Raw genomic sequence first — 57,114 nt, 5'->3', positions numbered from 1 at the left:
CCGAACGGAAGACGCCATGATGTCTTTTTTTATTCATCTTGCGAAATTTCATGATGCAAATCGGCTTAACTTTATTTCCCTTTGAGGTTCGGAAATCCTCCCTTTTCAGGGTGAGGTTAATGCATGAGTTTTGAGATATTTTGGATGCTGTTATAAGGAGTTGCGATAGGCTCCGCATGGCGAGATTGCTATGGGCTCGGTGGAGGCGGGGCTGCTCGCGAAAGGGGTGTCCGATGCGTCTGCCGGGGTTCGAGCTGGCCCCCATTCAATCCCACTGGTAGCTGTGGGAGATGGCTAGCGTTCCTGAGAAGATCAGCGGTCTAGGATGGATCTTCAACCGGCCCATGCTCTACGGCGCGAGTCTGGGATTTCTGGTCATCGGGGGCTGCCAGGAAATGCAGGAGGCGATCCGGCACCACGGGCAAGGCTCGGTGTTCTACGAGCGGCCGGATCGTATCGAGAAGGTCGATGAAACATCCTACCGCCGTCACAAGGCTACCAATGCCGGGCTGATGCTAGCGTTTGGTTTGGCTGGGTGGATCTACCTTGCCAAAGCGTATCACAACGAGAGACCGGGGGCCGGCGGTGGGGGGTGACTGGCATGAAACGGGTGAGTCCTTGAATCTTGAATCCGACCCCGCCCCGCCCGTTTCAACCCACCTCCATCCGCCGTTCCTACCCAAGATCCGTCCATGAAAAATGACGCGGCGACACCGCATTCACCTGCTTGGGCGGCCGGGTCGCGCTGATGGCCCTCGTGGCCGCCACCATCTCCTCAAGCATACGCAACTTCTCGCCCAACGGCAGCGCGGCGAGTTGGCAACGGCGTTCCACCTTGCGGGCGGCCAACTGTCGCATGAGTTCGCTCATGGGTTGAATAGGTCTGTTCCCTCACTCCCTCCAATACTCCGCCACCCAAGGCGACGGCAGCACCCGATGATGCAACTTCCCACCGGCGATCCCCGTCACCGCATCCGGCGGATCCGGCTTGCCGTGGAAAACTAGCACCCTTGCGCCCTCCGGCTTCTTCGGCGCGCTCACCAGGTTGAACGGGAAGATCGGGCGGCAGTTGAACTTGAAGCTGCGCACCCATTCCTCCGGCCACCAGTAGCGCTCCTTCATCGCATAAGTCAGGAAAGCCTGCTCGGTCTGGAAGATCGAACGGTCCTGTGCCCGCTCCATCTCGCGGACGAAGGTGTCGTAGATGTATTGGGACTTCCCGGCCTCGAAGCGGAAGATCGAGGAGTTGCCGATCTCCGGACGCTTCTTGAGGATCTGCTTACGGCGTTCGATCCAGTTGTGGATGATGCAGTTCTTTCCCGGCTGGTAGTCGAAGAAACAATCCATCGAACCGAGGATCACGATATCGAGATCCAGGAACAGCGTAGGGCCTTCCAGATTGGCGAAGCCGTCGCGGGTCATCACCAGCTTCAGGAAGACATTCGGCCACTTGGCCTGGGTCACGCCGGGATTTTCCGGGAATGGCAGGGTCTCGATACCTTCCACTAGTCCCTCGGTGTTGTCCGTCAGGCAGACGAAGCGGAAGGGCCGCGAGAGGTGCCGCTGCAGCGAGCGGAACAGAATATTGACGTAGCAAGTGGGGTATCGCTTACCCCACTTCATGCAGATGACGTTAACGGGCGCTCCGGGCATCGGTGGCGGAGAGTAGGTCCACGGCCGGGGAGCCGCAAAGATCGATCTACTGGAATCGGAATCAGGCCTCTTCCTTGAAGGCTTCCGCGCGACCCTTGTTGATGCAAGAAACCAGCCACTGGATCAGTTGGTCGATCTCCGGGCTTTCGCGGCGCAGACCGTCGAGCGCCTGCCAGTCGATATGCTGGCGGGTATGGGCAGCGGCGATCCGGTGCACGTCGAGTCGTTCCATCAGGGCCTCGGTTTCCTTCGGGTGCGCGTTCAGGATGTTCGCCGGGCGCGGCAGGTCATCCAGCATCTGCGGCGTGAGGCCGAAGGAAACCACACCCACACCGAAGGTCGCGTTCAGGTGCCGCAGGCCGTCCGCCAGCGCCTCATCCACCACCGGGGCGGCATAGATCAGTTCGCCACCCTGCGCCCACTGCGAGGCGGAGAGCGCTTGGAAGAAATCCTCGCGGAAGCTGTCGAGCGAGGGTTGGATCCGCAGGCGGGCGGCATGCAGGCGGAAGGGCGGCAGGCCCATCCGCTGCTTGAGAGCGAGCATGGTCGGATCGAGGGTCAACTCGCCGTCCGGCGCGTCACCGGTTTCCCAGTCAACCAGCGCGACTTCCGGGAACTTCCAGAGGTTGCCCAGTGGCGAGCTTTGCGCGAAAGCTTGGCGGAAGACGAAGGGGAAGCGGCCTTCCACATCGTAGTAGCGCATCACCACCGCGCGGAACTTCCGCAGCCGCTCCAGCGCTTGGTCCACCGCTTCATGATCGGCACCGAAGTCATCCAAGCGCCCATGGCTGAGCGCCAGCAGCTCCTGCGCCCCGGTCAGGGCCGGCACCGGCGCAGTGCGGCGGTAGTAGCCCTGGCCCTTCTCCACCTTGGCGATCGGCGAGGCCGGATCGCAGGACATGATCGAGAAATGGTAACGCAGCGAGGCATCCGAATACGCGCCATTGAGCTGCAATCGCGCGAGCCGGATCAACTCGGTTCCCTTGATCGACTCGGCGGGGTTGCTCGGCAACAAGGGCGGGAGGATATCCGTAAGCTGCGTGCGAAGGCTCATCGTGGGTGAAAAAAAACGGGCGCGATTTGGGCGGTGGGCGAATTCCACTTCGCCGTGACACCTTGCATCAAGCACCTAATGGCAGGAATTTGAAAATTCCCGGTCATCCGGGGCGCTCTTTTTGCGAATCCCCGCTTCTGCTTGCAAAAGTAGCATTTCAGGGGATGGTCTTTCCTTAGCCAACCATGAAAGCTTTCCTCGCCGCCGCCACGCTTTTCGCCGCCGTTGCGCCGCTCCACGCCCAAGCCCCGGATGCGGACGCCTTGATCCGCTCGATCCGGCTTTCCGCCACGGTTCAAAAAATGGACCTCAATGGCGTAATCCATAAGGACGGCAGCAAGGATGTCGGGATCAGCATGTTCGTGCGCGAGGGCAACAACCTCCAGTTCTCACTTGGGAACGGCGAGCGCTTCCACATCCGCATGGGGGATGAGAACTGCGAGCTCCTCACCATCGACGGGGACAACAAGACCAGCCGCTTCCCGGTCGCGAAGCTGGCCACTCCCATTGCCGGAACCGACGTCACCTACGAGGACCTCACCCTGCGCTTCCTCTACTGGCAGGGTGCCAAGTTGGAAGGCGAAGAAAAGGTCAACGGTGCCGACTGTTACCGCATCGCCCTGACCAATCCCGGCAAGGATGGGGCCTTTGGCAAGGTCTACGTCTGGGTCCACAAGAGCTACGGTGCCTTTTGGCAAGTCCGCGCCCACGACCGCGCCGGCAATCCGATCAAGGAATTCCAAGTGAACAGCGTGATGCAGGTTCCCGGTGGCAAGGGCTACACGGTGAAGGAAATGCTGGTGAAAACCTTGGAAGACAAGGGCGGCGAATACCGCACCACTTCACGGACCGCCATCAAGTTCAACGACGACGGAGCAAAGGCTCCCAAGGGCTTGCGGAAGTGAGCCGCGCCTAGCGCCCGGCCAGAAACGCGTTCCCCAGTCGCTCACTGCCCACCGTGCTCTCCGGACCATGGCCGGGAAGGAGCACCGTCTCGTCTGGCAGGCTCATCACGCCCGCCTTCAGGGCTGCCAAGGCGGACTGATAAGGCCGGCCCGGGCCGCAGCCGCCCATGGATCCAGCGAACAAAGCGTCCCCGGTCACGCAAAGCGGCAGGCCCAAGCCTTCTACAACGTAGCCCAGAGCTCCCGGGCAGTGCCCCGGCAGATCGATCACGCGCACCGACAACTTGCCCTGCAACCGGGTTTCACCGGGCTTCAAGTCCTTGGGGCCAGCCACGCTCTTGGCCATTTCGCCAAGGCCAGCCAAGCCGCCGGTATGATCTCCGTGCGCGTGGGTGATGAAAACCACGACTTCCCGGACGCCCCGCTCCTCCAGGGCCCAGCGGACATCCAGTCGGCCATCGCCGGCATCAAAGAGAATCTTCCCTCCTGCTCCATCATCCAGCAGCCAGGCGTTTACAGTCTCGTCGTCGAAGGGCAGCTCCAGGCGGCTCACTCCGGTAAGGGGGCAAGCGGGTGGCAGGTAGCCCGGAAGTCCCGCAAGCGCATCCGGGTCAAGGCCCAAGGCCGGCGCCAAGGTCCGCAGGATCTCCTTGTCCACCGGTCCGCGGCTGGAGGCCAGAACGTCCCGTTCAGGCAATCCAGCCCGTGCGGCGGCTGCGGACGGGGCCAAGTCCAGCCCGCGGAGGGCCTTTCGGATCACGTCGGCGGTGCTGTCGTAGAGCATGTTGCGGTGGTCAGGCGAGTTCGCAGGCGAGGCGGATCGCATGGATCATCGAGTCCGCCCGTGCAATGCCCTTGCCGGCAATGTCGAAAGCGGTGCCGTGGTCCGGGCTGGTCCGGGGTTTGGGCAGACCCAAGGTGACATTTACCCCGGTGTCGAAATCCAGCAACTTCAAGGGGATCAGACCTTGGTCATGATACATCGCCAAGACGGCATCGAACTCTCCGTCCGCAGCACGACGGAAAATGGCATCCGGCACATGAGGCCCCGAGAAAACGCCAGGTTGCTCGGCGCTTAAGGCGGCGATCGAGGGGGCGATGACGAGGCTTTCTTCGTTCCCAAAGAGGCCGTTTTCGCCGGCGTGAGGGTTCAGTCCGACGACCGCGATTCGGGGTTCGCGTCTGAAACGGCGCCGGGCGAAGTCGGCAAGAAGGCGTCCGGAGCGCATGATCGCTCCCTTGGTCAGGCTGCTTGAAACGCTCGCTAGTGGGATGTGGATGGTGACGAGCCCAACGCTCAGTGTGGCACCACTCAGGCACATCGTAAAATCTTCACAACCAAATCGATGTGCGAAAAATTCCGTTTGCCCCGGAAATGCGAACCCGGCCCCCTGTAGGCTCGCTTTCGAGACTGGAGCGGTCACTACGGCGACCGCATCGGGGTCCGAGCGCAGGATCGCGACAGAGGATTCCAGTGCGTCGAGTGCCTGTTGTGCCGAGCGGGCATCGGGCTTTCCAGGAACCGCAGCGCGGCTGTCGCCAAGCACTTGAAAGTCAAAGCCAGCGGGCAGGAGACCTGAGTCGAGCGCCTTCGCGACGACCTCGGGACCGACCCCGGCGGGATCGCCGAGGGTGATGAGGACGCGCGGCATCGCTGCTCAGATCTTCCTCTCGATGTTAGCCGAGCGGCGCTTCTTCTCGATCCACTTCTCGTAGGCCGCGGCGGACTTCTTGCGGGTCACGCGGTCCTCGATGCTCTTCTTCACTTCCGGGTCGGAGAGCGATGGGGTGGGACCGTAGGCGATATTGACGATCTTCACGATCGTGAAACCGGCTGGGTCTTCCAAGGGGCCGAGGAGGTCGCCGTCCTTGCCGTTGAAGATGATCGCGGCGAATTCGGGGGCCAAGTCGGTGCGCGGCAGATCCTTTTGGAAACCACCTTCCGCGGCGAAGGCGTCGCGGGAATGGGCTTTCGCGAGATCGGCGATATTGGAGCCGGCCTTCACGTCAGCGGCGATCTGCTCGCCCAGGGCAAGCTGCGTTTCCGGCGTGGCGAGGGGATTTTGAGGATCTTGGCGCGGCAGGAAGATCTTGTAGAAGGTGATCTTGTCCTTGGTCATGTCGCGCATCAGGAGCTTCACCTCGGAGTATTCCTTGGCCATCTCCTTGCTGTCCGGTGGGGCCACCTCGGCGATGTGCTCGGAGCGGATCGCCTGGACGATCAACTGCTCGCGGACCATCTGGGAATAGCCGTCCATGGTCATCCGGGCGCGGGAAAGTTCCTGCTCGAAGGAGGCGCGATTGCCGCCATGTTCCTCGCGGATCTGGCGGTCGATTTCCCGCTTCACCACGTGTTCCGGCAGAGCGGCCCCCTTGGCCTCCATCTGCTTGAACTCGGAAAGGATGATTTCGCGGTCGATCAGCTCTTGGAGGATCTTGTTGCGGGCCTCCAAGACCTGCCGCTCGAATTCGGCGCCGCGGCGGGGAAATTGGGCGGCCAGCTCGGCGTAGATCCGGGCGAGCATGAAGCCGACCTTGTTCTTGGTGATGACCCGGCCGTTGACCTTGGCGGCGATGCCGTTCACCTCGAAGGGGCCCTGTGGCAGCGGAGGCAAAGGCCTGGCGGGAGCGGGAGCAGGGGCTGGCGCAGGATTAGCCTGAGGAGGCTGCTGTGCCGGCAGGAGGCCGGCGCCAGCCATGAGAAAGAGCCAGGCGAGACGTGGTTTCATGGGTGGAACGGTGGCGTTGCGGACGCGGGGGGACTGTTTCCCGTCGCAAGGTCCAATGCAAGCGGCGAAAGGTCCCGCTTCCGTGAAACAAAAATGCCCCATGACCATCTTTCGATGGCCTGGGGCAGGGAAATCCGGGGGGCGTCTTACTTGCGGAGCTCTTCCGCGGCTTTGTCGAGCCCGTCGGCAGCCTTGTCCTTCATGTCTTTGGTGGCGTCCTTGACCTTGGCGGCGGCATCGTCGCCGGCGGCCTTGGCCTTGTCGGCGGCGTCCTTTGTGGCCGCTTTCACGTCCTCGCCCGCCTTTTTCATTTTGTCCGCGGCATCTTGGCCTGCGGCCTTCATTTCTTCCTTGGCCTTGTCGACCTTCTTTTCCGCTTCGGTTTTGTCCGATTCATTGCAGGCGGCAAATGCTAGCGGTAGGGCGGCGATCGCCAGAAGTTGATGGAGTTTCATGGGATGGTTGTTTCGGTTGATGGACCGCGGCCCCGGAAAAAGCAGGGGACCGCAATGTTCCAGTCTAACACGCATTGCGCAGCGGTCAAACTAGCCTCTCTCGTAAATTTGTAGCACTCTCGCCCCATGGATACGGTTCTGGTGCAATGTCCGACCTGCTTCGAGACCTTCGAGGTGGTGATGCCCTCCTTCGACGAATTGCCGACGGAGGTGGACTACGATTGTGAGATCTGCTGTCGGCCGATGATCATCGTTTTTGACGAATCGGGAGCCTTCGCAAGGGGCTTGGGTGACTGAATGCAAAGCACTAATGATTAATTACTAATTTCCAAACCGGAGTGTCGCTGGAGAAGATTTCGATCGTGATGCCGTTCCGGAACTCGGCGGCGACGCTGCCGGAGGCACTGGCGAGTGTGTCTGCGCAGAGTTTCGGGGACTGGGAATTGCTGGCGGTAGATGATCGCTCGACCGACGACTCGGCGGAGATTGTGCGCGAGTTCGCAGCGGGGGACCCGCGGGTGAGGCTGCTGCAGAATGATTCCGGGCGCGGGGTGGTGGGAGCTTCAGAGACTGCGGGGCGGGTTGCACGGGCGGAATGGTTGGCGCGAATGGATTCTGATGATGTGAGCCACCCGGAGCGTCTGGCACGGCAGTGGGCGATGGCACAGGCGCGGCCTGATCTGGATGTGATCGGTTGCGGGGTTGAGATCTTGACTCCGCTGGGAGACGGGATGGCGCGGCATGTGGAGTGGGTGAACTCACTGGCCGAGCCGGAGGCGATCGCCAACGCCCGTTTCATCGAGAACCCGCTGGTCCATCCCAGCGCGCTGATGCGCAAGGCTGCCGTCAACGCGGTGGGCGGCTATCGGGAGGTGCCATGGGCGGAGGATCACGATTTGTGGCTGCGCTTGCTCGAACGCGGCTCGGTCTTTGGGAAGGTGCCGGAAACGCTGCTCGGCTGGCGTGATTCCGCGACGCGGCTGACGCGCAATGATCCGCGCTACGGGGATGTCTTCCGCAACAAGATGCGGGCGCACTTCCTGTCACGCATGCCCCGGATCCGCGAGCATGGCGTGGTGGTCGCGGGCGCCGGGCCGATCGGCAAGGCGATCGCGCAGGAACTGCTGCTGCGCGGGATCGAGGTGAAGGGATTCTACGAGGTCCACCCGCGTCGGATCGGCGAGAAGATCCATGGCGCGGCGGTAGCGGGGCTGGAGGACTTCGGGAAGTGCTGGCGGGAAGCGGTGATGCTCGGCGCGGTGGGAGTGCCGGGGGCGCGGGATGATATCGCAGGGATGGCGCGTGAGGCGGGCTATGTGGATGGCCGGGACTTCTGGGCGCTGTGCTGAAGGTTTTTATTCCGTGTCGTGAACCGGCGATTCCTCGTTTTTGACGGGTAGGGGCGGAGGTGAGGCTATGCCTGACTTGCGGTTGCGTATCTGGATGGCGGCGGCAAAGAAAAGGGCGATGAAGCTCAAGAGCCAGGCAGGGAAGGCGAGGCCGAAGCCATTGATCGGGGTGCCGCTGCCCTCGTTGAAATACCATTCATCGACCCCTAGGGTGAGCAAGCCGATGGGAATGCAGAGTCCCGAGAAAATGAATGCCAAGCGGGGTTTGTGAAAACGGCAGGCGAGAAGTCCGGCAAAATAGACGGGGTTTGCGAACCACGGGAAATCACCGGTGAGCATGCCCCACCAGCCCCAGCACAGCAGTGTGTAACCGCGGACCGCGGGTTGATGGACGAACCGCAAGGCCGGCAGGGCCAGCGAGACCCCAAAGAGGACGAGGGATGCAATCAGGAGAGTGCGGGCGGCCATCAGCTGTCCTCGTGGAGTAACAGGTGAGGTCCCGGGCAGACGAGCCGAAAGGCAGACTCAAGGCAGGTCCAGCTTTGCTTCGGGCGTGACCTTGGAGACCCTGAAGACAAGGGGTGCCCCGGAAGCTTCCGTTCTGAGTTCGTAGTAGCCTGGGAAACCCCGCCAGCGGGCGGTGCCGTCTTTGTCAGTGGTGAGCGTCACTTCCGTGGCCCAGCGGCGGCCGAGCCATTCTTCCAAGACTTCGCCGCGCTTGCGGATCGACCAGTCGCGGTTCCATGACGCGGCTTCTGCCTTCCAGTGACTGCCTTCCCAGAATCCCCAGAGGAGGAAGCTGGAGTAGGCGGGGTGGCTGAAGCAGGCGATCAGGGCATCGCGGGTGTAGTCCGCGGCGAGGTCCTCGTCGGCTTGGGTGACGATGTCGTATTCGGTGACCGCTTGGCGCGGGACCACGGCGGCGAAGCGATCGGTGGTGGCGAGAAGTTCCTCTGGCGAGGGCAGGAAGCTTTCGTCGAAGTGGGATTGGTTGCCGAGGCCATCAATGCGGAGGCCGTCGCGCTTGAAGGCTGCGAGGTAGTTGTAGGTCTCATCCGCTTGGCGGCCGGGGCGGAAGATCTGGTCTTCGTTCACGAAGAAGGGCAGGGGGCTGCGACTCCGGGCTGCGGCGTAGACTTCGCGGTCGATCGTCTCCAAGCCGGGGATTTTGGTAAGCAGTTCGGCACCGCTCCATGCGACCGGGTGATTGATCACGTCCCATTCGACGACGCGATTGCCGGCGAAGGCGAGGCGCTCTTCCATCGTGCCGAGGACGTGCTTGCGGATTGCCGCGACATCGGTCTGGCCGGCGAGGTTCGGCGGCACGGCGACTTGCATGAGGTAGTGGCCGCGGATGGAGATGTTTCGCTCCGCAAGCCAAGTGAAGGCACGGTCGAGCTTCTGCTTGTGCTCTTCCTTGCCCTCGGCTTCCGGTTCCCAGCCGAAGTCCTTGAGATCATTCTCGAAGACGATCTGGCTGAAGAGCCGGTCGACGATCTCGCGGTAGCGGCGGGCATCCTCGGTATCGGCTGTTAGAAGGTCGGCGGTGACGGCGGAACCGAAGCCGAACTCGTGACGGCGCAGCTTGAGGGTGATGCGGGCATTGGCGAGCGGCTTGCCGTCGGGTCCGGTGACGCGGACGCTGAAGTCCGACTTGCGTTGCTTCTCGATGCGATCAAGAGCAGCCTTGCGCCATGGTGCATCGGGCTCGCGGCCGGCATAGCTGCGGCGGATGCGTGGGAACTTGCTGATATCGGTTCCCGCGGGATAGCGGAAGACCCGGGCGGATTGGATCTCCACGCTCTGGGCTTTGCCTGCGCAGAGGAAGGTGAGGACCGCGCCGCCTTGAGGGATCTCCGCGGTGATCGTGAAAAGGACCGGGAGTTCTTGAAAGGTGGAGCTTAGCTCTAGGCCGGTCGTGGCAGCAGCAGGGGTGTAGGGCGCTTTGCCGAGTTGAAGTTTGGCCTCGATGCTGGCCTTGCCTTGGGTAGCTCGGGCCTTGACCAGGGCGAGCACCGTCTCGCCGGGAGCAAGGGCTTCGGCAGGACAGTCCAAGGCGACTTGTGCGGCGTAGGCCTTGGCTTCGTCCGGCTTGGTGATCACGACTTTCCAGCCTCCGTTGTCGATCTTGCTGACCGTGCCGCAGGCAGGATCGGCGTAAGCTTTCAGCTCGCTGGCAAGGGCTAGATCGCTGCCTCCAGGTGGCGCTGCGATGTCAGCGGCAGCCGAGGCGATAGCGAACCAAGCGCAGATCAGTCGCAGTGCGAGCTTCCTCATCAGGCCCGGAGGCTAGGCGAGGGGGAAGACCGTGCAAGAAGAGGGACTGGCATGGGGCCGCCCGACTCAGTCATGCAGCGATCCCGTGAGGGCCATGACGAAGAGTCCCGCGTACATGCCGAGGGGTGGCAGCAGGACGAAGACGAAGCCTGCCCACATCGCGAAGCGATGGAAGCAGGTGCGCTCTGGGCGGGTCGCAAGAAGGATCGATAAGACCATGAGCGCAATCGGGGCCGCGATGATCAGCAGCAGCATGCAGCTTGCGGCGAGGCCCGAGGGCGAGAGCAGGAAGGCAAGAGCCCAACCGCCCAAGGTGCCGAACAGGAAGAAGAAGGCCAAGCGTGGCGGGCGCGGGATTGCCGCCCGATTCATCCGCCGCAAGACCAAGGCATAGGCCACGGGAAATATCATGGCGGCGAGAGCCAGGAGTATCCAGTGGACGATGGTGTCATTCATGGGCTGCCGCCAGCCTGAGCGGTGGCGGCGCGGGGTTCAAGCCCGCCTCAGTTCGTGATTACGATCCGCATGAAGCCATTCTGGCCGCTGCCCACGGGCAGGGTGGCGGTGCGGATGCCGCTGGCATCGGGCTCCGAGAGGGTGAGGCCTGTGGCATCCCAGCCTTGGAGATCGAGGCTGCCTTGCACGGAGTAGGTGATGCCTTCGGCATTGCCGTGGAAGCTGAGCGTGAGATAGCCGCCATCGAGCACCGGCTTGGGCAGGCTGTTGGCGAGGTTCTGGTTGGGATCGAGGCCGAGGGCGTAGGCCATGAGCAGGCTGACGCCGTCATTGTTCGGATCCGAGTTGAGGTCGGTGCCGCTGCTGAAGCCATTCTGGGTGAGCCAGGTGTTGATTGCGGTCTGGCCGGAACCGATCACCTGTGCCGGGTAGCCTTGCCAGGTGGGGGTGGTGAAGCCGGTGCTGGCGGCGTAGAAGTAGACCGTGAAGCCGCTGGCAGTGCCCGCGAAGACGTTGGTGCTCATTGTCGGCGCATTGCCCTTGAAGGTCGCCTGCTGCAGGCTGGTGCTGTAGTGGAAGGCATCGGCACCGATGGTCGTGAGAGTCGCCGGCAAGGTCACGGCGCTGAGCGCGGAGCAGCCGCCGAAAGCCCAAGCTCCGATGGCGGTGACGCCTTCCGGGATCGTGAGGCTGGTCAGGCCGCTGGCGTAGTAGAGGGCATCCTGGGCGATGTTGGTGACGCTCGCGGGCAGGGTCACGCTGGTAAGGTCATCGCAGTGGGCGAGCGCGCCCTCGGCCAAGGCTGTGACACTGGGCGGGATGGTGTAGCTGCCGCCCAGGCCCGCGGGGCAGAGCAGGAGCGTGCTGCCAGCCTTGTTGAAGAGCACGCCATTCGTGCTGCTGAAGTTGGGGTTCGCAGCGGCGACGGTGATGGAACTCAGGCCGCTGCAACCATCGAGGGCCTGGCTGCCGATGCTGGCCAGCGAGGCATTGATCGCGAAGCTGGTGATACCACTGCAGCCTTGGAATGCTGTATCGCCCAGAGATGTGAGCGAGGATGGCAAGGTCATTCCTGTTAGAGAGGCGCAATTGGCAAAGGCTGAGTAGCCGACCGAAGTGATGCCGGAGGGCAGGCTGAGCGTGGCGAGTGATCGGCACTCGCTGCAGAGTTGGCCGGGAATACCTGTGACTCCGCTGGGGATCGCCAGCGCGGTGAGGCTGCGGCAGTTCAGGAAGGTCGACTCACCCAGGTTGCTCAGGCTGGTGGGCAGGGTGAGTGAGTTGAGGCTGCGGCAATCGGTGAAGGCGCTGTCGCCGATACTCGTGACCGTCGAGGGAATCGTTGCCGACGTCAGGCTGGCGCAGCCACTGAACAATCCCGTCGGCAGGGCGGTGGTTCCGCTGGGCAGGCTGATCGAAGTCAGACCGGTGCAGCCTTGGAAGGCGTTCGCGCCGAGCTTGGTGACGCTGGCCCCGGAAGCGAAGCTGATGCTGGTGATGCCGGTGCGATCCTTGAAGGCGGAGCGGCCGATCTCCGTGACCGTGTAGCCGCCGAGGGTGGCGGGCACGCTGACTGCACCACTGGGCTCGGCGGAGAAACCGGTGATGGTGGTTTTGCTGTTCTCCGTCGTGAAGGTGAAGCTCTGGGCTATGGCGCTCTGGGCGAAGACCACCCAAACCGCGGCGAGAGAGAGAAGCTTGTTCATGTCCGTGGCGGTCGTGGGTTATTGGACGGTGGTAACGATTGCGGTCGGATTGAAGGTCTTCAGCGTGGTGCCGCCGGTGACGGTCGCGCCGGTGTAATAGCCGTGGAATTCCGTGCCGCCGGTGACAGTGGCGCCACTGATGATCGAGTAGGTGGTGCCCGAGACGAGGCCCGCATTGCTGATCAGCATGGTCATCGGGGTGGTCCCGCCGCCACCTGGGCCGCCACCGCCGGCGGCGTAGGTGCGCGGGATCTTGTAAACCAGATTTGTGCCGCTTGCGGAGGTGATGTGCAGGATCGTGTTGGCGGTGCCGGTGCCCTTGTAGAGGACTGTGCGCTGGGTGCTGCTGGCGGTGGTCGGCGTGCTGGTAGCGCCGCCGGTGCCGATCAGGGTGCCGCCGGTGACAGCGAAGTTATTCTGGTCGCAGTCGAAGCCTTCTTCCGGGGCGCTGGCACCGGAGCTGATGATGGTGCCGCCGCTGATCGCGAAGGTGCCGTTCGAGTCGATGCCGTCGTTGTTGCTGGCGTAGGAGTAGATCAAGCCGCCGGTGATGGCGATCTTGGTCGCGGCGTTGATGCCGTCATCGTAGGAGTTGATCTCCACGATGCCACCGTTGATCGTCAGGGTGGCCTTGCTCTCCATGGCCTCACTGCCGTTGGTGGTGGTAGTGCCCTTGTAGGTGCCACCATTCATGGTCAGGTTGCCGTCGGCCTTGAGGGCCTTTGCATTCATGTAGTCCGAACCGGAGACCAGCACCCGCGCACCGCTGACGCTGGCGGTGATCAGCGGCGTGGCGGTGATGCCAGCGGTGCCGATGGTGACCACGCCATCGCCACTGATGGCGTCCGCGCCGCCCCCGGTGCTGGTGGCGGTGATGCTGCCGCCGGTGATACTCAGGGTGCCATCCGCCTTGATGCAATCGGCCGAGGCCATGTCGGTGGCGTTCGACGAATTGGTGAAGGTGGCCGAGTTCGCGCCGTTGTTAGTGAGATTGAGAGTGCCGCCGGAAATCGTCAGGTTGCCATCCGCAGAGATGCCCTTCCCGGCGATGCCGCTGTGGGTCATGGTGATATTGCCTGCGGTGATGGCGATGGTGCTATCGCTCTTCATCGCGGTGCAGTAGACGGGATTGTAGGTGCTGGCAGTGACGTTTTCCTGGACCACGCCGCCAGACATGGTGAAGGTGCTGCTGCCGCCGCCGACCGTCATGACACCGGTGCTCTTGAAGCCCTTGCCCTGGCCGCCCTTCACGGTGAGGGCGAGGGTGCCGCCATTGACTGCGAGGGTGCTGTTCGTGGCCAGGCAATCGCCGGAGGCACCATCGGTGGTGAGGGTCAGATTGCCGCCACCCACCGTAAGGGCGAGGTCCGAAGACAGACAGTCGCCACCGATCCCGGTGCTGCGCGCGATGACCGTTCCGGAGCTGATGGTGAGCGTGCCATCCGCATCGATGCAATCGGCGGAGGCAGTATCCGTGGCACCGAGCGAATTGGTGAAAGAGGCCGAGCGCGCACCGCTGGTGAAGACGTCCACAGTGCCGCCATTGATCGCGACATTCCCATCTGCGGAGATGCCTTTGCCCGCGAGACCGGTGTGGGTGATGGTGACGCTGCCGCCGCCCACGGTCAGGTTGCCATCGCACTTCACGCCGGTGCAGTAGGAGGGATCGACGTAGGTGGTGACGTCGGTGACCGTTTCCAGATAAACCGCGCCGGCAAGATTGCAGGCCAAGGTGCCGCCATTGATGGCGATGTCGGACTTACCGGAGATGCCCTTGGACTGCACGCCATTGACGGTCAGGTTGAGGTTGCCGCCGTTGATGGTGATCAGGCCCTCGCAACCCATCGCCTTGGTGTCGTCCACCAGGCTGCGGATGTTGATGCTGCCGCCATTGACCTGGATCGCGCCGGAGTCGCCATCGATGCCATCGCCTGTGGCGGTGAGATCGAGGGAGCCTTGGTCCATGCGGAAGAGAGTCTTCGAGTGGATGGCGTCCTTCACGGCGGAGCTGACCTTCACATCGCCGCCCATGCAGCGGATGTAGCTGCCGCCGTAAATGGCGTGGGACTTCACTCCGGCGACGCTGAGGCTACCCTTGCCGCTGAGGATCATCGGGCCGCTGGTGTAGAGCGTGCCGGAGCCGCTGCGGGTGTAGGTGCTGCCGTCCGTCAGTGAGTTCGTGCTGCCATTCGCAGTGACCACGAAATTCCGCGCGGCCGAGATCATCGAAAGCGCCGGGCCGGTGCTGCTGGTGAGATTGACCCCATTGAGGGTGACCTTGGAGGCGTAAGTGCTGGTGATCTGCACATAGCCATTCGCCGAGGTGCCGGAGAGGACATACTGGACGCCCTCCATGGCAGAGCTGATCGCGATGCTGGCGGTATTGGCACCGTAGCTGATGGTGACGCCCGCGCCGTTCGTCACGGTGGAGGAGTCGCCGCTGAAGACGATCGTGACAGTTTTGCTGTAGTCGGAGTCCTCAATGCGGTCCCGATCCGCGGCTGTCACGGCGGCGGGGGCAGCGGAGAGAATCAGGCAAGTCGCACGGGCGATCAGGTTTCTTGCGGTCATCGTTTCAGGCCGCACCCTAGGTTTGTGACAATTAAGCCACGATTAAGGGAGAAATTTTTATTCCTTCCGGTCAGGTCCGGAATTTCCGCCCCGGGCTGTCACGCTCCGGCAGGCAATCTCGTTGGAAGGGAGATGAAACCGATCACCACTATGAGAACACCGATTCGTATCCTGATGGCTGCAGCCGCCTCCTTCGCCCTGGCAGCCGCTGCGGAAGAGCCCGTGAAGATCACGGAGATTTTCAAGCGCGCCTACCCCGAGCAAGCCGACAAGGAGATCCTCGTCAAACGCATCGAGCTCCAGCCCGGGGCCGAAGCACCGCCGCACGTGCATGCCGGCATGGTCACGGGCTATGTAGAGAGCGGCAAGCTGGAGTTCCAGCTGAAGGATGGGCCGCTCCTGAAGCTGAAGGCGGGTGACACCTTTTTCGAGCCCGCGGGCAGCCATCACATGGTGGCGAAGAATCCGGACGCCACGGAGAAGACGGTGGTCATCGCCTTTGTGGTGAATCCGAAAGGCGCTCCGCTTTCAACGCCGCTGGAAGGGCATGATGGCGGGCTCAAGGAGTGAACTTAGCCGGAGACGAAAAAGGAGGCAGGACTTTCGTCCTGCCTCCTTCGATTGAATCAACTGGCTACTGGAGCTTGGGCTTACTTCCCGGCCTTCCGATAGGTGCCGTAGTATTCGCCCTTGACCACTTCGCCGGCGCTGTCTTCCAGATCCCAGGCGACCTTGAGGGTCATCGAGGGCTTGTGGCCTTCGAAATCGAGCTCGACCGACTTGCCGTCCTTGGAGGGGCGGGCAGCGGTGATCTTGATCGCGTCGTGCTTCTTGTAATCGTGGGATTCCTTGTCGAGGGCACGCTTCTCGGCGTCTTGGTCGACGTTATCCACGGAGAACTCGCCGGAACCGTATTGCGGGCCGCGGACGTAGTTCCAACGCTCGGCGTTGTAGCTGGCGGGATCCTTGGCGAGGTCAGCGCTGATCGACTTCTCGAAGCTGATACGCACGCCGGTCTTGGTGAATTCCACCTTGTTCGGCAGCGGCACTGCGACGCCCTTGTTGTAGCGGATGCGCTGGAAGGCGGTTTCATTCGCTGCATTCGTCTGCCAGCCGCGCAGGCCGCAGACATACATCGAGCCATCCTTGTGGAAACGCTCGCGCATTGCGGAGGCACCCAGGGTGATCGGCAGCTTCACCACGCCGCCCTGCATTACGCCATCCACCGGATCCGGCAGCACGCGGAAGAGGGAAGACTGGCCGTAGGAACCGTGGATGAGCTCGCCGGGCTTCAGACCGAAGTCCACGCCCTCCGGCACCCAGACCTGGGAACCTCCGGAGTTGTCCACGCTCATCGGGAAGTAGCAGAGCGGCTCGTGGAGGTCCTTCTTGGCGTCGTGCTTGCTCGGCTCGGTGCCGAGGAAGACCGGACCGTCCTTGAAATCCTTCGGGGTGAAGTAGTTCAGCTTGCAGCAGGGCTGCCAGGTGCCCTCGTTCTCGCCGGTGGTGATCTCACCGTTCGGACCGACTGCCAGACCGCCGGGCGCGCGCAGACCGGTGGCGATCACGCGGCTCTTCGTGCCGTCTGCCGAGATCTGCAGGACCGTGCCATGGCTCGGGTAGATGGTATCGAAGCCACGACCGCCACCGCGGACCGGGGAGGCCTTGCAGGTGTAGAAGTTGCCCTGCTTGTCGGTCTGCAGCTCGAAGCCGAACTCGTGGAAGTTCGGGGAGACCGCTTCATCGCGGAAGAAGGCGTCGTAGCGGTCCGCCTCGCCGTCCTTGTTCAGGTCGGTCAGCTTGGTGATCTGGTCGCGGCCGTGGACGTAAACGCTGCCATCGACGACCTTCAGGCCGAGGGGCTCGAAGAGACCGGAGGCGAAGCGCTTCCAGGTGAGGCTCGACCAGTCGCCCTTCAGGCCGGAGACGGTCCAGACGTCGCCGTTCCAGGTGCAGACGGCGGCGGTGTCTTCATCGATGAAGTCGAAGCCGCTGAAGCGAATGCTGGCCTTCCACGGGTTGTCGCTCGGCACCGGGATGGTATCGGTGACCCACGGGGCCTTGGTGTCCGTCGAGACGTTGCCAGCGACCTTGATCTCCTTGCCCCAGAGCGGATCGCCGCCCTTGGTGAGGGCCGCCAAGTCCACGGGCGCGGGGGCTGCGGCTTCGCCCTTGGTGTAGGCGACGGTGAAGGTGATCGGCGCGGAAGAGGCGGAAAGCCGGGCAACCACGAGGCCGCCGTCCTTCGCGAGGCTCGGGCCCTTGCCGCCAATGGCGACCGAGGCGCCGGACTTCAGGCCGGCCTTGTCCGCGCTCACCGTCAGGGCGTCATCGGCACCCGCGACCGCGAAGCTGAGAGCCTGCTTGTGCGCGGCCACCTGGAACTGGCGGACGATGCCATTCGGGATGGATTCGTAGGACTCGTAAACCGGGGTGCCGAGCACCTCGTAGGAGAAGATGATCTTCTTGCCGTCGCGGAAGAAGCCCTTGTATTTCGCGTGCTCGAGATTGCCCCAGCCGTGGAGCTCCTTGTCGCGCTTGTCGGTGAAATTGCCGGAGGCATCCGCCCAGCCGGGGCCGGCGGGGATGCTGACGAGCGCCTTGTCGCCGCCGTTGTCGATCGCGATCAGCTTGCCGTGCTCGCCGGTCCATGGGGTGCCGCCCCACTTGATGTCACCATGGTAGGCGGAGACCACGCGCAGGGTCTCGGTGTCGAAGAGCACGCGGTTGCCCTCGCCGATATCGACGAGGATGCCTTTGACTGCGACCGGGCCTTCCTTGCCGCCCAGCGTGCCGGCGAAGGTATCGCTCCAGGCCGGACCGATTTGCATGTTCTTGTACCAATCCTTCTCCTGACCAAAGGCGGAGGGCGCGGCGGTGAGAAGGGCTAGACTGACGAGGGTTCGTCGCACGGTTGCTTGATTCATGAATAGCGGGTGCCGGTTGCGGGTTGTGGTTTCGCTGCTTGGCAGTCCCTATACGGTGCGAAACAGGGGGTTGGTTTACAAGAATCCGTGTCTTGTTTATTTTCGCCGGGGGTGGCGGAAAAATCCCGGGAGTTGCACGCGATTGCATTCCAAGGAAAAACGGAGCTTTGAGCCGTTTAAATCAGCGCTGCAAAAGGCCGCACCGCTTCGGTCCGGAGGGGCGATTTCCGGATTTTCGGTTGGAAGGAAGCTTTTCCTTACAATCTGGGGGCTACTCCGGCTTCTCGTCCTTGAGCTGGGTGATGACGGTGTGGCGCTGGCCCTTCGAGGTGACGAAGGCCTTGGTCTCGGACATGAATTGGAGCACGAAGGAGTCTTCGGCCCGGAGAGTTCGATGTCGCCCTTCTTGTTGCGCTTCCACTTGCCCTTGGAGTTCCAGCGGGTGTGGGTGGCCACGCCCTTGGGCAGCAGGCGGAGCGTGCCGCCGGATTCCCACTTCCAGGAAGTGCCCTCCAGCTTCTCCACCGCCGGCGCCTCGATGGCGGCGGGAGCGGGGTCTTCAGCCCGGAGCGGGGTGATCGGGCCGAGGATGGCGAAGGCAGCGAGGAGGAGAGAGGGTTTCATCGGGATTCCGTTAGCAGGTCGGAATGTGGAGGGGAATTCAATCTTTGCTCAAACGGCGGGTGGTGCATGAGAGGAAAGCCGGCAATTGGAAGGTCCCGGATTGACCTGCCTCCGGCTCTACAGATATCTCTCGTGAGATTCTGATCTAACATGCCCTCCAAGAAGACCATCGCGCTCCTCGCAGCAAGTACGCTGGGCGTCGCCACCTGGGCGGGGTATCGCGCGGAGTGCCGGGTGATGGATTCGGCGGGGAACAAGCCGATCACCTTCCAATCCGTGGTGCGGCGGGTGACTGCGCCGAAGTCCCGGACCCAGCAGATCGACAAGCTCAACGCAATCCGCCAACGAGCCGGCCGCACCGCGATGTCTGCCGGCGATACCAAGACCGCTTGGGAGATCATCCGTGCGCTTACGGCGGAGGACGTGAAGGCTTGCCTGGATGAGATCCCGCTGGAGCCTCCCCGCAACGTGAACCAAGCGCTGGTGCGGATGCTCTTTTTCCGCTGGGGCCAGCTCGACCCCCAGGCGGCGGCAGAGGCGGCGGTCCAGGCTCCCTACGCGAGAGATTCCAACCTCATCCTCGCTGTGGCCACCGCATGGGCGGACCGTGATCCAGAAGGAGCCATGCGTTGGGCCGATAAGCTCGGACCGGGTGCCGTGCAGAACGTGGTGGGCTACGCCGGGGGGATGATGCTGATGCAACAGGATCCGGCAACGGCCCTAGAGCGGGCGATCACAGAGTTCCCCGGGGCCCTGAACAGCGTGGCCATGGCCTTGGCCACCCGGGAGGGCGAGACGGAGGAGTCGAGGCAGGTAACCCTGCTGCGCTTGGCAGGTCTGAAGAACAACAGGCAGGCGCTCAACTACTTTCTCCAAGGGATGGCGCTCCCTTCGCGGAAGGACCCGGGAATCGGGCCGAGTCTCCTCGCGGAAATCGATCGTTCCGGCCTGCCCGCAGACCGCATAGCCAGCATCAAGTCCTCGTTGGATTCCTGCTTGGCCCACTATGTCCCCCCGCAGCCCGGCACGAATGGCGCCCAGCCCGTGACCAATGAGGACTACTTCCGCTGGTCTTACCGGGACCCGGCCAAGGCCTTCGCCTGGGCGGAAGAGAATGGCCGGACGGACCTGCTGGAACCCCAGGTGAAGCGGGAAGCCATGGACCTGCTGCGCAGCAGCTGGCAGCCCGGTGTGAGGCAGGAGGTGCGCAATCCCGCGGTAAAGAGCGTGGTGCAGCAGTACCAAGGTTGGCAGCGACTCGACCCCGCCGCTGCCGAAGCCTGGCTGAAGACCATGCCGGCCGATCTCCGCAAGCACCTTTCCCCATCCACCCTCGATGCCACGCGCTAAAGCCAAATCACTCCTCAAGGGCGGTGCGCTGCTGCTCTGCCTTGGGCTGCTCGCCTTCACGGGCAAGAGGGCGGGCGAGCAACTCGCGCGCTCCGGCATCGTGGCCCGCAGCACGGCTCCGTCCAAGGCGGCGAAGGCGGGTGAAGCTTCCCGCGAGACCCGCAAGCAGGAAGCCGCCCGCGACGGACTCGCCGCCAGCACTTTCAAGCGCTTGAGTGCAGTGATCAAGGGCAGCCCGAACCTGCGGATGGATTGCGAGGCCCAAGCGCAGATTGGCGATCTCATCGCGAAGCTGAATGGCGCTGAGTTGATGGAACTCTACAAGATGGTGGATCAGCGGCAGGAGAGCTTTCAAATCCTGATCGCGAAGCTGGACGACGAGCTGATGGCCAAGGATCCGGATGCGGCTTTTCAATGGCTGGTGCAGAAGTTTCCCGGGGCCGACAACTCGCAGCTGCGCAGAGCCTTTGCCACTTGGGCGCAGGACCATCCGCAGGATGCATTTGCCTGGCTGGACTCCGCGGAGTTGCCGGACGCACCGGCGAATCTCCGCGAGGACCTGCGGGTCACGGCGATGTCCGGACTGATCGAGCGGGACTTCGAGCAAACCACAGCGGAGTATCTCAAGTGGAAGCGGCCGGAAGAAGAGCAGTATGGGAGGATGAGCCCGATGGGCAACTGGGGGCGAATGTATGCGGATGATCCGCTGATGCGCGAGCGCTTGTTAGAGTTTGCGAAGTCCACCGGCAATCCGCAGGACCACGCGGAGCTGAACCATCAGTTGCTCAAGGCCTGGCCCCAGGAGGACACCGCGGGCATGATGAACTACCTCTACGAGCTGAAGGACTACCAGGAGTCCGGGGCGATCCCGGCGGACAAGCGGCTGGAAACGGATGGCACGGCGGTGGCCGCGGCGATCTACCGCGAGTATGACCAGGCCGCGCTGATGTGGTGGATGCAAGAGCACTCCGACAGCCGCGAGGCACCGGGACCGATGCTCGAGGCGATGGCGCAGTGGCAGAACAAGTATCCCGACAAGGTTCAGGCCTGGTTCGACGAGCAGCCGCCCTCCGTGCAGCGCGATGCCCTCGCCTCGGCATTGATCCCCGGCCTGATCCAGAAACAACAATTCACGGATGCCGCGCGATGGATCGGCGGGATGCAGGATGCGGAGATTCGCCAGGATTCCAGCGAGCGCCTGATGCTACTGTGGAGTGAACAGGATGCCAATGCCGCCGCGGAGTGGAAGGCGAGCTTGGGCACCGGGAAGTGAGTAGTGGCAGCCCTTGCGGGAAAGGAAAGGTGCCGTCCGGGAAGAGCCGCATTGACCTGCCTCCGCCCGGGTAGTTATGTCCGATCGCGCCCTGATTTAACATGCCCTCCAAGAAAGCCATCGCCCTCCTCGCCGCTAGCACGCTGGCGATTACCACTTGGGCTGGCTACCGGGCGGAGTGCAGGGTGATGGACTCGGCCGGGAACAAGCCGATCACCCTCCAATCCGTGGTGCGGCGGGTCACTGCGCCGAAGGCCCGCACCCAGCAGATCGACAAGCTGAATGAGCTGCGCCACCGCGCGGGACACAGCCAGCCATCCCCGGATGAGACAGCGGCGGCATGGAAGATCATCCGCGCGATGTCTGCGGAGGATGTGAAGGCCTACCTGGAGGAGATCCCGATGGAGCCGCGGCGGCGGGTGAATGAGGCCCTGATCTCCATGCTCTTCTTCCGCTGGGGCCAGCTCGACCCCGAGGCTGCGGCGGAGATGGCCGGCCAGCCTGCCTACAACAATCTTTACACCATTGCCTTTGTCGCGACCGCATGGGCGGATCACGACCCCGAGGGAGCCATGCGCTTGGCTGATAAGTCCGGGCGGGGCTTCGTGCAGCAGACGGTGGGCAACGCGGTAGGAAAGATGCTCGTGCAGCAAGACCCGGCGACGGCCCTTGAGCGGGCGATCGCGGAGTTTCCCGCAACGGCCGTAAACGGCGTGGCCAAGGCTCTGGCCGACCGGCCGGGCGAGACGGAGGAATCGCGCCGCGCGACCCTGCTGCGCTTGGCGGGGCTGACCAACAACGGGCAGGCGCTGACCTACTATGTCAGGGCTCTGGCAAGTCGGGTGGCCACCAACCCGGAGCTTTCGCAAAGCTTGCTCGCGGAGATCGATCGCTCCGGCCTGCCGGAAGAGCGCTTGGCCGAAATCAAGAACGACCTGAAATACTCCTTCTACCGTCACGAGCCGCCGGTGAAAATCACCGAAGTGGACAGCAGCCTGCCCGAGGCGAGGCAGAACGCCACCTATTCGTCGTGGTCAATCAATGAACCGGACAAGGCCATCGCTTGGGCAGCACAGAACGGGCGGGCGGATCTGGTGGAGAACGCGGTGAAGCAGCAATCCATGAGCCTGCTGCGCACCAACTGGCAACCGGGCGTGAGGGATGAGCGCGGCAGCCCTTACGTGAAGGGCGTGATCCAGCAATACGAGGCCTGGCGCAAGCTGGACGCCGCTGCTGCCGAGACCTGGCTGAAGACCATGCCCTCCGATATGCGCAAGCACCTTTCTTCATCCCCCAACGATGCCACGCGCTAAGTCACTCCTGAAAGGCGGCGCGTTGCTGCTCTGCCTCGGCCTGCTGGGCTTCGCGGGCAAGAAGGCGGGCCAGCAGATGGCGCGCTCCGGCATCATAGATCGGACGGTGTCGACGCAGAAAGCTGCAAAGACGGGCGAAGCCGCCCCGCAGCAAACCCGCAAGAAGGAAGCTGCTCGCGCCGACATGGCTGCCAGCACGCTCAAGCGCCTCAATGCGCTGGTGGAACGCAGCCCGAATTCTTTCTTTGATTTGGAGGCGCAGGCACAGATGGATGATCTCATCGGCAAGCTGAATGCCGCCGAGTTGGGGGAACTCTATCTCATGCTGGATCAGGGCCAGGATAGCTTCCGGGTGCTCTCGGAGAAGCTGGCAACCGCGTGGATGATCAAGGATCCGGATGCGGCACTGCGTGGGCTGCTGGAGAAGAAGGCTCCAGGCTATGGCAATTGGCAGGTGCGGACTGCCTTTTCCAACTGGGCGCAGGATCATCCGGAAGATGCCTTCGCCTGGCTGGACTCCGCGGAGCTGCCGGAGGAATTCGCGAAGCTGCGGGATGAGCTGCGCGGCAACGCGATGTACGGGCTGATCGAGCGCGACTTCGAGCGTACCACCGCGGAGTTTCTGAAGATCAAGCGGCCGGAGGGATGGGGCCGCGACGAATTCAACCTGATGGGCGCCTGGGGCGACATGTATGCGGATGACCCGCTGATGCGCGGCCGTCTGTTAGAGTTCGCGAAGTCCACCGGCAATCCGCGGGACCACGCGGAGCTGAATCACGAGTTGCTCAAGGCTTGGCCGCAGGAAGACACCGCGGGCATGATGAGCTATCTCTATGAGCTGAAGGACTACCAGGAGTCCGGCGCGATCCCGGCGGACCAGCGCTTGCAATCGGATGGCACTGCGGTGGCCGCCGCGATCTACCGCGAGTATGATCAGGCTGGCCTGATGTGGTGGATGCAAGAGCACTCCGACAGCCGCGAAGCGCCCGCACCGATGCGCGAGGCGATGACCCAGTGGCAGAACAAGTATCCGGACAAGGTGCAGGCATGGTTTGACGAGCAACCGCCCTCCGTGCAGCGCGACGCCTTGGCATCTTCCCTGATTCCCACGCTGATCCAGAAGCAACAATTCACGGATGCCGCGCGCTGGATTGCCGGTATGGGGGACGCGGAGATCCGCCAGGCTGCCAGCGAGCGCCTGGAATTCATGTGGAAGGAGCAGGATGCGAACGCCGCCGCGGCGTGGAAGGCGGGGCTTGGGGGCGGGGTGGGGAAGTAGATTGCGGTCCCGATCGAGCGACAGCACTGGGTGCGCCGACTTTAGTCGGCTTGAATGGTTGGTGCTTGGTCTGAACCCCGGGGCGTCCAAGAAGTATGCTTGACCACGTCTAGGCATCATCAGCCGCAGCCCACTCGAGCCGACTAAAGTCGGCGCACCCAGTAGGCCGCTCGTGTCATCAAGCCACCCCGGATGACGAACTCTCCGTTGGCGCTCGCCACAGGGCAGGGCTAGCGACAGCCGAAAGATTCAATCCACCGCCATGCCCAGCACCCTCGCCTCCGAAACCGAACTTCTCCGCGCCGCTTATGCTGCCTTCAATTCACGGGACATCGACGCCGCTCTCGTTCTCATGACGGCTGACGTCGCTTGGCCGCGCGCCTTCAAGGGTGGCTTCGTCCGCGGGCCGGAGGAAGTCCGCGCCTACTGGACGGAGCAGTGGAGCGAGATCGATCCGAATGTGGAGCCGCTGGCATTCCATCCAGAGGACACCGGAACGATCCTGGTCGAAGTGCAACAGGTCGTGCGAGACAAAGCCGGAAACCTGCTCGGCGACGATCGGGTGGGCCATCGCTTCACCATCGAGCATGGCCTGATCCGGGGCATGGAAGTCTGCTCGCTATCCTGAAGCGGCGCTGGGCTCAGTTCTTCAGCAGGGAGTCGGGAACCTCAAGGGCCTTGGTCTGCTCATACTCCAGTGCCCTGCCTCCGGCCGGGTCCAGATAGCTATCGATCACCGCGAAGTGACGCCGCTTGCGGTTCGGGTCCTCATTCAAGTCCAACTGGATTCTCACCTCGATCCGCCCGTAAGACCCGTCGCCATAACGGACGAAGAACTCCTTGTTCAGGTCGTTGCGATAGGTCCCCGGCTCAGGCTTGGGAGAGTAGAGGAGTGTGTCTTGGTAGCCATCCTCGGGCGCGATGAATGAAGTCGCGTCGAGCAGCTCGCGGTTCACCCGCTCGACCATGCCACCGCCGGGCACCGCGAGGTGGATGCTCCAGTCGTAGATATCCCATCTCTGGTTCGTTTGCTTCGGGAGCGGGGTGTCGTTGAAGGTGAAATCGAATTGCAGGACGTGCTCCGCCTTCCGGCCGGTGCGGTAGCGGTTGAAAGATTGGATCGGTCCCGCTCTCTCGATGTGTAGCAGAGGCACCGTCTCGCCCATTTTGGAGAGCTTGAAGAGCACCGGCTTGGCGGGATCCGCATGATGCGGCGGGACTGCAACGCTCGCCGGCAAAAGGTAGGCAAGCCGGGAGAAGGTGAAATTCCCAAACCGCTCATTGGTGGAGTTGTAGCCCGCGGGGACCAAGGCGGTGATGCTGAGAGCCTGGGTTCGCGGCGCGATAATCTGGAAATTACCGGACTCATCCGTCTGAAGAAGATCGGAGGCTTGGGTGCTGTCCCAGTAACGCCGGTCGCGGTAGTATTCCACCTCCGCATGGGGCACACCGGCACCGTGCTGATCGACCACGCGACCGTAGAAGCACGCCGTCGTGCCAGAGGTGAGCATCCAGAAGATCGCTCCGAGCACCAAGAGCAGGGGGAGGAGAATGAAGCGGACTTTCATCGTGGAGGAGGGGCTTGTCAGGCGGCACCAAGAGAACCGCCTTTGCCCCTCAGTCTCGCATCCCGCGCTCGTCGGCGGAACCCGAAAAAGCCGATGGCCTCTGCTCACACCGGCCATCAGCGCTGCGTGAAAATCTGGTTCCTATGCAGCAAGCCGCCGATCACGTTACTTCCATCGAGAATCGGAAAGCAAACATCGAGAGTATCGATCCGCGCTCTCCGCCCAAGCGGAACAAAACAAAGCGGCACCCGCTCATCGCAGGTGCCGCCTCAGGCTCTTCGTTTGAAAATTAGTGCTTAGAAATTAGTAATTTCTCACTCAGGGCGCTCCCGAATCCTCCAGCGCCTTCACGATCTGCCGGCGCAGCTCCACGCCCTCCACCTGGCCTTCGTGGCGGAAGACGATCTCACCCTTCGGCGAGAGCACCACGGTCAGCGGCAGGGCACCGGTCCAATCCTTGTCGATCGCCTCTGCCAGCTTGTCGGCATTCGGGCCACTATAGATGTAGTTGTTGCTCTTGCGGCCTTCCTTCTCGACCGCCGGCTTGGTTTTGTCGGAGAGCGCGGCGGTCTGCTTCTGCAGGAACTTCTGCACCTTCGCCTCATCCGCCGGTGGGTCCATGCTGATGGTCACGAAGTCGAAGTTGCGGTTCTGGAAGCGGCGGTAGGCATCCACCAGCTCGGGGAATTCCGCGATGCAGGGGCCGCAGGTGGTGGACCAGAAATTGATCACGCGCACGGTGCCGGCGGCATTCGCGCGCAGCTTCTTCGCGCCTTCGTCATCCAGCTTGTCCACGGTCACTTCCTTGGCTTCCCAGCTCTTCTGGTCCTTCTCGCGCCAGGCCTGCTTCCACTTCCACTTGGTCGAGCAGCCGACGGAGCGGGTAACCGGCTCGGTGACCGGCTTGCCGGCCAGGATCTCATCCAGGGCGTTCTTGATGTAGCTCTTTTCCACCGGGCCCTTCTTGCGGCCGGCATCGTCCATCCGGCCGGAGTAGGCCAGCTTGCGGTCCTTGCCGAAGATGAAGACATGCGGCGTGGCCTGCGCGCCGACGGCGGCGGTCAGGGTCTGGGTCTCGCCATCGTAGAGGTAGGGCATGGTGAAGCCGCTATCCTTCGCGAAGGGGGTCATCTCCTCAAAAGTATCGCCGTGCGCGCCGTAGCCCAACTCGTCCGGGGTCAAGCCCATCGGGCTGCTACTGTTGATGCAGACCACCTGCACGCCCTTGTCCTTGTAGGCCTGGTGGACCTCCTCCATCCGCGGCGCCGCCGCGATCGCGTCCGGGCAATGGTTGCAGGTGAAGATCAGGCACAGCACCTTGGCATCCGCATACTCGGACAGCGTGTGGGTCTTGCCATCGATGCCCTTCAGGGAGAAGTCCGGCACCGGCTGCCCGATGGCCAAAACCGGCGGGGTAGGGGGATCCGCGGCAAAGGTGACGCCAGTGCCTGCCGCAGCGGCGAAGGCGAATGTCAGAAGCAGGGATTTCATGGGATTTGGTTGAGGAAGCTGAGTAAGAGAGGATTGGTGACGGACGGCCTGGACCGATGGACGGACCCGGGAGGCCCGGACTACGGGGAATCCGAGCCCGATTTTGCTGGGAGGGCAAGGATCGAGGGAAATTCCCATGGCGTGCGAGACACTAGGAATTTGAGGGAGCGGAAGGGGAAGGCTCCGGCGGCTCAGAATCCAGCTGGATAAATCCCTCGGTCTGTTTCCTCCAGCGGCGGCCAGAGACTAGTTCCTCGAAGTCCCGATCTCCGGCAATTCTCAGATGATCAGCGTGATCTGTAACAATAATCTGGGGCTCAATTCCAGTTTCTTCTAGAGTCGTCTTACAGTATGCGACGAGTTGCGAATACAGGTTCGTCACTGCAACAATGTCTTCGTCGATGCGGACCGTGGATTTATGGGTCAACTCCCCCAATTTTTGGGGGTCGAATTCGGAAGATTGATCTACCACACTTGGGAAATATACTTGGCTGGGTTGATCAAAAAACATGAAAGATGGGATCAAGCATGAATCCCCGAGTTCGCAGAAATATCTATGAAGAGCGAGGAATAGCGTTAGGTGGCAGGACAGCCAATTCGCGCCACTACCCATGGATCGGAGAAAAACCTCTTTGGTGGGGGATTGATGCCATAGGTCAAATGTTGTCAGTGAGAACTGAAGGCAGACGGGGTCGTATGTCTTCTCAAATTCAAAACCTTCGGAAATCTCGCTCATTAGAACGCGGATCCGATCTTCAGCAGACCTTAGCTTCCGGTCTAGGTCGTAGGTCGAAGAGATCAAGCGTGTGAGCTGAGTGATCTTAGATTTGATGTCGGACAACTCGTCCGCCAGCTTCTCGTCAGGCTTTTCGAGCAACTCTCCCAGAATGCCTTCAATGCGAAGCTTCTCCTTCAACGCGATCTCGTGCTGAGACTTTCCTTTGTTGAGGCTCTCGATCTGCCGATCCAGCGTCTCGAACTGCCGAGAAATGTGAGAGATCTCTTCTTTAATGCTATCGATTGAACGAGTCAGCTTTGCCTCTTCTTCCGCAAAGGAACTGAGCATTTTAGGCGACTTTTCGAGTTCACCATTCAGCCAAGTGATGGCCCCTTCAAGCAAGTTTGCTTCCTTTGTGATGGGGCTTCCAAGAGAATGGCAGAATGGACATTCCGATTCGACTAGATCGGCGCGATCAGGAAGGAGAACCGATTGCACATTGCTGTAGTAGCGATCAGCGTAGGATATGGATGACCGAACGGCAGATCTTTTGAGTTCCCGCTTTCTTAATTCGCCAGTCAGCTTGGCTCTATTTTTTTCGAGGTGCTCGCGAATCTTCATGTGTTGATCCGAAGCCGCGACCAATTGCACTTCGGACATTTCCAATGCATCAATTGCCACTTGGGGCTTCTCCAGTAATTCATCAATCGCCCCAAGATTCAGTTGTATTCCAGTAGCGGCAGAGTAAGCGTTGATCGCATCCTGGAGGCGCAATTTGGCTTGCTCCTTCAGTGCTGCTGCGCGGGGAATCCTCTGTTCCAGCAGGCGCTGCTGGGCCCGCAGCTCATTGAGACTCTGAGTCTTCAAGAAGTAGTCTTGATCCACAAAGCCTGTGAAGATCTTGAAGTGATCGATGGCCTGATCCCGCTTCTCCTTCTGGTCGAAACGGTAGAAAATAGCATGCTTATTCGCGATCAGATTTTGATGCTGAAGCAGGAAGGAAGTGAAGCTGCGAATCGATGGACGCGATTGTTTCTGGCCTCCTCGATAAACCCTCTCCTCCAAGTTTTCATCAACATCGGTGATGTCCAATCCGAAGTATGAGGCTAACTCCTTCTTGAAGTGATCCAACGTTGAGAAATACGCGTCGCTGAAATAGTCGCGATTGAACTTTTCGACATTATCGATTATTTCGGAATCGACCTCCACCTTGAGGAAAGCCTTTCGGGCATCTTCTCGCCGAGCTAGCACAAGGGTGAGATCTCGAACGCTGATGATAGTGAAATACAAATCCGCATGCTGCGTTATGATCCCTTCCGGCACGGTGAAATCGGAGCTGCCGAAGCAGAAATCAAATATCTCGATTAGAGCGCTCTTGCCGGTCGAGGATCGGCCCGTAACCACATTCACGCCTGGCTTGAAATTCACGCCGTGAACCTTATTGTGGTAATCCATTACTCCAATGTATCTTACAAAGGATCTCATAGTCTTCTTATGTCCAGCAGTCGAAAAATCGTGGGGATGTCATAGGGCGAAAGCAGTCTCCCTAGCTTCTGGGCCGCCATTATGGTGCCGGGAGGGCAGAAATCTTCGTCGAGATTCCTCCCATTGAGTTCCACTGAAGCCCCAGTGGTGATCTTAATGCATTCATTGTCAATGAGGTATTGAATGCTTCTTTCGGTTAGTCCTCGATGGTCCTCCAGGCGTCTTTGGAAGCCATGTAGAATCTCCCGGCGGCGAAGCAAGGTGAAGACAGAGCTAGCCTTAGTGCTGTTAGCCAAAGCTCCTCGGCTCAACCGGGGGAGGACCAATGGTAGCACCAAATAAGAGAGAAGAATCGAGTTGTCCTTGGGTTCAGTTGTGTTGTAGAAGCGCCAAAAGAGAGGTGAAAAGATGAATGAATTATTATGAAGCGTTCGGAGGTGTGCTATTGCATTGCTCATGGATTTGAACCTACCTTCCAAGCTAGATCTTTGGCGGCATCGTCAATCTCACTGTGAATCACACCGTTCCTGAAGGAGACGGGTGTACTTGAAAATCCCGAGAATTCGAGAGGTGGATCAGAAGTGAATTTGTCATAAAAATTCTGTGAGTCCACGATGCTGTTAGTGGAGTTGCGGTGGGCGATTCGACGTTTCTTCACAAACTGCTCGACCAGCTCCTGAGCATAAATGGCCGTCCTTGTGCTGGAAATCTCGTAGGTTGCAAACTCTTCATTGATCGTGTCCATCGCGGAGAGGTAATCTCTGATCGCTTCCACTATTGCCTCATCGTGGTCGATTTCGCGAATCTTCTCCACAAATCGATGGTTGTAATATGTGGAGGCGCTTGGAAGGTGGGGTTTATTGGTAGTTGTGACTTTTTGGGGGAAGGTTCTTGTGTGGCGGCAGTAAAGGGAGGTCAGCTCCGCGCACTTGTTGTTGAACCGCTCGCAAGAGATCTCCCAGTTGTTTGAGATGGTTGAAGGGTTTATGAGGAACCCGATCAAAGCATCGAGGTAATCGGAACGCTTGGGAGCCATTACGTGCCGGATGTGCTCATTTTTGATTTTCTCGTAGAGCTCCGGTAGCGATTGTGAAGTCGCCTCGATGGAAAAGCGTTCGACTATTTCACGCAACCGCATGGAATTGGCGGGGTCGAGCACCGCCTGTTGGAGCTTCGTAACCGAGAGTCTCTTGTCCTCCTGAGTAGCGGCCTTTTTGGCTGCCTTCTTCGAGCTTTTCTTGGCTTTTCTTTCGGCAGCCTTTGCTACGGATTTGGCTCCGATCTTGTGGAGGAGCTGTAGGCGCAAACCGGTATCTAAATCTTCCCATTTTCGAATTTCAGAGCGAGGCCCAAACTCTTGCGTAGTAAGTAGTATAAGAGACCTATAATGAGATGGATTGAATTCAGCTCGACTCCAATTGTGGAGGGTTTTCCAGAAATTGATATGGCCGTCGGTGAGCGGTTCCGCGACATGCTTGGCTTCAATCTGTGTCGATCCAGAAATTGTCACGTCTCCGAATTTCTCGAAATACAGCGTTTCGTTGGGCTTCAGCTCAAAGCACTTCAAGGCTGACACTCCCACTTGGTAAACTGTGCCTTTCGCGCTCGCGGTAGCATCATGAGAAAGCTTCTGCGAAGACTCGCTGGAGCATGTCCCGGTTAGAGCAGGGGTTAAGTCAGGTCCCTCCATTTCTGCTTGAGAAAGGTCCCGATATGCTCGTAGAGAGTCAAGCTTTACGCATTTTGTTGAAAACAGGAGAAATGGTAGAGCCCCATCGCCTTATTGGGAAGCGAGAGAGCAGTTCTGGGGCCTCCTCACCCCACCCGCATCCACACATCGCAAACCTGCCCGCGGATGTACTTGAGCGCGGGGTGGGGGCAGCGTTCGAAGAGCCAGACGGGCTGGGCGGGATCGAAGTTGTCGACGTCGAAGGTATCCTCGCGGCCGGGTTGGCAGCGCTGGATCTCGCGGCGGCCCACCAGGCGGTGATGTAGGCGGGGTATTCCCAATCGCCGACGCGGCAGCGCGCGCGGCTGCCGGCGCAACGCGGCGGGGCGGGTTGCTCCTTCCCGGGCGGGGACGATACCGATCCCGGGGCGCTGGCGCTGGCCCTTGCGATTGTTGCGGCGGCGGGTGCCGATGCCTGGGCTGTGGCTGGCGCTCGTGTTGCTGGTGGCACTGGTGTAGATACTGATCCTTCAGCGAGGCAGGCTGGCGTCGTCGTCATCGTCTTGTTCTTGTTGGGTCTTGGCGCTGGCAAGGACGGTCAGGGGAATGATGTTGCTGGGCGGCGGCATCGGCAGGACCGAGCCGGGGCGGGGGAAGCGGGGATTCGGGCCGCGATACCAAGGCGCCACGGGCTGCGGCGGCAGGTCCTCGCGGGCGGTCTTGAACTTCTCGCGGCGGTAGTGCTTCCAGGGGATCTCCAGGTCGTCGTCGTGTATTATGTTCAAAAGAACACTTCACGACGGCGGATGTCAAGAGGGGTAGGGCAGGCAAGCTGGCCGACATTTCGCGGCACGGCACATTCTCCGCCTCTTTCCCGGCATGGTCCGCTTTGGGGTTGAATTGTCCGCCGGGCTTGGGCTCTTCTTGCGCCGAGTACCAATCAAGGACCCGAACCAACCACCAATCCACCAACCTACCTCCGATCATCATGGGTGCATGGAATGCCACAAGTTTCGGGAATGACGCCGCCTGCGACTGGCTCGGCGACTTGGAAGGCTACGAAGACCTTTCCTTCGTCCAGGAAGCGCTGCAGGCCGTGCTGAGCGCGGGCGACGACTACATCGAGTGCGACACCGCCTGTGAGGCGATCGCCGCCGCGGAAGTCGTCGCGGCCCTGCGGGGTTACCCGGCATCCTCCGGTGCGGACGATATCAACGAGTGGGTGGGTTCCAACGAGCTGGAGGCATCAGACAACTTGGTCCGCAAGGCGCTCGACGCGCTCGACCGCATCCAGCGCGAGCCCTCAGAGCTCCCGGAGCTCTGGGAAGACGATCCGGATTGGCAGGCCGCGATGGCGGACCTGCGCAAGCGGCTGAAGATGGGTTGAAGATGGGCTGAGGTCCGGCGCCAAGTGCGGATCTTAATCCTCGGGTCCTTGGATGCTTCCTGCCGGACCTTCACGATCTCCTCCTGGTTGATTTCTCTGCCGCTTGCGATCTCCTTCGATCCGGCAAGGTGCCAGTCGCTGTGGCATTCACCTCCTTGCTCGTAGTCCTCGCAATACACCTCGAAGGTGGCCGAGCCGAGTGACACGAGAATGGAATCGCGTCCCTTGCCCCTGAACTCAAGGTCGCCGATCCTTTCCCATAGCAGGGAGCGAATGATCTTCGTGAGCAAACTCATCGTCTAGCGGTCCTTCATCAATTCGGACAAGTCGGCCCCGCCCTCGCCGGGATCGCGATTCGGATTCCCTTTGTGCCCATATTGATAGACACACCGGGCCACCCAATCCCGGCACCACGGCAGGAACCTATAGGTGGGACCATCCGGCGCAAGGTGGGGATAGAAGCCTTCGTCGATATTGATTCGGTCGTCCACCCAGATCTCGCCGGCGAAGGGCCCAGTGATAACGAGGCGTAACCAGGTTCCGCAACCCTCGTCACAGATGATGATCGAACCCGGTGCATGTCGCGGGCTGAAGCGGTCCTCGGCATCCTCGCAGTCTTCGTCCTTCAAATAGCGCAGGCCCGGAAAGGGGAGCGAGAGGCCGACGTCATCCTTCAGGCACTCCTCATGGCCGGAGTCGCTGAAGTGCTGATTGAGTTCGTAGACTCCTCCGAAGCCGCCATTGCCCACCTGCAGGAGGAATTCCCGGTATTCCTCCGGGAGTCGGCACGAGTGCTTCTCCTCGAATGCTGCAACCTCTTCCGGCGTCAGCACAGGGTCGTAGGAATACTCCTTCTCCCACAGCGGCCGGAACTCCCGGATCCGCGCCAGCCCCGCGTTGATCTGCCGGAGTGAGTCATTCAGCGAAAGCATGACTGGCAGTCCACCCGTAGGAGTGCCACAGTCAACCCTGTCCTTCATTTCAAACCGCATTCTTCCGCCGATGAATGATCTGCCGCTTCTGGAGCCCGTCGTGGAGTTCTTCCGCGGGGTCTCGCAGACCTCGATCGCCCTCGCGATCCGCTACAGCCTCTTCGCGGGGATCGCCTGGTTGCTGGCCTATGTGATCTTCTACCGCCGCTGGAAGCACCGCAAGGTGGTGCAGAAGCTTCCCGCGGCCTCGGAGATCCGGCGCGAGATGCTCTACTCCGCTTGCTCGGTCTTGATCTTCGCGGCAATCGGGGTGCTGACCTACACCCTGGCGAAAGACGGTTGGACGCGGATGTATCGCCACACGGATGAGTATCCGATGCTGTGGTTCTGGCTCAGCATCATCTGCGCGATCTTCATCCACGATACTTGGTTCTACTGGACGCATCGCCTGATGCATCACCGCAAGCTCTTCCGCTTCTTCCACCGCACGCACCACCTCTCGCACAATCCCAGTCCATGGGCCGCCTATGCCTTCGATCCTGCGGAGGCGGTGGTGCAGGCACTGATCTTCCCGCTGGTGCTGATGATCATCCCCATGCACGTCGCGGCCTTCGGCCTGTTCATGGCTTGGCAGATTACCTTCAATATCATCGGCCATACCGGCTTCGAGATCTACCCGAAGTGGATGATGGATTCGTGGCTCGGCAAGTTCCTGAACACGCCGACGAACCACGCGATGCACCACGAGAAGCTGCGAGGGAACTACGGCCTCTACTTCAACTTCTGGGACCGCATCATGAAGACCAATCACGCGGAGTATGAGAAGCGCTTCCGCGAGGTGACCAGCCGGCCGAGGGAGCAAGCCTAGGGCTACGAGTGGTGGCCCCCTTTGCTGCATAGCCGCTTTCGGAGTGCGGCGGGAATCGCCGCTTTATGGGTGAATGTGCCCGGATGTCAGCGTTGAAGTTCTAGGTGAGTCCACCCCTCACGGGCCGTCCGAGTGGGTTGGGCTCACCTAGAACTTGTCTGGCCTTGATCGGGGCGAGCGCACCCTCAAAGCGACGATCCTCGCGCGCACTCCGAAAGATCCTGCGGCTCAAACGGGATCATCACTCGGGATGCCACACGACCGCCCTCGACACTCGCACCGTCCTTCTCCTCAATTTCCCCATGCTGCGGCCGCTCCGATCCCTCCTCACGATTCTCGCCCTGAGCTTCCCGCTCCACGGAGAGATCACTCCGGCCGATATCCACTTCACCCGCCAGGCCAGCAAGCGGATGGTCTTCGATCGCGAGCAGGCACTGCCTCTGGCTGCCCTCGATCCCGCCTCAATTGTGGATCTCCCGGTGATGCATCCCATCAAGCGCAGGGCGGGAAATGCCGAGTTCACGCTCAAGGATGGCAAGCTCATGATCCGCGGTGCTGGTGTCTCGGATACCTCGCTCTGGTTCTCCGGCTTCAATCCCTTCGCCACCTACGAGCTGGAACTGAGCGCCTGGGATGGTGGCAGCGCGGGACTGGAGTTCGTGCATGAGGCGGGCGAGCGTCTGCGTGTTGAGCTTGTTTTCGGCAAGGGCACGATCACCGGCCTGCGTTGGGGGATGGACAAGGAAGGCAAGCAACTCTTCTCCGGCGAAGCTGCTAAATTCAGCCCGATCCCTGCGGATCATCCCGTTTCGCTCGTCGTGCAGATGTGTGCCGTGGGCTTCAATGTCTACCTGCGCGACCGCGGCGAGATCCGCCTGATGGGCCGAGCCGATATCGTCCAGCACCTCGACATTCGCCGCCAGGAGGTCTTCCGCAAGATGTCCACCTGGGTTCGCGCCGCGGGTCAGGATGGTGTGTATGCCGTGGTCGATCGCGCCAGCGCCGCACTCACGCCCGGCATCGGCCAAGCCGACATCCGCGCGATCACGAATGAAGAGGGGACTCCTCTGTTAGACGATGGCCGTCTCTGGTTCACGGCCACCACGCGCGGCGGTGGCTTGCCGAATCCCGCACAAGGTGTCTTCAGTATGAACCCCGGCATCTTCGATCCGCGCTTCGAAGGCATGATAGTCTTCGACCGTGGCGATGGTTTGCTTCGGAATGAGCTCGCCTCGCATCTCTTCTTCGACCGCCCCAGCGGCGAGTGGCGCGGGTGGACCGTTGCCTTCTCCGCTTTCGGCGATCCCGCCAAGCGTGAGAAGAAGGAGATCCTCGCGGTGCGCTCGACCAAGGATCCGCGCCGTGGTTTTTCGATCATGAATTCCAAGCCGATGGAATTGGTCGGCGACTACGAGGATCCGCACGGCATCTTCGACAAGGCCAGCGGCAAGTGGCGGATGCTGCTCTGCCAAAACGTCAATGGCTACAAGGCCGCCGTCTTCGAGTCCGCGCGCTGGGATGGCGGCTTCCAGCGCATCGCCGGCCCGGCGGACTCGGATAGCACCGGCACTACGATCCAGAAGGTTGGGGGGGGTGAACTACGCGCTCTTCGGCAGCGCCGACCGCAGCCTCCACGTCTGTTCCTTCCCCGAGCTCAAGCCCATCGGCAAGCTTGACCTCGATCTCCCGCCTTGGGGTGAGAATGGCAACGGCCGCATCTGGCCGAACCTGATCCCACTGCCCGAAGGCAATCCCGCGCCCTACCTGCTGCTCACCTTCGACCGCGCGAACTTCCCCGGCATGCAAGGCCCGAACTGGACCTACGGTGCCTTGTATCTCTATTACGGGTATCCGGCTCAGGGCCAGTGACCCCGATTCAGGGAATTGCAGTTCGGTTAGAAGACAACTTCTGGCAGGGTGATGATGTCCCCGTCACAGAGCTTGTAGGCCTTCCACTCGGGATCCTTCACTCTTACCACCCGGGTCTTCGGGTCGGTGACAAGCCGAACCTTGGTGAGCTTCCCGGCCCGGTTCAATACAAGGCTGAAAGGCGGATGAGGAATGTGAGGTGCCAGTCCTCCGCCCTTGCCACTCCATCCTCCAGCCATCGCGAACGCAGCTTCGATAGTGGGATCCGCGGAGACATCGTGTGTGCCCGCCTTCGTGATCTGTCCGAGCATGGTGACCCGGATGGGGGCCCTGGCGACAGGTGGCGCAGGTGTAGCAGGTTCGGAGTTGCTCGGCTTCTCTCGGCATGAGCCTACGGCCAGAACTGCGAGGCAAACCGCTAGAAATGGTCTCACGAGAGAGGGCATTACTCACTATTCTCATATCTCGAAGCTCTCGCCAAGCACCGCGACATCGATCGCCCCGTCGTGCTCGCTCGCCAATGCCGCCCGTAGCGCATTCGCGCGCTCCGGTTCACCGTGCACCAGCCAGACCTGCTTCTTCGGTCCGGTGATCTTGTGGAACCAGTCCAATAGCTCCGAATGGTCCGCGTGCCCTGAGAAGGAATCGATCGCCTCGATGTGGGCCCGCACCTTCACCGGCTTGCCGAAGATGTTCACCACCGGCTTGCCGTCGCGGATCGCGCGGCCCAGCGTGTTATCCGCGCAGTAGCCCACGAAGAGCACCGTGTTCCGCGGATCATCCAGACCGTTCTTGAGGTGGTGGCGGATGCGTCCCGCCTCGCACATTCCGGACGCGGAGATGATGATGCATGGCCCTTCCACCTCATTGAGCTTCTTCGAATCGTCCACCGCCCGGATCAGGTGCAGGTCCGGGAACTGGAAGGGATCGCTCTCTTCGAAGAGGAACTTGTAAACCGTCTCGTTGAAGCACTCGGGGTGGATGCGGAAGATCTCGGTGGCATTCACCGCCAGCGGGCTGTCCACATATACCGGCACCGGACGCAGCTTCCCTGCGCGGTAAAGCTGGTGGATGATATAGAGTAGCGCCTGCGTGCGCTCGACCGCGAAGGCCGGGATCATCACCTTGCCGCGGCGGGCGAGGGCGGCGTTCAACATCTCGCCGAATTCATCCGCGGCACCCGTGGGCAGTTCGTGCTCACGGCCGCCATAGGTGCTCTCCATCAGCACGAAGTCCACATCCCGCACCACCGCCGGATCGCGCAGGATCTCATTGCCGCCGCGCCCGATGTCGCCGGAGAAGAGGAAGCGTTTCTTTTTTCCGCCATCCTCCTTGTCCACGATTTCTAACAGCACCTGCGCCGCCCCAAGGATGTGCCCGGCATCGTAGAAAGTCACCGTCACCCCATCGGCCACCGGCATCGGGCGCTCGTAATTCAGCGTCACGAATTGGCGCAGGCAGCGCTCGGCGTCTTCGCGCACGTAGAGTGGCTTCACCGGTGGCAGACCGTCCTTGGCTCGGTCGCGATTCAGATATTCGGTATCCTGCTCCTGGATGTGCGCGCTGTCCGCCAGCATGATCTGGCACAGGTCCCGCGTCGCGAAGGTGGTGTAGATGTTCCCGTTGAAACCCTGCTTGCAGAGATTCGGCAGGTTCCCGCTATGGTCGATGTGGGCGTGCGAGAGAATCACCACGTCGATCTCCTTCGGGTCGAAGTGCGGGAAGCAACAGTTCACCTGGTAGCTCTCCTCGCGATGGCCTTGGTACAGACCGCAATCGAGCAGGATGCGGGTGCCATTGATCTCCAGCAGATGCTGGGAGCCGGTGGTGGTGCCGGCGGCACCGCAGAATTTGAGTTTCATGGATTGGAGAAGCGGACTCTGGTCTCCCTGAGCATAGCCTTTGAATTCCGAAGAAAAGGCAAAAGTGGAATGGGAAATTCCAGATGCACAGGCAAAGCTCCCCACTTTGGGGGCATCCCGTGCTTCGCGCCTTGCGAGAACTATGCATTTGGATAGGTAAGGTTTCCTGCGGATCTGAACGTAAACCCGATGATGCGGAAATCGCCTTGCCTCCTGCTACTCTTGCTCACTCCCCTGCACGCGCAAGAACGGCTGTCATACAACAGGGATATACGCCCTGTTCTTTCGAAGAATTGTTTCGCCTGCCACGGGCCGGACGAGCACGCGCGTGAGGCCGAGCTGCGGCTGGATTCAGCGGATGCTGCACTCAAGGGCGGCGAGTCGGAGAAGCCGGCCATCTCTCCCGGAAAGCCGGAGGAATCCCTGCTGGTCTCGCGCATCTTCCACAGTAGCGCGAAGAAGGTGATGCCGCCGCCGGATAGCCACCGCCAGCTCACCGCCGCTGAGAAGGATCTGCTCAAGCGCTGGATCACGGAGGGCGCCGTTTACGAAGGTCACTGGGCCTTCCAGGCGCCGGTGAAGCCTGCCTTGCCGCAGGGCAGCGACCTCAATCCGATTGACCGCTTCGTCGCCGCCACTCTCGCGAAGGACGGCTTGGCCTTCTCGCCCGAGGCCGACCGCGCAACTCTCTTGCGCCGCGTCAGCTTCGACCTCACCGGGCTACCGCCCACACCGGAAGAGATCGCCAGCTTCGAGCAAGACCGCGAGCCCGGTGCCTACGAACGCCAGGTCGAGCGCCTACTGGCATCACCGCGCTTCGGCGAACAGCAGGCTGCCGCGTGGCTCGATGCCTCGCGCTACGCCGATACCAACGGCTACTCGATCGATGGCGGCCGCAACCAGTGGCTGTGGCGCGACTGGGTGATCAAGGCCTTCAACGACAACAAGCCTTACGACGCCTTCCTAACGGAACAACTTGCGGGAGACCTCTTGCCGAATGCCACCGAGCAACAGCAAGTCGCCAGCGGCTTCAACCGCAACAACGCGAACACCCATGAGGGCGGCACCATCGCCGAGGAAAACCTGGTCAACTATGTGGCCGACCGGGTGAAGACCACTTCGGAGGTCTTCATGGGCCTCACCATGGCCTGCGCGCAGTGCCACGACCACAAGTTCGATCCGGTCTCGCAGCGCGACTACTACCGCTTCTTCGCCTTCTTCAATACGGTGGGTGATGCGCCGCATGATGGCGACGGTGGCAACAACTCCCGCCCCTCGATCATGGCTCACAGTTGCCTCGCCAATGAGACCGAGGCGAACGGCATCAGAGCCGAGCTGCAGCAGGCCAAGGCCCAGCTCGCACAACCTGATCCCGCCGGCCTCGCCGCATGGGAGAAGGGCGAGCGCGAGGACCAGGCCAAGGCTGGCAAGGACTTCAAGCTCACGCCTCTGATTGCGGAATCCGCGACATCTCCCAACGGCGATCCGGAGCGCATCAAGATCGAGGATGATGGCTCGGTCTCGATTCGCGGCGGTGACTACGCAGCCTACAATGTGATGTGCCGCCTGCCGCAGAATGGCCAGGCGGTGAAGGGAATCCGCGTCGAATTCCTGCCGACCGAGGCAGCCAAGGGCAAGCTCGGCTTCGCCGGTGTCGGAGGGCTTGAGCAGAACCTGGTGATGAGCACCATCACCACCTCCGCGAGTTCCTTCCCGGCGCTCAATGTTGATCTGAACAACAGCCTGCCGATGGCGCGGATCTCTGCCAGTGCCTCGCAGGAGGGTTATGGACCGGAGCGTCTGCGTGACACCACCCCGACCAACGGCTGGGCCCCACCTACTGGTTCGACGACTCCGCAGTATCTAACCGTCACTTTCGGCCGCCCGGTCGATCCCGGCAGCACGCCCTACTTGACCACCGAGCTGATGTTCAATTTCGGCGGCAGTGCCTCACCCGCACGCTTCCGTATTTATGCCTTCGGTGGCGCGGACGACGCTTCGCCGCACCCCGCAGATGTTACCGCCGCCTTGGCAATGGACGCCGCCCAGCGCAGCCCCGAGCAGCAGGCTCGGCTTGAAGCTTACTTCCGCACGATGGCTGCGCCCACCGCAGCGCTGCGCTATCGCATCGCCAATCTCGAAGAGCGCCTGTCGGTTCTCACGCAGGAGCACTCGGTGATGGTGATGAACACTGCGCCCAAGCCGCGCGTGACCCACATCCTCGAACGCGGGGTCTATTCCTCGCCGAAGGACGAGGTGAAGCCCGGCACCCCAGGATCGCTGCCTACCCCGCCCGAGCCTGCCGATCGCGAGTTGACCCGGCTCGATCTCGCCAAGTGGCTGACCCGGCCCGATCATCCGCTGACCTCGCGCGTGGAGGTGAACCGCGTCTGGTCCGCCTTCTTCGGCAAAGGGCTCGCGTCCTCGCCCGCAGACTTCGGCATGCAGTCGACCTTGCCGACTCACCCCGAACTTCTCGACTGGCTGGCCACCGACTTCATGGCGAATGGCTGGGACGTGAAAGCGCTCATCCGCAACATCGTCAGCTCACGCACCTATCGGCAGACAGCGGTGGCCTCGCCGGAACTCCAGAAGCGCGACCCGCGCAATGATCTCTTGGCACGTGGCCCACGCTTCCGCCTCAGTGCCGAGCAGATCCGCGATCAGGCGCTCTTCACCTCCGGCCTGATGGTCGAGCGCCTTGGCGGCCCCAGTGTGAAGCCCTACCAACCCGGCGACCTCTGGCGCCAGATTTCGCACTATGGCTCCAGCCCTGCGACCTCGCAGACCTTCGTCCAGGACCACGGCGAGAAACTCTACCGCCGCTCGCTCTACACCTACTGGAAGCGCACGCTGCCGCCGGTGAGCCTCGCCGTCTTCGATGCGCCGAACCGCGAGATCTGCTCCATTGGCCGTGCCTCCACCAACACACCGCTGCAGGCCTTGGTCACGCTCAACGACCCTCAGTACGTGGAAGCCAGCCGCGCCTTTGCCGAGCGCTTGGCCAAGCTGGGCAACAACGATGACAGCAAGCTCGCCGAGTGCTTTCTCCGTATGACCGGCCGTGCGCCCGTGGAGCAAGAGCTCGTCGTACTGCGTGGCACCTTGAAGCGTGAGCGTGAGCGCTTCCGCGCCGATCCCGCCGCTGCCAGCGCCTTGCTCGCCACCGGTGAATCGCCGCGCGATCCCGCGCTCGATCCCATCGAGCACGCCGCCTGGACCCAGACCTGCTCGCTCCTTCTTAATCTTTCCGAAGCCCTGACCCGCCCCTAATCGCCATGAACGCACCACTCTTGTTAGATCGACGCGCCTTTCTCGGTCGCTCCGCATGTGGCATCGGCGGCATTGCCCTGCACTCGCTGCTCGCGGAAGGCATGGCGATGGCCGCGCGCGGTGAGGAAGTCCGCCCGGAGATGTTCCAGCCCATCGCCCCGAAGGCGAAGCGGGTGATCTTCCTGTTCCAGTCCGGCGGGCCCTCGCACATGGACCTCTTCGACGGCAAGGACAGCCTCGACAAGCTCCACGGCAGCAACCTCCCGGATTCGGTGCGCGCCGGGCAGCGCGTCACGGGGATGACCTCCGGTCAGTCCAGCTTCCCGGTGCTCAAGCCGATCTCTCCCGGCAAGCGCTGCGGTCCCTCCGGCGTGTGGATCTCCGATCTGCTGCCATGGACCCAGAAGATCGCCGGCGAGATCTGTGTGATGCGCTCGATGCACACCGAGGCGATCAACCACGACCCCGCGATTACCTTGGCCAATACCGGCTCGATGCAGCTGGGACATGCCTCCGCCGGTGCCTGGGTCAGCTACGGTCTCGGCAGCGAGAACAAGAACTTCCCGGCCTTCATGGTCCTGATCTCGCAGGGTACCGGCAAGAACCCGGACCAGCCGATCTTCTCGCGCCTCTGGGGCAGCGGCTATCTGCCATCCCAGCACCAGGGCGTGATCCTCGGGGCAGGGAAGGAGCCCGTGCTCTATCTCGACAATCCCGATGGGGTGACCCGCGAGCAACGCCGCGCCACCCTCGACGACCTTGCCGTGCTTAATACGCGCTTCGGCGAGCAAGCCGCGGACACTGAGACCATGGCGCGCATCCAGCAATACGAGATGGCCTTCCGCATGCAGGCCTCCGTGCCCGAGCTCACCGATCTCAGCGGCGAGTCGCAGGAGACCCTCGATCTCTACGGGCCCGAAGTCCGCAAGCCCGGCACCTACGCCGCGAACTGCCTCTTGGCTCGACGCCTCGCCGAGCGCGGCGTCCGCTTCATCCAGCTCTTCCATCGCGGCTGGGACCAGCACGTCGCCATCACCCGGCAGCTCCCGAACCAGTGCCGTGACACGGATCAGCCTTCCGCAGCGCTCGTCATGGATCTCAAGCGTCGTGGTCTGTTAGAAGACACCTTGGTGATCTGGGGTGGGGAGTTCGGCCGCACCGTCTATTCGCAAGGTCAGCTCGGCAGCGCCTCTTCCGGCCGCGACCACCATGGTCGCTGCTTCTCGCTTTGGATGGCGGGTGCCGGTGTGAAGGCCGGCTACGCCCACGGTGAGACCGATGACTTCTGCTGGAACATCACCAAGGACCCGGTCCACCTCCGCGACCTCCACGCGACGATGCTGGAGCGCTTGGGAATTGATCACAACAAGCTGGTGTTCCCGTATCGCGGGCTGGATCAGAAGCTCACGGGTGTGGAGCCCGCCAAGGTCGTTACGGAAGTCCTCACCTGAGGCCCACTGGGGCGTCGGCTTTAGCCGGCCTGAAAGCTGATCGAGCGGTCTGATGGGTGACGCGCCACTCGTGCCGGCTAAAGCCGGCACACCCAGTGGCACCCAGTGATCGCGGCCCTCACAGCACCTTCTCGAACACCTTTGAGTCCCGTCCGCTATCTTCGAGCTGCTTCCGCCGCGACTCCGGCAGCGCGGAAGGATCTCGTAACGTGAAGTGCACGCGATCCTGGAAGAAGTCGGCGGCTCGGTTGGTCAGGGCGAAGACTCGCGGGATCTTCCTGCCGCTTGCGACCTTCTCGGCGTAGTTCACCAGGTCCACGCCATAGCCGCGGCCCTCGTGGTTCATCTTCACATACAGGCAGGCCACCTCCGCGGTGTGATCCGCAGGATACTCGTGCAGCGCCACGCAGCCGACGACGTTATCGTCGATGGTCATCACGTGGTAGTCGCCGATCTTGTCGAAGATGTCCTCATAGGTACGGGCCAGCAGCTTAGTGCGCCGCACCGACCTGCCGATCATGCCTAACAGCTCAGGGATGTCCTCCTCGCGCAGCGGACGGATGTCGCGATAGCTGTCGGCGTGGACCATGGTGCCCACGCCTTCGTTCGAGAACAACTCATCGACTAGCACGCCCTGCCGGCGCCCGTTCAGCACATGCACACGGGGCACCCCGCGTCGGCAAGCTTCCGCCGCCGCCAGCAGCAGGTGATCATTCGTCACCGTGCCGGACTTCGCCAGCACCTCCGCTTCCGAGGCTCGCACCGCTGGCACTGGTTCGCCGTCGATCAGGATCGCTTCTTCTAACAAGGTGATCAATTTCACCGCGCCGATGCCCAGGGTGAAATCCACGACCTTGGGATCGAGCGGATCCTGGAAGGATGCGTCCGCCACCACGGTTTGTCCGCGGGCGAGGATCGCCTTCGCTTCCTCCACCGCGCCGGGCTCGCCCAGCGGCTTGCTCAGGCGCGCGGACATGATCTCGCACTCCAGGGTCCAGTCGTAGAGATCCTTGAGGTCACCGCCCAGCACGCCAAGGATCAGCTTCACGCCCACATCTTCCATCGCTGCCAGATCGAGCAAGGTCTCCGCAATCGCCGGTTCCGGCAGCAAGCCCGCCTCGATGAGCACGACAAAGATCTTCCCGCGGAAGCGCGGAACGTATTCGAGAACTGCCCTGACGTCACCCTGATCGGCCACGCCGGATTTCTAGCAAAGCTGGGCCCGCGTGCAATCGCAGGTATTGCGATCAGGGATCCGGCCGCTCCATGCTCGAACCGGGCTCGTGCCGGCGAATCGAGATGATACCGGCAAAGTTCAGCGCCAGGGATAAGATCAGGGCTGCGACTCCAGGACTCAGCGGATATTGGGACCATGCGAGAGCTGCAAACATGGAGAGCAGCACGGAGCCCAGCCCAAGTCCGCCGACAAGTGCTGCGGTCCACCACAACAGGCGTGATGATCGAAGCAGGGGGACAAGGAATGGCCCACCGACAATCAGCAGCACTCCAGTGAGCAGCCCCATAGTCGGGAGCAAGTTGCCGCTCTGACGCCAATTACTCGGTGATAAAACCGTGGGCCAGATTTTCCAGCCAACCTCGAACTGTGGCGACCGAGGGTCCCACGGAAGGAGGTTGAATGCCGCAAATACCACGATGGAAGCGACCAACAATCCCAAGGAAGTGCGGTTCGTTCGTTGGACCTTCTCCTCAATCATGGCATGGTTCGAGTTCGGGCCGCTGCTCCCGACGCACGAATAGAAAGCCGAGGAAGTTCAGCACCAAGGCGCCCAAACAGCAGTAAGTTCCTGGGCCTGGCACCGAGATCTCCGGATCCACCGGCGTCGCCAGCGTGACCCCGCCGAGGCTCAGCAGGACCAGCCCGGAAACCAAGACCCCCAGCCACCACAACGGCCGGGACTTCCGGAAGACTGGCACGAGGAAGGGCGATGTCACCGCCAACAAGGCGGAACAAACAAACGAGGGCAGCACCAATGTCTCGGGCATCTCTCCAAGATCAGGAGACTTGCAGAATTCCCACATCGCTTCCCAAACCTCCCAACCGCGGGGCTCGGCTCCTCCCGCAATTGCGGGGTCCACATAGTAGTCCACCACCAGCAGGTGGAAGGCGACGAAAGCTAACAGCCCCAGCACGAAGACGATCACCGCCGTGCGGTTCATCCAGCGTGCGTAGCCTGCTGAAGCCATCGCTCCACGCAACCCGGGAACGCGCCCCGAGGCAAGCCCCGGCTTACTGCAGCAGCATCCGCACCGGCTCCGGCCAGACACCGAGCACGATCACTGCCACCGTCAGGCCCACCACGCAGTAGCGGGTGATCTCCGGCAGCACCAGCGGCTTGGCCTCGGCCTTCGGCGCTTCCCACCAGATGGCGCGGATGATCTTGAAGTAGTAGTAGAAGCCCGCAGCGGCACCCACGAAGCCGAGGATCACCGCCCACCACAGCTTGGCATCAACCGCCAACTTGAAGACGAAGAGCTTGCCGAGGAAGCCCGCGGTCAGTGGCACACCGGCCAGCGCCGCCATGATCACTGTTAGCCCGAGTGCCAAGGTAGGGTTGCGCTTGCCGAGGCCGTTGAAGGCATCGATTTCCTCGCTGCCGTCCTGGATCCGGACTTGGGCGAGAATGAAGAAGCTAGCCAGCGTCATCAGCAGGTAGGTGGCCAAGTAGAAGGACACCGTCTCCGCCGAGCTCAGGTCAGTGGGGGTCTTGTCCTTCCATGCTGCCAGTGCCAGCACCAGGAAGCCCGCATGGGCGATCGAGGAGTAGGCCAGAAGGCGCTTGAAGTTCGTCTGCCCGATCGCCGCCAAGTTGCCGAAGAGCAGCGTCGCACCTGCCATGATCGCCAGCATCAGCGCCACGTGCTGCGCCACCGGCGAGCCGGGCTGCATGAAGGGCGTGATGAAACGGATCAGCAGGATGAAGCCCGCTGCCTTGGAGCCTACCGAGAGGAAGGCCGTCGTCGGGGTCGGGGCACCTTGATAAACGTCAGGGATCCAGACCTGCATCGGAACGGCGCCGATCTTGAAGCCCAGCGCGATCAGGATCAGAGCGATGCCGAAGAGCAGGGATGGCTGGGCGACCGGAGCCAACTGCGCCCAAGCCTCAACCACCACCGTGGAATCCAGCGGGCTGCGCGGTGTCATCAAACGCTCGGCGAGCGCTGCCAGATTCATCGTGCCCGTCGAACCGTAGATCCAAGCAATACCGTAGACCAAGAAACCGGTGCTCAGCGCGCCGAGGATCAGGTACTTCACACCCGCTTCCAGCGAGCCGACGTTCCGGCGCAGGTAAGAGACCAGAATATAGAAAGTGATGGTCACCAGCTCCAGCGCCACGAAGGCACCGGCCAGATCCTTGGCCGAAGCCATCCACATCATGCCCGCGCAGGCGAAGACCGGCAGCGCGTAGTATTCACCGGTGCCTTTCTCGGTGCCGGGCTCATCGGTGAAGCGCGACAGGATCGAGCGGAAATCCACCGACATCAAAACCACCAGGATCGTGCAGACCAGAGCGAAGCCCTTGTAGAAACGTGCCAACCCATCGTACTGGTAGAATCGCGACAGCTCCAACTTGGCATCCGGTGCGGTAGCAAAGAACGAGAAAATCAGGATCAATGCGAGTCCGGCGGCTGCAGAAATGCCGATGAACTTCTTCGAGGCAGACGACACGAAAGCCTCCAGCATCAGCAGGACGATGCCGAGTGCGACGGTCAGGGCTTCGAGGTAATAAGCGGGCATGGTCGGGAAAGGGAAATATGTCCTACGGGTCCTATAAGACCTATTTCAGAGACAGGAGGTTCAGCAGCAGGTTCGGGTAGAGACCCACCGCCAGCAGTGCGATCGCCAGGATCAGTGCCGGAATACGATCGGCGAGGGTCAGGTCCGCCGAATCGGTGGTGGCCTTCACTTGGGGACCCTGGAAGATATTCCGGTAGGCGCGCAGCATGTAGATCGCACTGATCACCACACCCCAGATGGCCAGGATACAGGCGATCTGGACCGGGCCAAGGCCCTTGCTCGGATCGTAGTTCTGGAAGGAAGACAGGAAGACCAGCACTTCACCCGCGAAGTTCGCGAGGCCCGGCAGGCCGATCGAAGCCATGCCGACCATGCCGAACATGAAGGCTAGGCCCGGCGCAGACTTCGCCAGCCCGCCCAGATCCGTCAGCTCCAGTGTGCCGGTGCTGCGCTCGATCTTGTCGGCCAGACCGAAGAGCATCGCGATCGAGATCCCGTGGCCGAACATCAGTAGCACTGCCGCCGGTTGGCCGAGGGTGTTGGTGAAGCCGGTCGCCGTGTGGCTTGCCGCCAGCGCCGCGATCGCCAGGAAGATGTAACCCATGTGCATCACGGACGAGTTGCCGAGCATCAGGTCCAAGCGCTTCTGGTTGATGGTCACCAGGCCGACCCAGAGGATGTTGCCGAGCAAGAGCACCAGCAGCGGCGTCAGCCATGCCTGCATGCCCTCCGGCACCAGTGGGATCGCGATGCGCAGCAGGCCGTAGAGACCGAACTTCTTCAGCACGCCGGCGTGCAGCATCGAGGTCGGTGCCGGCGCGCTCGCATAGGCCGGGGCGGCCCAAGAGTGGAAGGGGAAGAGCGAAACCAACACGCCGAAGCCCACCAGCAGCAGGGCGGCGATGCCCTTTTGCGAAGCCGCATCGATCGGGTGATCCTTCACGAAGTCGACCATCTTCGGGATATCGAAGGTGCCAGTGATGCTGGCGAGCCAGACCAAGCCGGCCAGTAGGATGATCGAGCCGAGCCCGAGGTAGATCGTGATCTTCCAAGCGGCTTCCTTGCGGTCACCGCGACCGAGGATGCCGATCATCAGGAAAGTCGGAATCAGAGCCAGCTCGTGGAAGGCGTAGAAGAAGAACAGGTCGGTCGCCGCGAACGCGCCGATCGCGCCGGCCGAGATCAGCAGGGAGGACCCGTAGTAGAGGGTTTCCTTGCCTTCAGGCGCCTTGCCAGAGAGCAGGGCTGCCAGCGTCACAATCACCGAGAGCAGCACCATGATGGCGCTCATCCCGTCCGTCATCGCGAGCGAGAGATGCAGCGCGGGCTTGGCCAGCACCGGCAGCGAGATGCCCCAGATCTTGGCATTGAAGGAGAATGCGGCCCAGACGCCGAGTGCGAGGTTCGCCCAACCGGCGGCCACCGCGGTCTTGCGGGCAGGCGCGCCGCAGAGGATCGCAAGGAAAGCGGCGAGGGGAATGAGGACTAGCAGGAGTAACATGGAAAAGGGAGTGCTAGTTCGATGCTTAGAACGCGGTGAAGTAGATGACGAGGATCACGCCGAGGCCGAAGACAAAGGCGTATCCTTGGAGGTTGCCCGACTGAACCCGGCGGAACAGTCCGCCGCAGCCTTCGGCAAGGCGGCTCGCACCGCCGACGATCAGGCCGTTGATCAGGAACTCGTCGAAGAAGTGGACGATCGCCGCGAAGCCGTTCTGGAAGTAACGGACGATCACATTGTCGTAGAGATCGTCGATCTTGAAACGGTCGCGGAAGAAGGGGATCGAGACCGGATCCTTCTCCTTGCCGTTGTAGAGGAGGAAGCCGGGGATTGCGCCGAGCGCCAAGGCACCCACGGAGACCCAGAAGATGGGATTCACTTCAAACTCGCCGGCACCGTGTGGTGTGGCAGGTGCGAGGCCATGGGCGAGCTTGAACCCGCCGACCACGGCAAGGACGGCCAAAACGACGAGCGGCACAAACATCAGCGGGCCCACCTCATGCGCGTGGCTGGCATCGTCGGAGCGGTGCTTGCCAAGGAAAGCGACCACGAAGAGCCGGGTCATGTAGAAGGAGGTGAGAACGGCTACACCCGCGGCGATCCAGAAGAAGGCCATGTTGTGATGCTCGTCCCCGTATTCATGGGCGGCGTGCAGGATCATCTCCTTGGAGAAGAAACCAGCCGTGCCAGGAACCGCGATCAGGGCCAGGAAGCCGACCAAGAAGGTGAAGCCGGTGATCGGCATCTTCTTCAGCAGTCCGCCCATCTTCCAGATGTCCTGCTCGTGGTGGCAGGCGTAGATCACGGCACCAGAGCCAAGGAAGAGCAGCGCCTTGAACCAAGCGTGTGTGAAGAGGTGGAACATCCCGGCATCGCCATGGCGCAGGCCGACGGCCATCACCATGTAGCCGAGTTGCGAGAGCGTGGAGTAAGCGAGGATCCGCTTGATATCGTCCTGCTGCGTCGCCATCAGCGCCGCGCAGAGCGAGGTGATCGCACCGATCCAAGCGATCGTGTCACCGGCAAAGTTGTCGAAGGCTTCCGCTCCAATCGAGCTCTGCACGCGGAAGAGCATATAAACGCCCGCAGCCACCATGGTCGCGGCGTGGATCAGCGCGGACACCGGGGTCGGGCCTTCCATTGCGTCTGGCAGCCAGACGTGCAGCGGCATTTGGGCGGACTTGCCAACTGCGCCGCAGAAGACACAGAGCAGGCAGGCTCCCAACACACCGGTGGACACGTGCTCCAAGCCACCGCCAGCGCTCCAAGACTTCATACCGTCAAAGCTCAAGCTGCCGGTGATGCCCCACAGCATCAGGATCCCGATCATGAAACCGAAGTCGCCGATACGGTTGGTGATGAAAGCCTTCTTCGCGGCGTCGGCCGCGGAATCCTTCTGATACCAGTGGCCGATCAGCAGATAGGAGCTGAGGCCGACCAGCTCCCAGAAGATGAAGGTCATGATGAAATTCGAGGCCAGCACGATGCCGGTCATCGAAAACATGAAGAGCGAGAGGCCGGTGAAGAAGCGTGCCTTCGCAGCATCGTCCTTCATGTAAGCCAGCGAGAACACATGCACCAGCAGGCCCACTCCCGTGACCACCACCATCATGCCGGTGGAGAGCTGATCCAGCTTGTAGCCGATCTGAAGCTTGAACTCACCGATTGTGGCCCAGTCGACCGAATCAGTCGCCTCCTTGCCAAGCAGCATCAGCGCGATCACTAAAGTCACCGCCACCGAGGCAACGGAAACCAGCGAAGCGATGTAAGCATTCCGCTTCAGGTAGAGCTGGTTCGCCGCCGCGGCGATCAGGGGAAGGAACAGGAGGACCCAAGCCATGGTTGATAGAAAATTTCCGATTGTAGGTTGCCCGCGCTCAGGCTCAGCCGCGCATGCTCGTCAGGTCCTCGGTATTGATCGTCTGCCGCGCCCGGTAGAGCGCCACGATGATCGCGAGTCCCACTGCCACCTCGGCGGCGGCCACGGTGATCACGAAGAACACCATCATCTGCCCGTGGTAGTCCGGCAGGCCGTTGCTGCCGTTGAAGCGTGAGAACGCCACCAGGGTCAGGTTTGCCGCGCTGAGCATCAGCTCCAGGCACATGAAGACCACGATGATATTCCGCCGCAGGATCACGCCGGACAGGCCGATCGCGAAAAGCAGGCCGGAAACCAGAAGGTAGGAGTGAAGGGTGGCCATGGGATTAGGCTTCTTGGCGCTTGGAAAGAACGACGACCCCGATGGTCGCGACGAGCAGCAGCACGCCGACGATCTGGAGCGGCAGGTTGTAGCCCTTGAAGAGGATGTCACCGATCAGGTTCACGTCGGGAAGGTGACCCTCAGCCAGCTTGGTTGAGATCCCGGGGCTCGATTGCGCATGGGCAGCCGAGGCAGCGGCGAGATCCAGCGGCTTCCAATCCGCGTTCGGCGTCTTCGAAAGGACGCCGATGAGCTGGATGGTGAAACCGAGCACGATCCCAAGACCACCGAGCAGCGGCGCCAGCTTCGGCGCGCGCTTCTCCTCGATCTTCAGGTCGAGGAGCATGATGATGAAGATGAACAGCACCATGATCGCCCCCGCGTAGACCAGGATCTGGATGATCCCGACGAAGAAGGCATTCAGGCCGATGAACAGGCCGGAGAGGCCGACGAAAGACGCCACCATCGACAGCGCCGAGGCCACCGGGTTGCGCAGCGCTACCACCGCCACGCCGCCGAACAGCATGACCAGAGCGAAAAACCAGAAAAGGGGAAGAGGCATGGCAGGTTGTTACTTCAGCTCGTTCCACTTGTTGACGAGACCTTCGCGGACGCCGCCGATCTCGTAGAGTTTCTCCTTGTTGTGCACCATGTCGGCCCGCTTGAGGCCGGTGATGGCGTAATCCTTGCGCAGGAAGATGGCCTGCTCGGGGCAGACTTCCTCGCACATGCCGCAGTAGATGCAGCGGATCATGTCGATATCGAACTCCAGCGGCCGCTTCTCGACCTTGGCCCAAGCATCGTCCGAGGGGATTTCACTCGGCGTGATCTTGATCGCCTTCGGCGGGCAGATGAATTCGCAAAGCTGGCAGGACACGCAGCGCTCGCGGCCCTGTTCATCAGTCACCAGTGCGGGCGCGCCGCGGTAGTGATCTGGCAGGTGTTCGTCCCACTTCTGCTCGGGATACTGCATCGTCACGCCGAGGCCGGAGGACGCGAGGTCTCCGGCACCGCGGGACTTGCCGCGCAGCGAATCGAAGGCGTGCTTCATCGTGATGACGAAGCCCTTGAGGATCGCTCCGAGGTAGATCTTCTCCCCGGCGGCGAGCTTCGGACGTGTGACTTTGACGACGGCCATTTGGAGAATGACTTAGATGGAAAGAGGGGCGGGCTTCTTCTCGGACACCTTCAGGGCCCAGACCAGTGCGGCGGTCACCACCACCAGCACCACCACAGCGGCGATGTTCACGATGGCTCCGAACTGCGGTAGGGCGATCACGATCGCGGCGAGGAAGACATTGAGCAGGGCGGCTTCAAAGAAGATCACCCAGCCGAGGCGCATGAGCTGGTCGTAGCGGAAGCGCGGCACCGTCCAGCGCACCAGGATGAAGAACAAGATGAATGCCACCACCTTCGCCATGAAGACCGCCATGTGGACGAAGCCGCCGATACCGACATCGCCGATCTTCAGGCCCTTGATCCACTCGTCCGCGCCGAAGCCCAAGGACCAGCCACCAAGGAAGAGAGTCACCACCAGCGAGGAGCCGATCACCATCGCGGCGTATTCACCCATGAAGAACATCGCGAACTTCATGGAGGAGTATTCCGTGTGGTAGCCGCCCACGAGTTCCGTTTCGCACTCCGGAAGGTCGAAGGGCATGCGGTTCGTTTCCGCGAAGACCGAGGTCGTGAAGATCACGAAGGCGATCATCGCCGGAATCCAGAAGAGCCACTGGTTGAGAACCTCGGGGTCCTTCCAATAGCCTTCCGTGAAGAAGGCGCCGTGCTCGTTCCAGAGCGGCAGAAGCAGCCAGCCCCGCTGGGCTTGGGCTTCCACGATGTGCGAGAGGTTGAGGTCTCCGTAGAAGAGCAACACCGGCACCACCGAGAGGCCCAGTGCGATCTCGTAGGAGATCATCTGTGCCGTCGAGCGCACGCCGCCGATGAAAGGGAACTTCGAGTTCGAGGACCAGCCGGCGAGGGTAATCCCGTAAACCGCCAGCGAAGAGATCGCGAAGATGAAGAGGGGACCCACGTCCAGATTGGCGATCACCAGCTTCTCGGCATGACCGTTGATCATGATGTCCGAGCCGAAGGGCACCACGCACACTGTCACCAGTGCCGGCACTACGGTCAGCGCCGGGGCCAGCCAGTAGAAAGCCTTGCGCACGTGCGAGGGCGTGAAGTCTTCCTTCAGGAACAGCTTTACCCCGTCCGCCATCGGCTGGATCAGACCGAAGAAGGAGAAGTCCTTCTTAGCGCCAAACCAAGTCAAGGGGACGCCCACCCGGTTTGGACCCACGCGGTCCTGGATGATCGCGGAGAAGCGGCGCTCGAAGTAAACCGAGATCGGCACCAGCGGCAGCACGACCAGGAAGGTCAGGCCGATGACCTTGGCGACGATAATCAGGAGTGTGATCAGGAGGTCCATGAAAAGCAGAAACGGGACTTAGCCGTTGATGAGCCCCGCTGCCTTGCGGGCACGCTCGTTTTCGAGAAGCGGGATCTTCACGCCGGTTTCCACCACGGGCAGACCGAGATCACCGATCTTGGAAAGCGTCAGGCCGCTGAACTCGGGCACGCCCGCGGCCACCGTCTTGAAGAGATCTTCGATCATCGCCGGTCCTGCGGTCGGGGCGGCACCTTGCAGTGCAGCCTTCAGATCGCGGAGAACTTCCCAGTCGTCGCGGGCCTCGGCCGGCGGCTCCACCGCGCGGTTCAGGCGCTGCAGGCGACCGGTGACGTTGACCATCGAGCCGCGCTTCTCGGCAAAGGCCGCTCCGGGGAGTAGCACGTGCGAGGCGTCGGCGGTCGGGCCGGCCAACAATTGGATCGAGGCAATGAAAGCCGGCTTCGCGAGGTCCTCCTTGGAGAACCCGGCCTCGGCCGTCAGTTCTTCGCCGAAGACCAGCAGCGCCTTGATCGAGCCGTTCTGCACACCGCTGCGGATATCCGCCAGCGGGGCGGCCGGATCCTGCGAACCCCACACCAGCTTTGCGCCGGTCGTGTTCGGGTTGCGGTCGGCGGAAATCAGCAGGCCGTCGCTCTCGCCGGAGCGGGGGACCACAGTGAAGGCGCCGGTGCCCAGCTCGGTCGCCAGTTCGCGGACCATGAAGAGCTCTTCATTGGTCATCCGCGCGGAGGCGATGATCGCGATCTCGCTAGGGGCGAAGACCTTCAGATCCTTGGCGGCTGCGGTCAGTGCGTCCTTCCAAGAGACCGGCGTGTGCAAGCCATCGCCCTTGATCATCGGATCGGTAAGGCGCGCCTCGCTGTCGATGTAGTGGAAGTTCAGGCGGTGGGAATCCGGCATCCAAGTCGAATTCACGTCGTCGTTCTGGCGTGGGGTGACCCGGTGCAGCTTGTTGCCGCGGGCCCAGATGGTGATGTTCGCGCCAGTGCCGCAGTTCACGTCGATGCTCTTGGTCTCTTTCAGGAACCAAACCCGCATCTGGAAGCGGAAATCATTGGAGGTCAATGCGCCCACCGGGCAGATGTCGACCGTGTTGAGAGAGTAGTTGGAATCCAGCTTCTTGCCCGGGTGGACCGTCAGCGTGGTGTGCGTGCCGCGCTGGGTGAAGCCCAGCACCGGGTCGCCGGCCACCTCGTCCATGAAGCGGATGCAGCGGCTGCACATGATGCAGCGCTCGTCGTCCAGCCGGACTCGCGGACCGATGTCCACGTTCTTCGGCTTCTTGACCTTCATGTCCACGAAGCGCGAGCCACCGCGGCCATGCTCGACCGAAAACTCCTGCAAGCGGCACTCACCGGCCTGGTCGCAGATCGGGCAGTCCAGCGGGTGATTGATCAGCAGGAACTCCATCACCCCCTCGCGGCACTTGGTGACGATGTCACCCGTGGTGCGGATGCCCATGTTCTCGCTCACCGTGTTCGCGCAGGCGATTACCGGGCGGGGCATCCAGCCGATCGGCAGGTAGCCCTGCTCATCGTAGGTTGGCTCCTGGCCCGGGGCGGGGCGGGGCGGCATACCCATCTGCACCAGGCACATGCGGCAATTGCCCGGCGCGGAAAGCTTCGGGTGGTAGCAGTAGTGTGGGACCTCGTTCTGGGCTAGTTTGCAGGCCTCGATCATCCGCATCCCGCGCGGCACCTGTAGCCAAACGCCATCGATCTGCACATTGACCAAGCCTTTTTCGGCTGCAAGGTCCTTGGGAAGCTTGGCTTCGGCGGTGGCGGCGGTGTCGCTCATGGGGCGTGATATTCCACAGGGCGAACCCCGGGCAGGCGGAATATGAAAAGCTCGGCGGAAAGCGGCAAGCGCACTTTGTGAAAAATTTCACAAAGTCGCTCCACAGCGGGAAGTTTGGCCGCGATGGCGGCAACTTCGATCGCATCCACTCGACCAACCCGACCTCAGGCTGCCGGCGATCCTCTTTTTCCAATGCCCTCAATGCAGATAGGAACAGAGCCTATTTGCTGGATTCCGCAGATATTCCCCTATCTAGTGCGCCGGACTCCGACTTAGATGATGTCTGCACACCCAGTTCCCCCCGCACAGCCTACTTCGCCGCTTCCAGCCGTATTCGGCTCGCTGCTTCTACTCGCCGCCCCGGCAATGGCCCAAGGGCTGCCTCATCTGGTCAAAGATATCAATTCAGGCCCGCCCGTGGACCGCGGCATCAGCTCGCTCTATCAGGTCGGCGAGCGGATCTACTTCTTCGGTTCGGAGTCCAGCCACGGTTCCGAACTCTGGACCTCGGACGGCACCCCCACCGGCACCCGGCTTGTGAAGGACCTCAAGCCCGGGACCAGCTTGAGCGGAATCGGGATGGTCGGGCAGGTGAACGGCATCCTGCTCTTCTACGTGGCGGACGCGGACGTGAAAGGCTTGTGGCGGAGCGACGGCACCGCGGAAGGCACCTTCCAGATCGCTTCACCCCTCGGTGGCAATGGCCTGATCCAGGATGGACTCTACTGGTTCTATGCCGGCCAGGCCGAAGACCAATTGTGGCGCACTGATGGAACCCTCGCGGGGACCTTTGCTGTGACCGCAGCCCCTGCAGCTGCTCGTGCACCCCGTAGCTCGGTCTCCCAACCCTACTATCCGCCTTACGACACGCCTCCGACCTTGAAGCACATCGCCGGCCTCGGAGATGATGTCTACTTCGCGACAAAGGCCGGTCGCCTCCTCAAATCCTCCGGCACTTCGGAGAGCACCTTCGACCTCGGTACTCCATCGGTCGCCATCTTGGATCTGCGTCCCGCGGGGAGCTGGATCTCCACCTTCTGCGACTCCTGGGACTGGCGCGCCTTTCGCGGGAATGAGTTTGTGAAGCTGGTGGAAACACAGACGTGGAGTGATGCCCGCGATGCCGGAGGATGGGCTGACCTTCATTTCGTCGCGCTCCTGAATTCCACAACCTACCGCTGGTGGCTCTGGAGCAGTGACGGCACACCCGCAGGGACCAAGCCTCTCAAGCAACTGCCATACGCGGCCAAGGCGCCCACAGCCTTCGCTGTGCGTGGCCAGAAACTCTATTTCGTCGCGGATGATGAGCGGCTTGGCGCGGAGCCATGGGTTTCAGACGGCAGCCCCGAGGGCACCCACCTTCTCAAGGACATCAACCGCGGGGAATACGGCTCGCAGGTCAGTGGCTTCCACCAACTCGGCAACGAGGTCTACTTCAGCGCCAACGACGGCAAGCAACGACGTCTCTGGAGAACCGATGGCTCGCTCAAGGGGACCAAGCCACTCGCAGGTCAAGCGAAGGGCTTGAATGTATCGAGCATCTCCATCACCCACCAGGATGATAGCCTCTACTTCCCGGCGGTGAAGAACGGTTACTTCGGCCTCTGGCAGCACAACGTGGCCACGCGCAAGAGCAGTGAATTGACCCGCTTGGGCGCCGGCACCGGCAACGCCCTCCAAACCAGCTCCGACTACGGCGACTTCCACATCGTTCCCTTTGGCGACTCTGCCGTCTTCCTCGCGGGTGATGGCCGCAACAATACGCTCTATATCAGTGACGGCACCGCAGCCGGGACCTTGCCGCTCGAAACGGTCCCCAGGAACAGTTGGGGGTGGTCGGCCACCGATCATCTGGTGCTGGGCGACCAGATCCTCTTCCTCAATAAGGAGAAGTCCAGGCTCAGGCGGCGCACCCTCCATGTCAGTGATGGCAGCGCCCGCTCTGCCAAATTGATCCCGGGGATCCCGGCCAAAACCTACCCGGCCTATTTGACCGATATGGTGCGCTCCGGCGAGTGGGCTTACCTGATGGGGGATCGTGAAATCTGGGCCTCCCGCGGCGATGCCCCGGGCACCTTCTCCTTGTTCAAGTCCGACAGTATCGTTTCGACCAGCCTGGTCGCCGGACCCGGCGGAGCCTTCTTCCAAACCACCGATCGCTCCTTGTGGAACGCCGATGCCGAAAGCGGTCAGGTCGCGAGGGTCCGAGATGGCAGCTCATGGCTCTACAAGCCCGAGCACCTCCATCAACTGGGTAATCTCTTGCTCTTCACCGACAACCACGACCTCTGGCGGAGCGACGGCACCAACCAGGGCACGAGCAAGATCAAGGCGCTCGGAGACGGCTACCTCTCGGGCTTCACCGTGTCCGGGGACTTCCTGTGGTTCACGGTGGGCTATGAGCTGTGGCGCAGCGATGGCACGGAAGCCGGCACCTTTGCGGTCGCGACCTTCGGGATCGGAATTGGGGAACTGGGAGCCGGCCTGGAAAACAGTGTGTTCTTCAGCGGCTGGGACGAAAATCACGGCTGGGAGCTCTGGACCAGTGACGGCACGCCGGAAGGAACCCGGCTCCTGAAGGACATCGCCCCAGGTAGCGCCAGATCTTCCAGTCCCGGCTCTTTCGCTTTGGTGGGGGATACGATCTACTTTGCCGCCGAGGATGGCATCCACGGCCGGGAACTGTGGAAGAGTGACGGCAGCGAAGCTGGCACCTTCATGGTTGCCGACCTCACCGGCGACTCAGGCTCCTCGTCCCCGATGCGCTTGGCGCGAGTAGGGGAGCAGCTCTTCTTCGATGCGACCACGGTGCAAACCGGCCGCGAGATCTTCGCCATGGATGTCTCCGCGGACCTTCAGAGCCAGTAGTCGGATCAGAGGGATCAAGCTTGCTCGCTCATCAAGGTTGCCTCCGGGTAGCGAGGTTAAAGTAGGTAATGCGTAAATATACG

50 protein-coding genes are annotated in these 57,114 nt (G+C 61.8%); 17 read left to right on the top strand and 33 right to left on the bottom strand.

Translation table 11 applies throughout. From position 1 onward, the window contains the following. The first annotated feature begins 290 nt into the window (after positions 1–290). Entirely contained in the window at positions 291–596 is a 306-nt protein-coding gene (locus BV071_RS02350; RefSeq protein ID WP_035601448.1) for a hypothetical protein, read from the top strand. A gap of 79 nt (positions 597–675) precedes the next feature. On the opposite strand, the gene BV071_RS02345 is transcribed toward BV071_RS02350, so the two are convergent. The 3 genes from BV071_RS02345 to BV071_RS02335 form a co-directional block, all read right to left on the bottom strand. Then, the gene (locus tag BV071_RS02345; RefSeq protein ID WP_035601445.1) at positions 676–870 is read right to left on the bottom strand and encodes a hypothetical protein; all 195 of its coding nucleotides are present in this window, start codon (positions 868–870) and stop codon (positions 676–678) included. A gap of 21 nt (positions 871–891) precedes the next feature. After that, positions 892–1,623 carry a hypothetical protein gene (locus BV071_RS02340; RefSeq protein WP_265593973.1) on the bottom strand — a complete coding sequence of 244 codons (732 nt, stop codon included), beginning with the start codon at positions 1,621–1,623 and terminating at the stop codon, positions 892–894. A 91-nt stretch (positions 1,624–1,714) separates the two neighbouring features. Then, positions 1,715–2,707, bottom strand: a complete 993-nt coding sequence (locus BV071_RS02335) for a hypothetical protein (RefSeq protein WP_052572778.1) — start codon at positions 2,705–2,707, stop codon at positions 1,715–1,717. Positions 2,708–2,892: 185 nt separating this feature from the next. Between BV071_RS02335 and BV071_RS02330 the strand changes: the two genes are divergently transcribed. Next, the gene (locus BV071_RS02330) at positions 2,893–3,612 is read left to right on the top strand and encodes an outer membrane lipoprotein-sorting protein (protein WP_035601442.1); all 720 of its coding nucleotides are present in this window, start codon (positions 2,893–2,895) and stop codon (positions 3,610–3,612) included. Between the two features lie 7 nt (positions 3,613–3,619). On the opposite strand, the gene BV071_RS32360 is transcribed toward BV071_RS02330, so the two are convergent. The 4 genes from BV071_RS32360 to BV071_RS02310 all read right to left on the bottom strand — a co-directional run bounded on the left by BV071_RS32360 (position 3,620) and on the right by BV071_RS02310 (position 6,796). Continuing rightward, entirely contained in the window at positions 3,620–4,438 is an 819-nt protein-coding gene (locus BV071_RS32360; protein ID WP_052572777.1) for an MBL fold metallo-hydrolase, read from the bottom strand. Then, positions 4,407–5,264, bottom strand: coding sequence for a 4-hydroxythreonine-4-phosphate dehydrogenase PdxA (gene pdxA, locus BV071_RS02320; protein WP_035601440.1), 858 nt, complete (start codon positions 5,262–5,264; stop codon positions 4,407–4,409). The genes BV071_RS32360 and pdxA overlap by 32 nt, the downstream gene beginning before the upstream one ends. Positions 5,265–5,270: 6 nt before the next feature. After that, positions 5,271–6,341: a SurA N-terminal domain-containing protein gene (locus tag BV071_RS02315; protein ID WP_265593972.1), complete on the bottom strand. Its 1,071-nt coding sequence runs from the start codon at positions 6,339–6,341 to the stop codon at positions 5,271–5,273. A gap of 146 nt (positions 6,342–6,487) precedes the next feature. Then, the gene (locus BV071_RS02310; protein WP_052572776.1) at positions 6,488–6,796 is read right to left on the bottom strand and encodes a hypothetical protein; all 309 of its coding nucleotides are present in this window, start codon (positions 6,794–6,796) and stop codon (positions 6,488–6,490) included. Between the two features lie 126 nt (positions 6,797–6,922). Here BV071_RS02310 and BV071_RS34160 point away from each other — a divergent pair, with 126 nt between their 5' ends. Continuing rightward, on the top strand, positions 6,923–7,093 hold the full coding sequence (locus BV071_RS34160; RefSeq protein WP_081885733.1) for a CPXCG motif-containing cysteine-rich protein: 171 nt from the start codon (positions 6,923–6,925) through the stop codon (positions 7,091–7,093). A gap of 68 nt (positions 7,094–7,161) precedes the next feature. Then, positions 7,162–8,145 (top strand): glycosyltransferase, encoded by a 984-nt coding sequence (locus BV071_RS02305; protein ID WP_265593971.1) that lies wholly within the window; start codon positions 7,162–7,164, stop codon positions 8,143–8,145. Between the two features lie 6 nt (positions 8,146–8,151). Here the strand turns inward: BV071_RS02305 and BV071_RS02300 are convergent, their stop codons facing one another. The 5 genes from BV071_RS02300 to BV071_RS32350 form a co-directional block, all read right to left on the bottom strand. Beyond that, entirely contained in the window at positions 8,152–8,613 is a 462-nt protein-coding gene (locus BV071_RS02300) for a hypothetical protein (protein ID WP_052572775.1), read from the bottom strand. Positions 8,614–8,670: 57 nt separating this feature from the next. Continuing rightward, positions 8,671–10,422, bottom strand: a complete 1,752-nt coding sequence (locus BV071_RS02295) for an endo-1,4-beta-xylanase (protein WP_035601435.1) — start codon at positions 10,420–10,422, stop codon at positions 8,671–8,673. Between the two features lie 66 nt (positions 10,423–10,488). Beyond that, positions 10,489–10,878 carry a hypothetical protein gene (locus BV071_RS02290; RefSeq protein WP_035601433.1) on the bottom strand — a complete coding sequence of 130 codons (390 nt, stop codon included), beginning with the start codon at positions 10,876–10,878 and terminating at the stop codon, positions 10,489–10,491. Positions 10,879–10,925: 47 nt separating this feature from the next. After that, positions 10,926–12,584: a leucine-rich repeat domain-containing protein gene (locus BV071_RS32355; protein WP_052572774.1), complete on the bottom strand. Its 1,659-nt coding sequence runs from the start codon at positions 12,582–12,584 to the stop codon at positions 10,926–10,928. Positions 12,585–12,602: 18 nt separating this feature from the next. Then, on the bottom strand, positions 12,603–15,155 hold the full coding sequence (locus BV071_RS32350) for a carbohydrate-binding domain-containing protein (RefSeq protein WP_052572773.1): 2,553 nt from the start codon (positions 15,153–15,155) through the stop codon (positions 12,603–12,605). Between the two features lie 150 nt (positions 15,156–15,305). On the opposite strand from BV071_RS32350, the gene BV071_RS02275 reads away from it, so the two are divergent. Next, the gene (locus tag BV071_RS02275; protein ID WP_265593970.1) at positions 15,306–15,725 is read left to right on the top strand and encodes a cupin domain-containing protein; all 420 of its coding nucleotides are present in this window, start codon (positions 15,306–15,308) and stop codon (positions 15,723–15,725) included. A gap of 80 nt (positions 15,726–15,805) precedes the next feature. Here the strand turns inward: BV071_RS02275 and BV071_RS02270 are convergent, their stop codons facing one another. Further along, complete coding sequence (locus tag BV071_RS02270) at positions 15,806–18,082, bottom strand: DUF6797 domain-containing protein (RefSeq protein WP_052572771.1); 2,277 nt, start codon at positions 18,080–18,082, stop codon at positions 15,806–15,808. A 774-nt stretch (positions 18,083–18,856) separates the two neighbouring features. Between BV071_RS02270 and BV071_RS02250 the strand changes: the two genes are divergently transcribed. The 5 genes from BV071_RS02250 to BV071_RS02230 all read left to right on the top strand — a co-directional run bounded on the left by BV071_RS02250 (position 18,857) and on the right by BV071_RS02230 (position 24,549). Continuing rightward, positions 18,857–20,056: a hypothetical protein gene (locus tag BV071_RS02250; protein ID WP_035601422.1), complete on the top strand. Its 1,200-nt coding sequence runs from the start codon at positions 18,857–18,859 to the stop codon at positions 20,054–20,056. Next, positions 20,043–21,329 carry a hypothetical protein gene (locus BV071_RS02245; RefSeq protein WP_035601420.1) on the top strand — a complete coding sequence of 429 codons (1,287 nt, stop codon included), beginning with the start codon at positions 20,043–20,045 and terminating at the stop codon, positions 21,327–21,329. The genes BV071_RS02250 and BV071_RS02245 overlap by 14 nt, the downstream gene beginning before the upstream one ends. Positions 21,330–21,430: 101 nt before the next feature. Next, a complete protein-coding gene (locus BV071_RS02240; protein WP_035601418.1) occupies positions 21,431–22,642 on the top strand; it encodes a hypothetical protein in 1,212 nt (403 codons plus the stop codon). Next, positions 22,629–23,921: a hypothetical protein gene (locus tag BV071_RS02235; RefSeq protein ID WP_035601416.1), complete on the top strand. Its 1,293-nt coding sequence runs from the start codon at positions 22,629–22,631 to the stop codon at positions 23,919–23,921. The genes BV071_RS02240 and BV071_RS02235 overlap by 14 nt, the downstream gene beginning before the upstream one ends. 262 nt (positions 23,922–24,183) lie before the next feature. Then, positions 24,184–24,549 carry a nuclear transport factor 2 family protein gene (locus BV071_RS02230; RefSeq protein WP_035601414.1) on the top strand — a complete coding sequence of 122 codons (366 nt, stop codon included), beginning with the start codon at positions 24,184–24,186 and terminating at the stop codon, positions 24,547–24,549. A gap of 13 nt (positions 24,550–24,562) precedes the next feature. On the opposite strand, the gene BV071_RS02225 is transcribed toward BV071_RS02230, so the two are convergent. The 6 genes from BV071_RS02225 to BV071_RS02195 form a co-directional block, all read right to left on the bottom strand. After that, the gene (locus BV071_RS02225; protein WP_035601412.1) at positions 24,563–25,489 is read right to left on the bottom strand and encodes a hypothetical protein; all 927 of its coding nucleotides are present in this window, start codon (positions 25,487–25,489) and stop codon (positions 24,563–24,565) included. 318 nt (positions 25,490–25,807) lie between these two features. Further along, entirely contained in the window at positions 25,808–26,980 is a 1,173-nt protein-coding gene (locus tag BV071_RS02220) for a redoxin domain-containing protein (RefSeq protein ID WP_035601410.1), read from the bottom strand. 151 nt (positions 26,981–27,131) lie between these two features. After that, complete coding sequence (locus BV071_RS02215; protein ID WP_265593969.1) at positions 27,132–29,153, bottom strand: DUF3732 domain-containing protein; 2,022 nt, start codon at positions 29,151–29,153, stop codon at positions 27,132–27,134. A 484-nt stretch (positions 29,154–29,637) separates the two neighbouring features. Then, on the bottom strand, positions 29,638–30,873 hold the full coding sequence (locus BV071_RS02205; protein ID WP_265593968.1) for a hypothetical protein: 1,236 nt from the start codon (positions 30,871–30,873) through the stop codon (positions 29,638–29,640). A gap of 125 nt (positions 30,874–30,998) precedes the next feature. Further along, complete coding sequence (locus BV071_RS35085; protein ID WP_265593967.1) at positions 30,999–31,163, bottom strand: hypothetical protein; 165 nt, start codon at positions 31,161–31,163, stop codon at positions 30,999–31,001. Positions 31,164–31,382: 219 nt separating this feature from the next. Then, positions 31,383–31,637, bottom strand: coding sequence for a hypothetical protein (locus BV071_RS02195; protein WP_035601400.1), 255 nt, complete (start codon positions 31,635–31,637; stop codon positions 31,383–31,385). 203 nt (positions 31,638–31,840) lie between these two features. On the opposite strand from BV071_RS02195, the gene BV071_RS02190 reads away from it, so the two are divergent. Continuing rightward, complete coding sequence (locus tag BV071_RS02190) at positions 31,841–32,239, top strand: DUF4259 domain-containing protein (RefSeq protein ID WP_035601398.1); 399 nt, start codon at positions 31,841–31,843, stop codon at positions 32,237–32,239. A 299-nt stretch (positions 32,240–32,538) separates the two neighbouring features. Here BV071_RS02190 and BV071_RS32345 read toward each other — a convergent pair whose 3' ends face one another. Further along, a complete protein-coding gene (locus BV071_RS32345) occupies positions 32,539–33,219 on the bottom strand; it encodes an SMI1/KNR4 family protein (RefSeq protein WP_265593966.1) in 681 nt (226 codons plus the stop codon). 22 nt (positions 33,220–33,241) lie between these two features. Between BV071_RS32345 and BV071_RS02180 the strand changes: the two genes are divergently transcribed. The 3 genes from BV071_RS02180 (at position 33,242) to BV071_RS02170 (ending at position 35,908) form a co-directional block, all read left to right on the top strand. Then, the gene (locus BV071_RS02180; RefSeq protein WP_265593965.1) at positions 33,242–34,039 is read left to right on the top strand and encodes a sterol desaturase family protein; all 798 of its coding nucleotides are present in this window, start codon (positions 33,242–33,244) and stop codon (positions 34,037–34,039) included. Positions 34,040–34,341: 302 nt separating this feature from the next. Next, positions 34,342–35,715 (top strand): hypothetical protein, encoded by a 1,374-nt coding sequence (locus BV071_RS02175; protein WP_035601396.1) that lies wholly within the window; start codon positions 34,342–34,344, stop codon positions 35,713–35,715. Further along, on the top strand, positions 35,633–35,908 hold the full coding sequence (locus BV071_RS02170) for a hypothetical protein (protein WP_035601394.1): 276 nt from the start codon (positions 35,633–35,635) through the stop codon (positions 35,906–35,908). The genes BV071_RS02175 and BV071_RS02170 overlap by 83 nt, the downstream gene beginning before the upstream one ends. A 26-nt stretch (positions 35,909–35,934) precedes the next feature. On the opposite strand, the gene BV071_RS02165 is transcribed toward BV071_RS02170, so the two are convergent. Together BV071_RS02165 and BV071_RS02160 are read right to left on the bottom strand one after the other, a co-directional pair. Beyond that, the gene (locus BV071_RS02165; RefSeq protein ID WP_035601392.1) at positions 35,935–36,219 is read right to left on the bottom strand and encodes a hypothetical protein; all 285 of its coding nucleotides are present in this window, start codon (positions 36,217–36,219) and stop codon (positions 35,935–35,937) included. A 147-nt stretch (positions 36,220–36,366) separates the two neighbouring features. Further along, the gene (locus BV071_RS02160; protein WP_035601390.1) at positions 36,367–37,770 is read right to left on the bottom strand and encodes an MBL fold metallo-hydrolase; all 1,404 of its coding nucleotides are present in this window, start codon (positions 37,768–37,770) and stop codon (positions 36,367–36,369) included. Between the two features lie 189 nt (positions 37,771–37,959). Between BV071_RS02160 and BV071_RS02155 the strand changes: the two genes are divergently transcribed. Both BV071_RS02155 and BV071_RS02150 read left to right on the top strand, forming a co-directional pair. Then, complete coding sequence (locus BV071_RS02155) at positions 37,960–41,043, top strand: PSD1 and planctomycete cytochrome C domain-containing protein (protein ID WP_035601388.1); 3,084 nt, start codon at positions 37,960–37,962, stop codon at positions 41,041–41,043. Positions 41,044–41,048: 5 nt separating this feature from the next. Beyond that, positions 41,049–42,494 carry a DUF1501 domain-containing protein gene (locus tag BV071_RS02150; protein ID WP_035601386.1) on the top strand — a complete coding sequence of 482 codons (1,446 nt, stop codon included), beginning with the start codon at positions 41,049–41,051 and terminating at the stop codon, positions 42,492–42,494. Positions 42,495–42,612: 118 nt separating this feature from the next. Here the strand turns inward: BV071_RS02150 and BV071_RS32340 are convergent, their stop codons facing one another. The 11 genes from BV071_RS32340 to BV071_RS02095 form a co-directional block, all read right to left on the bottom strand. After that, positions 42,613–43,692 (bottom strand): GNAT family N-acetyltransferase, encoded by a 1,080-nt coding sequence (locus tag BV071_RS32340; protein WP_052572768.1) that lies wholly within the window; start codon positions 43,690–43,692, stop codon positions 42,613–42,615. A 49-nt stretch (positions 43,693–43,741) separates the two neighbouring features. Then, complete coding sequence (locus BV071_RS02140; RefSeq protein ID WP_035601384.1) at positions 43,742–44,209, bottom strand: hypothetical protein; 468 nt, start codon at positions 44,207–44,209, stop codon at positions 43,742–43,744. Next, positions 44,202–44,672, bottom strand: coding sequence for a hypothetical protein (locus BV071_RS02135; RefSeq protein WP_265593964.1), 471 nt, complete (start codon positions 44,670–44,672; stop codon positions 44,202–44,204). Before BV071_RS02135 ends, BV071_RS02140 begins: the two co-directional genes overlap by 8 nt. Positions 44,673–44,742: 70 nt before the next feature. Continuing rightward, positions 44,743–46,251 (bottom strand): NADH-quinone oxidoreductase subunit N, encoded by a 1,509-nt coding sequence (locus BV071_RS02130; protein WP_035601380.1) that lies wholly within the window; start codon positions 46,249–46,251, stop codon positions 44,743–44,745. A 40-nt stretch (positions 46,252–46,291) separates the two neighbouring features. After that, positions 46,292–47,752 (bottom strand): NADH-quinone oxidoreductase subunit M, encoded by a 1,461-nt coding sequence (locus tag BV071_RS02125; RefSeq protein WP_035601378.1) that lies wholly within the window; start codon positions 47,750–47,752, stop codon positions 46,292–46,294. Between the two features lie 25 nt (positions 47,753–47,777). Then, positions 47,778–49,592, bottom strand: a complete 1,815-nt coding sequence (gene nuoL, locus BV071_RS02120) for an NADH-quinone oxidoreductase subunit L (RefSeq protein WP_035601376.1) — start codon at positions 49,590–49,592, stop codon at positions 47,778–47,780. Positions 49,593–49,635: 43 nt separating this feature from the next. Further along, positions 49,636–49,953: an NADH-quinone oxidoreductase subunit NuoK gene (nuoK, locus tag BV071_RS02115; RefSeq protein WP_035601373.1), complete on the bottom strand. Its 318-nt coding sequence runs from the start codon at positions 49,951–49,953 to the stop codon at positions 49,636–49,638. Positions 49,954–49,957: 4 nt separating this feature from the next. Next, positions 49,958–50,515, bottom strand: coding sequence for an NADH-quinone oxidoreductase subunit J (locus BV071_RS02110; protein WP_035601371.1), 558 nt, complete (start codon positions 50,513–50,515; stop codon positions 49,958–49,960). 9 nt (positions 50,516–50,524) lie between these two features. Further along, positions 50,525–51,091, bottom strand: a complete 567-nt coding sequence (locus tag BV071_RS02105; RefSeq protein ID WP_035601370.1) for an NADH-quinone oxidoreductase subunit I — start codon at positions 51,089–51,091, stop codon at positions 50,525–50,527. Positions 51,092–51,103: 12 nt separating this feature from the next. Beyond that, on the bottom strand, positions 51,104–52,384 hold the full coding sequence (locus BV071_RS02100; RefSeq protein WP_035601369.1) for a complex I subunit 1 family protein: 1,281 nt from the start codon (positions 52,382–52,384) through the stop codon (positions 51,104–51,106). An 18-nt stretch (positions 52,385–52,402) separates the two neighbouring features. Continuing rightward, entirely contained in the window at positions 52,403–54,163 is a 1,761-nt protein-coding gene (locus BV071_RS02095; RefSeq protein ID WP_035601367.1) for a molybdopterin-dependent oxidoreductase, read from the bottom strand. A gap of 417 nt (positions 54,164–54,580) precedes the next feature. Between BV071_RS02095 and BV071_RS02090 the strand changes: the two genes are divergently transcribed. After that, positions 54,581–57,031 carry an ELWxxDGT repeat protein gene (locus tag BV071_RS02090; RefSeq protein WP_265593963.1) on the top strand — a complete coding sequence of 817 codons (2,451 nt, stop codon included), beginning with the start codon at positions 54,581–54,583 and terminating at the stop codon, positions 57,029–57,031. The last annotated feature ends 83 nt before the right edge of the window (positions 57,032–57,114 follow it).

This window comes from Haloferula sp. BvORR071 (genome assembly GCF_000739615.1).
In the GTDB taxonomy this organism is placed as follows: Bacteria; Verrucomicrobiota; Verrucomicrobiia; order Verrucomicrobiales; family Akkermansiaceae; genus Haloferula.
This window is presented reverse-complemented; position numbering and strand designations above follow the sequence as displayed.

Bases quoted from the DNA above. Each gene is read 5' to 3' on its own strand.
- BV071_RS02350 (WP_035601448.1), top strand. From the start codon at position 291: ATGGCTAGCGTTCCTGAGAAGATCAGCGGTCTAGGATGGATCTTCAAC.
- BV071_RS02345 (WP_035601445.1), bottom strand. From the start codon at position 870: ATGAGCGAACTCATGCGACAGTTGGCCGCCCGCAAGGTGGAACGCCGT.
- BV071_RS02340 (WP_265593973.1), bottom strand. From the start codon at position 1,623: ATGAAGTGGGGTAAGCGATACCCCACTTGCTACGTCAATATTCTGTTC.
- BV071_RS02335 (WP_052572778.1), bottom strand. From the start codon at position 2,707: ATGAGCCTTCGCACGCAGCTTACGGATATCCTCCCGCCCTTGTTGCCG.
- BV071_RS02330 (WP_035601442.1), top strand. From the start codon at position 2,893: ATGAAAGCTTTCCTCGCCGCCGCCACGCTTTTCGCCGCCGTTGCGCCG.
- BV071_RS32360 (WP_052572777.1), bottom strand. From the start codon at position 4,438: ATGCGATCCGCCTCGCCTGCGAACTCGCCTGACCACCGCAACATGCTC.
- pdxA (WP_035601440.1), bottom strand. From the start codon at position 5,264: ATGCCGCGCGTCCTCATCACCCTCGGCGATCCCGCCGGGGTCGGTCCC.
- BV071_RS02315 (WP_265593972.1), bottom strand. From the start codon at position 6,341: ATGAAACCACGTCTCGCCTGGCTCTTTCTCATGGCTGGCGCCGGCCTC.
- BV071_RS02310 (WP_052572776.1), bottom strand. From the start codon at position 6,796: ATGAAACTCCATCAACTTCTGGCGATCGCCGCCCTACCGCTAGCATTT.
- BV071_RS34160 (WP_081885733.1), top strand. From the start codon at position 6,923: ATGGATACGGTTCTGGTGCAATGTCCGACCTGCTTCGAGACCTTCGAG.
- BV071_RS02305 (WP_265593971.1), top strand. From the start codon at position 7,162: ATGCCGTTCCGGAACTCGGCGGCGACGCTGCCGGAGGCACTGGCGAGT.
- BV071_RS02300 (WP_052572775.1), bottom strand. From the start codon at position 8,613: ATGGCCGCCCGCACTCTCCTGATTGCATCCCTCGTCCTCTTTGGGGTC.
- BV071_RS02295 (WP_035601435.1), bottom strand. From the start codon at position 10,422: ATGAGGAAGCTCGCACTGCGACTGATCTGCGCTTGGTTCGCTATCGCC.
- BV071_RS02290 (WP_035601433.1), bottom strand. From the start codon at position 10,878: ATGAATGACACCATCGTCCACTGGATACTCCTGGCTCTCGCCGCCATG.
- BV071_RS32355 (WP_052572774.1), bottom strand. From the start codon at position 12,584: ATGAACAAGCTTCTCTCTCTCGCCGCGGTTTGGGTGGTCTTCGCCCAG.
- BV071_RS32350 (WP_052572773.1), bottom strand. From the start codon at position 15,155: ATGACCGCAAGAAACCTGATCGCCCGTGCGACTTGCCTGATTCTCTCC.
- BV071_RS02275 (WP_265593970.1), top strand. From the start codon at position 15,306: ATGAGAACACCGATTCGTATCCTGATGGCTGCAGCCGCCTCCTTCGCC.
- BV071_RS02270 (WP_052572771.1), bottom strand. From the start codon at position 18,082: ATGAATCAAGCAACCGTGCGACGAACCCTCGTCAGTCTAGCCCTTCTC.
- BV071_RS02250 (WP_035601422.1), top strand. From the start codon at position 18,857: ATGCCCTCCAAGAAGACCATCGCGCTCCTCGCAGCAAGTACGCTGGGC.
- BV071_RS02245 (WP_035601420.1), top strand. From the start codon at position 20,043: ATGCCACGCGCTAAAGCCAAATCACTCCTCAAGGGCGGTGCGCTGCTG.
- BV071_RS02240 (WP_035601418.1), top strand. From the start codon at position 21,431: ATGCCCTCCAAGAAAGCCATCGCCCTCCTCGCCGCTAGCACGCTGGCG.
- BV071_RS02235 (WP_035601416.1), top strand. From the start codon at position 22,629: ATGCCACGCGCTAAGTCACTCCTGAAAGGCGGCGCGTTGCTGCTCTGC.
- BV071_RS02230 (WP_035601414.1), top strand. From the start codon at position 24,184: ATGCCCAGCACCCTCGCCTCCGAAACCGAACTTCTCCGCGCCGCTTAT.
- BV071_RS02225 (WP_035601412.1), bottom strand. From the start codon at position 25,489: ATGAAAGTCCGCTTCATTCTCCTCCCCCTGCTCTTGGTGCTCGGAGCG.
- BV071_RS02220 (WP_035601410.1), bottom strand. From the start codon at position 26,980: ATGAAATCCCTGCTTCTGACATTCGCCTTCGCCGCTGCGGCAGGCACT.
- BV071_RS02215 (WP_265593969.1), bottom strand. From the start codon at position 29,153: ATGGATTACCACAATAAGGTTCACGGCGTGAATTTCAAGCCAGGCGTG.
- BV071_RS02205 (WP_265593968.1), bottom strand. From the start codon at position 30,873: ATGGAGGGACCTGACTTAACCCCTGCTCTAACCGGGACATGCTCCAGC.
- BV071_RS02190 (WP_035601398.1), top strand. From the start codon at position 31,841: ATGGGTGCATGGAATGCCACAAGTTTCGGGAATGACGCCGCCTGCGAC.
- BV071_RS32345 (WP_265593966.1), bottom strand. From the start codon at position 33,219: ATGAAGGACAGGGTTGACTGTGGCACTCCTACGGGTGGACTGCCAGTC.
- BV071_RS02180 (WP_265593965.1), top strand. From the start codon at position 33,242: ATGAATGATCTGCCGCTTCTGGAGCCCGTCGTGGAGTTCTTCCGCGGG.
- BV071_RS02175 (WP_035601396.1), top strand. From the start codon at position 34,342: ATGCTGCGGCCGCTCCGATCCCTCCTCACGATTCTCGCCCTGAGCTTC.
- BV071_RS02165 (WP_035601392.1), bottom strand. From the start codon at position 36,219: ATGCTCGGACAGATCACGAAGGCGGGCACACACGATGTCTCCGCGGAT.
- BV071_RS02160 (WP_035601390.1), bottom strand. From the start codon at position 37,770: ATGAAACTCAAATTCTGCGGTGCCGCCGGCACCACCACCGGCTCCCAG.
- BV071_RS02155 (WP_035601388.1), top strand. From the start codon at position 37,960: ATGATGCGGAAATCGCCTTGCCTCCTGCTACTCTTGCTCACTCCCCTG.
- BV071_RS02150 (WP_035601386.1), top strand. From the start codon at position 41,049: ATGAACGCACCACTCTTGTTAGATCGACGCGCCTTTCTCGGTCGCTCC.
- BV071_RS02140 (WP_035601384.1), bottom strand. From the start codon at position 44,209: ATGATTGAGGAGAAGGTCCAACGAACGAACCGCACTTCCTTGGGATTG.
- BV071_RS02135 (WP_265593964.1), bottom strand. From the start codon at position 44,672: ATGAACCGCACGGCGGTGATCGTCTTCGTGCTGGGGCTGTTAGCTTTC.
- BV071_RS02130 (WP_035601380.1), bottom strand. From the start codon at position 46,251: ATGCCCGCTTATTACCTCGAAGCCCTGACCGTCGCACTCGGCATCGTC.
- BV071_RS02125 (WP_035601378.1), bottom strand. From the start codon at position 47,752: ATGTTACTCCTGCTAGTCCTCATTCCCCTCGCCGCTTTCCTTGCGATC.
- nuoL (WP_035601376.1), bottom strand. From the start codon at position 49,592: ATGGCTTGGGTCCTCCTGTTCCTTCCCCTGATCGCCGCGGCGGCGAAC.
- nuoK (WP_035601373.1), bottom strand. From the start codon at position 49,953: ATGGCCACCCTTCACTCCTACCTTCTGGTTTCCGGCCTGCTTTTCGCG.
- BV071_RS02110 (WP_035601371.1), bottom strand. From the start codon at position 50,515: ATGCCTCTTCCCCTTTTCTGGTTTTTCGCTCTGGTCATGCTGTTCGGC.
- BV071_RS02105 (WP_035601370.1), bottom strand. From the start codon at position 51,091: ATGGCCGTCGTCAAAGTCACACGTCCGAAGCTCGCCGCCGGGGAGAAG.
- BV071_RS02100 (WP_035601369.1), bottom strand. From the start codon at position 52,384: ATGGACCTCCTGATCACACTCCTGATTATCGTCGCCAAGGTCATCGGC.
- BV071_RS02095 (WP_035601367.1), bottom strand. From the start codon at position 54,163: ATGAGCGACACCGCCGCCACCGCCGAAGCCAAGCTTCCCAAGGACCTT.